The sequence below is a fragment of the Providencia sp. PROV004 genome, from assembly GCF_011045615.1.
Classification (GTDB): Bacteria; Pseudomonadota; Gammaproteobacteria; order Enterobacterales; family Enterobacteriaceae; genus Providencia; species Providencia rettgeri.
In genome coordinates, this window is sequence record NZ_CP042859.1 from 1,958,939 (window position 1) to 2,014,632 (window position 55,694).

Consider the following 55,694-nt stretch of genomic DNA (forward strand, 5'->3'; position numbering starts at 1 on the left):
CTTATCATTGAAATGAAACTCACTCTGAAGGCGAGTTATCAATACTTACAGAAGAAAGGTAATTTAGCAGCGCAATATCATTTTCAACGCCTAATTTCAGCATGGCTGATTTTTTCTGGCTACTGATCGTTTTTATGCTACGGTTAAGTTTTTTCGCAATTTCAGTGACTAAAAAGCCTTCAGCAAATAAACGTAGTACTTCACTTTCTTTTGGTGATAAGCGTTTATCGCCGTAGCCACTTGCATTGACTTTTTCCAGTAGCTTACTCACACTTTCTGGCGTGAATTTTTTGCCTTTCTGTAAAGCGGCTAAAGCTTTAGGTAAATCAGCTGGTGCGCCTTGTTTTAACACAATCCCTTCAATATCCAGCTCTAATATTGCGCTAAGAATGGCTGGGTTATTGTTCATTGTGAGAACAATGATTGATAGATCAGGATAATGCCGTTTGATGTATTTGATTAAAGTAATACCATCGCCATATTTATCACCTGGCATTGATAAATCAGTAACTAGCACGTCTGCATTTAAGCGTGCTAAGTTATTAATCAAAGAGGTTGAGTCCTCAAATTCCCCTACGATATTCACCCATTCAATTTGTTCAAGTGATTTTCTGATGCCGAAAAGAACTATAGGGTGATCATCGGCAACAATGACATTTAGGTTATTCATATTATTGGTTACCTTCTGGCATTAGTTTTTTGACTGAATTATCCAGCATGCTAATGCAATTTTTTATTTCCAATCCGTTTTCATCTGCTATGTAACGCTCCAAATCTTCACAAAGCTTATGAAGAAAAGTAAATTCGAGCATAGCAAAAACTCCTTTTAAACGATGTGCAGTGTTTTTCAATTCGGTCAAATCCTCAACACTTTCACTATTATACAGTTTATTAATATCTATCGGTACTGTTGTGATAAACAAATCTCGATATCCACTATTTGCTAGTATTAATTGATAACTTGCAATTGCATCTTCTATTGATTCATTCGAGGTTCGTGAAACCGTTTGGTCATCAACATTGTGAAAAATCAGATTATTAGAATGCTCATGTTCATGATCCGTGTTTTCGATCAGTAATGAGATGGCATCAATTAATTCATCAGCAAAATTATAGTTAGCTTCGATGTAATGAGGTTGTAATTGGTTTATTCCTGAAAGAGTACCATTTACTTTAACAATATTTTCAAAATATTCCTCATTATTATCAGTTATCAAGAGATCCCAGTTGGTATGAGGGGAACTCTCACTTAAGTCCAAATATTCTGCTCCATAATTAGTTAATATATTCCTAACAATCCGTGAAATATCTGCATTATGTATGTTTAAGCGTATACAAACATCTTCCAATAAAGCCGGGTAGTCTTTAACTAGTAACTCTTTAGCTGCAGGTAGCGTAATTTCATAATGAGTGCCGATTGCATCACTAGAACGAATAGAAAAAGCACCATTCATTTTTTTTACCAGTAGTTTGCATAAATAAAATGTTATACCTGAACGTGTAAAGTTAGAGGAATTTAAAATCTGTCCAGTAAAAGGACTTTGCAAATTACTCAGTTCTTGATTACTTACGCCAGTCCCACTGTCTCTAATATTCAGTAAGATGATATTTTTACTAGCATTATAAGATAACGTGAATGAAATTTTTCCAAAAGAGGTTGTTGCAATAGAATAATCCCAAATTAGCTGTATTAATTGCTTTAAATAATCCAGATTAGCCACGATAAGCGAATCTGGATTGAGATTATTATGAAAATAAAGCGCTAACCCTTTGTTATTACACTGCGATAAGTTTTGTTTTAAAAATTGACTCACAAGGTTACTGATAGAAACGTTCTCTGTTTTTACGGGGTCAGTTTGAGACTCAAGTTGATTTAATAAGTTAATATTTTTAAACCAGCGATTAATATGAAAAAGCTGATTTTCAATTTCTAAAATAAATGCACGATTATTTATATTGGCAATTTCGGATAGTTTGGTTAATTGATTATCAACTTTAATTAGTGAAGGCAATATTTCACTACACATATTCTCAAATACAGCTTTACGCATATGAATATTTTTTTTGTATTCGCGATTCGCTAATTCTTGGCGTTTTTGGGTTAATGCTTCTTTATCTTTATCCGTAATAATGAAGAGAACTGTATTGGATTTTGATATGTTATCGACAAGAACAACTTCATAGACAATATTTTCGATAGAAACTTGAATAACATCATGATTTTCCATGGCCATTTCTTTAATGTGAACCAGATCCATGGAAGGTAATAGTTGATTAGCAATATCATTGCTCAGAATTTTTTTGTTAGTGTTAAAGTCGTAAACTAAAATGCCGTATGAAATATGACTGATAATATCGCTAGTCAGTGCTTCATTAAAATTCAGTTCTTGCAGCATATTTGTATTGGGAGAAATCAGGCGTTTACGGATAAAGAGCATAATCAGCAAAGCAAAAAAGATCATGATAAGCATGCCAGTCATTAGCCATAAGTTATAGCTAATGACATTAAAAATAATGCTTTTTAATGAAATATGGTAATAAAGTTGATAACTGGTACCGTCAATAGGGTGGGAGAAGATGAGGTTAGTTCCAACCCAAGTTGTATGAGACTCATTGCTTCCTGTGCTTGCAGGGCGTGTATTTATCGTAAAAAAATCCCCATTTAAATTTGGGGGGATCAGTGAATTGATCGAAATATCAAAAGATATGACACTCGTTAACTGCCCTGGAGAATTAAACATCAGCCGATAAGTATAGTAATAAAGGTCATCAGGGGAGTATTTTTGAATATTTGAAATTATTTCCCGTCGATCTAACAATGTTGATTGTGTCAACATATCAGCGCGCTTTTCTTCTGCCGTTAAGGTGAGATAACTTTCTTTAAATCGTAGCTCAGGTTTAAGAATTGAATGGGTGGTTACTAAGACTAGTGTATTGTCTAAACCATTAAGATAATACATCGAGTTATATTCATTACGGGCACCCCAGACAATCTCCATATAATTTGCAAGCTTAGAGGCTAAAACATTACTACTTTGCTTATTATTACCAAATACAATGGCATCGATTGATTGGTTGGCGCTACTTAACCAAAAAATATCATGGCGCATTCCTGTCACAGTGAGATTATCGGCGGGAGATACTGATGTCTTTTCATTGGCAATTTTGTAGATATGGCTCGCTTGATAACGATAATCTTCGATTTGATAGGCTAACCGACTCGCCATACTGTTCAAACTAGTCTGACGGCTTTGAACCAATGCTTGATAGTAGTTAAATAGTGATAAAAAAAGCATTACTATTAGCAACAGAATAAATGCTGCGAAAATACGAAAAAGAGTGTTTGGCTTTAATAATGATTGTTTGTACATACTGTAGCAAGTCGTCCCGTCGGCTAAAATATTATTAGATTAAAAATCATACGCCTAGAGAAAGGATAGACACCGATTTTGCACAGATACTACCATTTTTCTTGGGAAAGAGAGAGTGATTGAGTGAAGATTAGCCAAACGAAGTAAAAAAATCAATTTTTTTACTTTCAGGGGTAGACAAGTTGCAGGGATTCCTCCATAATCGCGCCCCATGGAGAGATGGCCGAGCGGTCGAAGGCAGCGGTCTTGAAAACCGCCGATGGGAAACCATCCTAGAGTTCGAATCTCTATCTCTCCGCCATATTCGCCGGCTTAGCTCAGTTGGTAGAGCAACTGACTTGTAATCAGTAGGTCACCAGTTCGACTCCGGTAGCCGGCACCAAATAAGAACCCGTTATCTCTCAACCAGATAACGGGTTTTTTCTTGTTTGTAATTCATGTCATTTTACCCCTTCTAGTTGCTGATAAGTACATCAAGAACATCACCACTCAAATGATTTTAAAACAATGAGAGAGTAGATATGGCTGAGATGAAATTAAAATCTCAGATGGATATTCGGGTTAACGACAGAACTGGTGATGAGAATAGTGAAGGGTGGTTAGGGTATTCCTATAATAGGAGGAGCTATCCACTCTATAAGTGGCTACAATCTTAGGCGAATTTACTGATCTTATTTTTTCTCATAGTAGTCTATGGTTGATGGCATCAAGTTGCTAAAAATAGCGACTAAATTGACAAATATAAGCAAAATAATCCGTAAAATGACAAAAATGCATATTAATAATGAGATTAATTAACCCATATATGTGATAATTTTGTCAGTTCACTACTGTTTAAGTGATTACGTTTTTAGTTTAATCGGCGTATCGTTCTGAAGAGGAAAAAGGAATCCGGCAGAGCTGCTGATTAATTGGCATACTAAAAATCAAATATTGCTTAATAGTTTTGAAAAGGTTATCCGACCGTTATCTACTTAAGTAGAAGATGAATTTTAAGGATATTCAGCTAGTTGTGGGTGAAAACCCATTTTGTTGTAGTAATCATGTTGAATTTAAAAGACTAAATATTGTCTAAAATAGCGTGCATTCTGCAAAGGCGAAGTATTGGGAGATATAATGTACGCCAAAAACCCATTTTCACTGAAATTGGTCCATCCGAAGTACTTAGTAACATGGATGGGGGTTTTTATCTTATTTTTATTGGTTCAATTACCTTATAAATGGCAGATATCGTTAGGTGCTTTTTTAGGTATCAATTCGCGGTATTTTATTAAAAGAAGAGTATCAATAATTAAACGAAACTTAGAGTTGTGTTTTCCGGACAAAAATAAAAATGAAATAGATATTCTGGTAAATGATAACCTAAAATCTTTGGGGATCGCATTATTTGAAACTGGAATTGCCTGGTTTTGGAGCGATAAAAGAGTTAAAAAACTCTTTCAAGTAAAAGGAATGTCTAATTATTTAGATGCGATTGCGAAAAACAAAGGTGTAATAATTGTTGGGGTTCATTTTATGTCACTTGAGTTAGGTGGTCGGATTATGGGCCTTTGTTTCCCTGTTAATGCAATGTATCGGCCGCATAATAATAAAGCGATGGAATATATTCAAACAAAGGGACGGTGCCGTTCAGGTAAAGGAATGATTGACCGTAAAAATTTGAAATTTATGGTTCAAGAGTTAAAAAATGGTAAGTCCATATGGTTTGCACCCGACCAAGATTTTGGACGAAAAGGGACGATATTTGCGCCATTTTTTTCTGTTAAAAATAGTTCCACCTCAAAGGGAACATCAATACTTGCTCAATTATCTAAATCACCAACACTCACAGTAACATTATTGAGAAATAAGAGTGGTGCTAATTATGATTTGATACTGGGAAAAGAAATACCTAAGTACCCAAGTTGTAATGCATTACAGGATGCAACAGCAATTAACTCGGTTTTAGAGATGGAAATTATGAAAGCGCCAGAACAATATCTTTGGGCTCATCGACGGTTTAAAACTAGGCCGGAAGGGGAAGTGTCACTTTATAGTTAGCTTTATATTTATCTATAGCAGTAAAGGCAATCGTGATTAAAAGGAATTAGTTGGCTTTTTACTGATAACCCTTTTTGTATTATAGTTTTTTTAGACTCATAATATAAAACGAGATAAATAAACCTTTTATCTCGTTTTAATCATAAGTTATAGTCTTGTTTAGTACGGATTTTTTTGTTAGAACCAGCTGTGTAGCATAAAGTATGATAATGAAAATATAAAAATTACCATTAGGTGTTGGAGTACCTTTAAAAACAAAAGAAATCTTCTTATTTGATTCATTGTTTCCTGCTTTGGCTAACAAAAAGAGTAGTTAATTAAAAAGTTTTATTCTGTGTAGTAACGCTAATTATAAAATACCAGTTTGTATATAAAATATTACAAAAATGTGAAATATATTGCGCTTAATAAGTAAAAATATCTAATTTAAAAATATTTAACAAATAACTGATCATTTATTGCGTAAAAATAGAACTACCTTCAATAACGATATTAATCGAAGGCAATTCTATTATAGAGTTACTTTAGAATAAACTAAAAACTATTTTCATATTCTCGAGCTTTTTTATCGTCATAATTATGTTCCCATTTGGCAATAACCAGAGCGGCTAGGGCATTACCTACCACATTAAGTGCCGTACGTGCCATATCTAGAATTCTGTCAACACCTGCGATGAATGCTAACCCTTCTAATGGAATCCCTACACTTCCTAGCGTGGCAAGAAGAACAACAAATGAAACACCTGGGACACCAGCAATACCTTTAGAAGTGATCATAAGAGTAAATACTAAGATAAGTTCTTGCCCAATGGAGAGTTCTATACCATAAAGTTGGGCTATAAAAATAGCGGCAATACTTTGGTATAGTGTCGAGCCATCTAAGTTAAATGAATAACCAATTGGAATAACAAAGCTTGTTACAGACTTAGGCGCTCCGTATTTTTCCATTTTATCCATAATACGAGGAAGTACGGTTTCAGAGCTGGCCGTCGAATAAGCGAGTAACAATTCATCTTTTAATATTTTCATCAAAGTGAAAATATTAATTCGACAATAACGGGCAACTAATCCTAATACAACAACCGCAAAAAATATAATTGCACAGTGGACGAGTATAACCAGTTTCAATAAAGGAACTAATGATGAGAAACCAAAGTTAGCAACGGTAACGGATATTAATGCGAAAACCCCGATTGGAGCATACATCATAATCATATTTGTTACGCGGAACATTGTTTCAGAGAAAGTCTGTAATACATTGAGTAATGGTTGTTTTTTCTCTAATGGTAAAGAAGAAAGCCCTAAGCCAAATAATACAGCAAAAAAGATGACGGGGAGCATATCACCACTCGCCATCGCTGCAAAAATATTACTTGGAACTAAAGTGAGGATCGTATTAATGATCCCGGAAGGGTGGCTTTCAACTTCTTGGGTAGTTTTTTCATATTGTGAAATATCGACTTGAGTTAATTGCGACATGTCAATACCAACACCTGGTTGGAATATATTGGCAAAAGAGATACCGACGATAATGGCAATTGTAGTAATAATTTCAAAATAAAGAATAGTTTTAAAACCGAGAGAGCCTAGTTGCTTGGTATTACCAACGCCTGCTATTCCAACAATTAGGGTTGATATTACAATAGGAACAACAATCATCTTGATTAACTGAATAAATATTTTACCAGCCGGAGATAGAATATTTAAAATCAACCAATCTTTGTACTCTGTATTATCATGTAAAAGCGCACCAGCAATAACGCCCAAAATAAGAGCAACCAATATTTGCCATCCTAGGCCAAATTTAAACGGTTTTTTTTTAGTCACTTGGTTTAATGTCATAATGAAATCTCATTTTATATTAATAATTCTTATGTATGTCTTTTTATTATCATAAATTTTATATCGAATATTCGAGAAAACTACAACTATTAACTCGATAAATTTGAGTAATTCCAATGTGTAATTTATATCAATTTGTTTGTTTTGTTAAATTATTATATGATAATAACGTTTTATGTTAAATATTATATATGAATGTGAATTTTAGGTGAGTTTTGAAGGTAAATTAATATTTAAAGTAAATGGAGTAAATGTTTTAAATTTGTTAATGAAATGGTTTGTTGTAGTGCTTGTTTTTCGCCGATAAAACTAAATAGAGTGAAAAATAGCCACTAAAAGTATTATTTTCATTGGAAAGGTTTCTGAATGTGATTTTATGTTTAAATCATTCTATTTAATTAGTTAACAAAAAATAGAATTTAATCTAATAAAATTATGGCTAGATAATGAAGCATTATTAAAATATAAAAGTTATTGCGATAAATGATTTATCACTAAAATTTATGTAATGAAATTAGTGAAGAATAAAGAAATTTAATAATAGACAAATTAAACTTTAAATAATTCAAAGAGCAGATTGTTTCCGTTTAAGTGCAGCGAGTAATGTGCGTTCAGAAAGGTCTAAGTAATTACGTAACATATTAGCCGCATCTAAATTTTGGCCAGAATCTAATAAGTTAAGAATAGAGTGGTTTTTATCAATATAGGGAGCATACAAAATTTTAGGGTCATTGAGGTGACCAAAGGCCAGTCGTAATTCAGCTGACACATTACGGTATAATTTAATTAAACGTTCGCTGTCGGATAACTCGACAATGGCAGTATGAAATTTCATATTTGCAGTACCTACACCGACCCAGTTCTCGGTCTTTTCATGTTCACGAGCTTCTTGAACAGCCTCTTTCATTTTATGAACTGATGGATGCAAGGCATATGCATGAGTTAACGCATCACACTCAATAAGCCGGCGAACTTGGTAGATATCGATAATGGCGGCCATATCAGGGACTGAGACAAATACACCCTTATTTGGAGCATAAGTTAACAAACCTTCCTGCGTAAGTACGCGAAATACTTCTCGCAATGTGTTGCGAGAGATATCGAGTTCTTCACTTAATGTTGCTTCAGATAAGCGCTGACCCGGCGTGATCTCCCCAACTGTTATCTTATAACGTATAATTTCTGCAATAGTGACAGATAAAGTTTGTGCAACAGATTGTTTTTTCATAATAAAGGCTAATTTTAGTCTCAGGGGTAATAATTCGTTATATTCACATATTCAAGTTATAGCAGCAAGTTTCCTTTCTTTTTTACTCATCATCCCATTTCATGTATTTGCACAAAAATAGTGAAATTATAAATTTATCGCACCAACTTGGTGCGAACTAGTCGATAAGCAATATGCATGTGCAGTGAAAATTGTTAAAAAAGTGATCTCGTCTTGATTTTTAAACGAGCAATTACGATTTTTATTGATTGTTTATTCATCATTTAATACTAATTGTTCAACAATCCATTAAAAATGAATTAACAATACAGGTAACAAGTAGAACAATGGCACGATAATTGCCTTAGTGATTGTGACATCAACAACTACATCAATAATTAAAACAATAACTATTAGAGGAGTATGCACATGGCCGCTCAAGAAAGTGCACCAACTACGGCTGAATATGTGAAAAGCCGCCGTTCATCACTGATAAGCGCAATTTTTTTAATGGCAACGTCTGCCATTGGGCCTGGGTTTATCACACAAACGGCTACTTTTACAGTGACATTAGGAGCCGCTTTTGCCTTCGGGATATTAGCGTCTATTGTGATTGACTTCATTGTTCAGCAGAACATATGGCGAGTTGTTACCCTGACTAAAATGCACTCATCCGAAATTGCGAATGCCACAATTCCTGGGAGTGGTTATTTACTTGCTATATTAGTTATTTTTGGCGGGCTAATTTTTAATATTGGCAATATTGCAGGTGCAGGGTTAGGGCTTAATGCCTTAGTTGGCTTAGACCCGAAATGGGGTGGTTTGATTAGCGCACTATTAGCCATTTATATTTTTTCCTCCCGTAAGGCCAGCACATTTATTGATAGGTTAATTATTGGATTAGGTGTAGTGATGATTGGCTTAACGTTATTTGTCGCTATTGCATCAAATCCGCCTGTTGGTGAGGCATTACGCCAAAGCGTACTACCGGACACGGTTGATTTTGCCATGATAACCACCATTGTTGGGGGCACTGTTGGGGGGTATATCTGTTATGCAGGCGCTCATCGCTTATTGGATAAAGGCGCAGTAGGTATTGAAAACATTAAAGTTGTTTCTAGCGCTGCGACAAAAGGTATCTTAGTTGTTGGGTTGATGCGTTACATTTTATTTTTGGCTATCTTAGGTGTAGTTGCAAGTGGTGTGACTATTGATATTTCTGGACATGCGGCTAACCCAGCATCGCAAGCATTTCAGGCAGCTGCGGGTAATTTTGGTTTACGTATCTTCGGTTTAATTCTATGGGCTGCAGCACTTACCAGTGTGATTGGTGCAGCGTATACCTCAATGAGCTTCTTAACGGCATTTAAGTCTTCTATCACAGAAAGGCAACGTAATGTCGCAACTATCATATTTATTGCAGTTTCTCTGATTGTCTATTTATTTATGGGAACAGCCCCTGCGGCATTATTGGTTTTTGCCGGTGGTTTCAATGGGCTAATTTTACCTATTGGTTTAACTTTATTTGTTTATATCGGCTGGAAACGCTCAGATTTAATGTCAGGTTACCATTATCCACGTTGGCTATTATGGTCTGGTGTTGTGACGTGTGCACTCACTTGGTATATGGGCGCAATGTCTGTCGGTGCAATCTTTAATTATCTGAAATAACTCAAGGAGAAGCCATGAGAAAGCAAATTGATTTAAATAGCGACCTTGGGGAGAGTTTTGGGCAATGGGAAATGGGGAACGATACCGCCATTCTTCCTGTTGTTAGTAGTGCCAATATTGCCTGCGGTTTTCATGCGGGTTCGCCAGAAGGGATATTAAAAACCCTTAAAGCAGCGAAGGAAAATGGTGTTGCTGTTGGTGCTCATGTTGGTTATCCCGACTTAGTGGGATTTGGTCGACGTAATATGGATATTGCATCAAATGAATTAACTGCGGACGTGATTTATCAAATTGGTGCATTACAAGGGTTAGCAACCGCAGCAGGAACACAAGTTTTATATGTTAAACCCCATGGAGCATTGTATAACACGATTGCTCATGATAAACGTCAAGCTATGGCGGTGATTGATGCGATATTAGCCATTGATAAGCAGCTGATATTAGTCGCATTAGCAGGATCGCCATTAATTGAGTGGGCGAGAGAATGTGGCTTAAATGTCGTCGCAGAAGCTTTTGCTGATAGAGCTTATAACAGCGATGGTACATTAGTATCTCGAAAATTAGCCGGCTCTGTATTACATGACCCACAGATAGTCGCAGACCGCATGTTGCAATTGGTCATGGAGGACGGTGTGATGTCAATTGATGGAAAATTTACACCGGTTGACGCGGGGTCAATTTGTGTTCATGGCGATAGTCCTGGCGCTCTTGAAATGGCAAAACAGGTACGCGCTATTCTAGAGAAACAAGGTATTGAAATTTATGGTTTTGCTCATAAAGGAGACCGCGAATGACACCGCTAATGAAGGCATCACAGCAGGCCATTGAAGCCGCTCGTCTTGCACGCCTTGCTATCCGCGAAGGATATGACAAACCAACAGCTGGCCTTGCTCCGGGCATGACTCAAGCCAATATGATTGCATTGCCACGCGATTGGGCATTTGATTTTTTATTATATGCTCAGCGTAATCCAAAGAGCTGCCCTGTTTTGGACGTATGCGAAGCAGGGAGTTGGCAAACTGTTTTAGCTGAAGGTGCTGATTTACGTACTGATATTCCACGTTACCGTGTGTGGGAAAATGGTCAGTTAACCGCTGAAATTACGGATGCGACATCGATTTACCAACAATATCCTGATTTAGTGACTTTTTTAATTGGTTGCAGTTTTACTTTCGAAACACCAATGATTGAAGCCGGTATTGATGTACGGCATATCACCGATAAATCCAATGTTCCGATGTATAAAACTAATCACCTTTGTCGCCCAGCTGGGCGTTTACAAGGGGAGCTAGTGGTTTCAATGCGACCAATACCTGCAAATCGAGTAGCGGATGCTGTGAGTATTACTGGCAGGTTTCCTGCAGTGCATGGCACGCCTGTTCATATTGGTGCACCAGAACAATTAGGTATTGTTGACATTATGCAACCTGACTTCGGTGATGCGGTTCGTATCGAAGAGGGGGAAATCCCCGTTTTTTGGGCTTGCGGCGTAACGCCTCAAGCGGCAGTGATGAAATCAGGGGTTCCTTTCGCATTAAGCCATGCACCTGGTTACATGTTTATTACGGATGTACCCGATGCCGCATATCATATATAGAGGTGCCAATTGAGATTTTTACCCGTCAATTTAAGTGCCTTTATGGTGGAGTTAGAAAGTCTTGAACAAACAATGGCATTGACTGATTCATTAACAGAAATGCCAATTTATGGGATTGACGAAATTACGCCAGCAGCAAGGACGATTTTAATTCGCTATAACCCGATCAAGATTGATGTAAATGATTTGGTTGAAAAGATTTCGCTTAGGGATGTGTCAAGTGTCGTCGGCAAGGCCAGCAAATTGGTCACTATCCCTGTTCATTATAATGGGGAGGATTTATCCGATGTTGCATTGCATTTAGGTATATCCACCGCTGAAGTTATACGTCGTCATACAGAAAATGAATTTCAGGTTGCATTTAGCGGTTTTGCCCCAGGTTTTGGTTACATGGTTTCGAAAGGCGCTAATTTGAATGTTCCAAGGCGTCAATCACCAAGGGTGCGCATTCCTGCGGGTTCTGTTGCATTAGCGGGAGAGTTTAGCAGTGTCTATCCACAAGCTAGCCCTGGCGGATGGCAGTTGATTGGTGTGACTGAGCTATTAATGTGGGATATCAATCGACCTGAACCTGCGTTAGTTCAGGCAGGAACGCGGGTCAACTTTGTTGATGCAACGAAAAGTCAGATTAGCTATAGCTTGCCAACTAAAGTAGAAAGTGAAACTAAACCTGAGAGTACCACTGCTGATTTAACCGTTTTAACGACGGGGTTACAGGTTTTATTTCAAGATTTAGGGCGTATAGGCCAATCGGCATTAGGTATTTCAGAATCAGGCAGTATGGATAAATCGGCATTGCGTAGTGCAAACCGTATTGTGGGGAATGAATCAGACTCACCCGCTTTAGAGATAACACAAGGTGGGTTTAAGGCTCAGGTACACAAAGACCTTATTGTTGCAGTGACTGGAGCGCCTTGTGTTATTGACGTTATCACGGCAGAACACGAACAATATCAAGTTAATACTTATCAACCAATTCATTTAGCAAAAGGCGACACCATTAAACTAAGCCGGCCGAACAAAGGTGTACGTAGCTATTTTGCTGTGCGGGGTGGTTTTAACATAGAACCTATTTTATCGAGTTGTTCGTTTGATACGTTAGCGCAAGTTGGTCCAGCCCCAATTACAGCAGGCCAAACATTAACGGTTAACACCAATTCGTCTTCATTAGCCGTTTCATTGTATGAAACACCTATTTTTGATTATCCCGCTGAAAGCGACATAGTGGTTTTGGATGTGGTATTGGGACCTCGAACGGATTGGTTTACAAAACAAGCCGTTGAGCAACTAACGAATCAATTATGGCAAGTCACTGCGTCATCAAACCGTATAGGTCTGCGCTTATTGAGTGAAAAACCGTTAGAACGCGAACAATTACAGGAGCTACCGAGTGAAGGGACTTGCATTGGGGCTATTCAAGTGCCAGCAAATGGCCAGCCCGTTTTGTTTCTCAACGACCACCCTTTAACTGGCGGTTATCCCGTTATTGGCGCGGTATGTGAATACCATTTGGATTTAGCAGGACAAATCCCGGTGAATGCCAAAATACGTTTTAATCCACTCGGTGAATTTAAAGCATTGTAAGGGAGCCATTGTGCTTATGAACATGAATAATAACAAAAACCATAAAGTATTGATTGCTAATCGAGGCGAAATCGCAGTTCGTATTATCCGTGCATGTCGTGATTATGGTTTTCAGTCTGTTGCCGTTTATGCGGATAGCGATATTGATGCACTCCACGTCAAAATGGCGGATGAAGCCTACGGGCTTGGAGGAAATTCCCCCACAGAGAGTTATTTGAATATTGAAAAGCTGATTAGTCTCGCTCAGCAATCAGGTGCGACGATGGTGCATCCAGGATATGGTTTTTTATCTGAACGGGCTGAGTTTGCGCGTGCAGTTGAAGCCGCAGGGTTAATCTGGATTGGGCCTAGCGCAAACAGTATTGATATATTAGGCGATAAGGTTCAGGCTCGTCATATTGCAATGCAGGTCGGCGCACCGCTAGTGGTTGGCACAAAAGACCCGGTGAATAGCGCACAAGAAGTCCTCGAATTTGCCCATCAACATGGTTTGCCTATTGCCATTAAGGCTGCGTTTGGTGGTGGAGGTAGAGGGCTCAAAGTCGCTTGGCAACTCCATGAAGTTGAAGAGCTTTATCATTCGGCTGTACGTGAAGCGACCGCGGCATTTGGTCGTGGTGAATGCTTTATTGAACAGTTTTTGCATAACCCTCGGCACATTGAAGCACAAGTTATTGCGGATACGCATGGCAACGTGCTGGTGGTGGGAACCCGTGACTGTTCACTGCAGCGTCGTAATCAGAAACTGGTTGAAGAGTCGCCAGCACCTTTTTTATCCGAAAGTCAACAACAACAAATTATTCAAGCCTCTACCGATATTTGCCGTAAAGCAGGTTATGTTGGAGCAGGAACCGTTGAATTTTTGTTAAGCCAAGATGGAACGCTGTCATTTCTAGAAGTGAATACGCGCTTACAAGTTGAGCACCCAGTCACAGAGGAAACCGCAGGTATTGACTTGGTGATTGAGCAGTTACGAATTGCAGAAGGCTTACCTTTAAGTATTAAGGAGATGCCGATCCCACGAGGGCATGCTTTTGAATTTCGTATTAATGCTGAAGATGCTGGAAACGGGTTTTTACCGACCCCTGGCACCATTACCGTTTTTGATGCACCATCGGGGCCTGGAGTGCGTGTTGACAGTGGCGTAATGGCTGGAACAACAATACCGGGCACCTTTGATTCGTTAATGGCGAAATTAATTGTAGTGGGTCGTACTCGAGAGCAAGCTATTTCGCGTGCACGCCGTGCATTGGCTGAATTTACTATTGAAGGTGTTGCATCAGTTTTACCATTCCACCGTGCAGTAATGGAACAAACTGATTTTTGTGATAATTTTAGTGTACATACGCGTTGGATAGAGACCGAATTTAATGTGGAAATTCCACCGGCAAAACGGCAAATTCCATTATCGGACCCTGAGATAACACGTACTTTCATTGAAATCGATGGAAAGCGTTGCGAGTTAGGTTTACCCACTCAATTGTTTTCTCGTTTTTCAGGTAATAACTCCGTAGCAGCGCATTCTGCGCCTCAGAAGGTCCACAATCCTGATGCGGTCAATGCCCCCATCTCTGGGATATTGTTTAATTGGCTGACCCCTCAGGGAAATAATGTTTCAAAAGGGGATGTAATCGGTGTAATGGAAGCAATGAAAATGGAAGTGCAAATTGTTGCACACCGAGCCGGAACATTGAAACACGGGGCTATTAAAGGGGATTTTGTTGAAGCAGAGAGCCCAATAGCTGAAATTATTTAATTTGGTGCCTGTTTAGTTTGAGCTAAAGGAGTTAGCTCAAACTAACGGGAAAGCCGTTCTGGCAATGTTCTGAGAGGGAGATGCGGTGCGGGTATGGTATGTTTCTCTTCAGCGGTCATTTCATTGCTATCACGATAGACCTCACCACAGAGAAAATAGAGGTTCGGTCGCTTAGATTCTAGGTAATTTTTTCGGCTAATACATTGTTCTTGTGTAAAAATAGTTTCAGTCACCGGTAACGCATCACATGAATCTGTGCCACAAGGGCTAACCCATAACGCCCAACCAATGAGTACCATATGTCCTGCCATTTACATTGCCTTCCTTAATAAGAACCAATATGAACCGCTGAAAGTAATGACTGTAAGTAACTATCTAATTCACATACGCATTATAGGTTAAATTCTAACATTGAGTTAACCAAATGTATGTATTTAGGCATGATGAATTCTCTCATGCACACTAAAAAGCAAATCTTTATAAATTAAAAAGTTGCGAATTATTATAAATAGAAAATAAATGATTTAATAATAAATAACGCGGAATATTGTTAAAATTACCTTGTTGATAATGAGTGTTTTTTTGTGTTAGATCGCAAAAAACAAAATAATTATCTGCAATTAACCGATATTAGAGCTCAAGCCTGTCAATTAAGGCTCTTTTTAACTAGGATTATGACAACCACTAATAAGAAAATAGATAGGAATAAATCATGAATGCCATGGAAGAAGTGCTTTCATTTTGGTTTGAGGAATCGACACCAAAACAATGGTTTGAAAAAAGCGCTAAATTTGATTTGACGATAGCACAACGGTTTGCGCATATTTGCGAACGTGCAGCTAAGGGAGAATTAGCTTATTGGCGGGCATCTATTCGTGGGCGCTTAGCGGAAATTATTGTTCTAGACCAGTTTTCTCGTAATTTATGGCGTGATACGCCAAGGTCTTTTGCTCAAGACGCAATGGCTTTAGCATTAGCGCAAGAGGCGATTAAGCAACATGATTATAATCTCCTGACATTATCACAGCGCAAGTTTGTTCTAATGCCATTTATGCACTCTGAATCGAGTTTTATTCATTTACAGGCAGTTGAGCTATTTCGCATGCTGGGTGACGACGGCACATTAGATTTTGAAATGCGACATAAAGCGATTATTGATAAATTTGGCCGTTATCCGCACCGTAATGAAATTTTAGGCCGTGCATCAACACAAGAAGAAATTTCATTTTTACAAGAGCCAAACTCTTCTTTTTAGGTTGCAACCAAATGAGCCCATGTTTTGTTTAATAAGCTCATTTGGTTTAGTATTTTATTTAGCGGAATAATTCAGTATTGACTGGAGATAACGCTAATTCCAATTGTAGTGATTTAAGATAAATTTCAGTGAGTTGTGCAAGGGTAGGGTAAAAAGCAGTCTCTGTTTTGCTTTGCTGCACTAACTTTAAATAGCGATATGCCCAAGGCAATAAATATTGCTCAAATAAAGTAATAATGGCGCTGTCGTCCTCTTGTTCCGCTAAAGCAGAAACGGCCATCATCATTAAGCCAAATTGGTCTTCTGGTTCTCGTAGCCCTGTATCAGTGACTAGACCTTTCGTTTGCAAGAAGTCGCGATAAGCCGTTGTTGACTCTCCCATAACCGTATTATCATGTTCTAAATACACTGAGCCCCAAGGCGGAGCGGGCATACTACCTTGTCCTTCGAATAAAATTGAATAATCATACGCAATATCATCAGGTTGTATTTGTGACAACAAAGTACAAATAGCCTGAATTTGCTCCGGGTTTTCCCAAGAATGTAATTGTGGTATTTCACCCAAGACAGGGTAGACATTGCGTAAAGTGTCCGATTGCGAAGGGTAGTAGAAAAACGCACCAAGGATGCGGATCATTGTCGTGTCAATCATATTATTTTATCCGTCTTATTTCGTGCTAAAGGCTGACATCATTATCTGATTTCCTGCAGTTATATTGATGCAGGATGGTGTTGGATTTCTAAACAAAGAACCCCAAGTGGGGTTCTTTTATGAAACACTATAACATAGTAATAACAACGTCTTACATGGTTATTTGCCACAAGTTATAGAATGCGATGCGGCCAGCAAGTTCAGCTAATAATACTGCAGCAGCACAAGTCGCTAATGTCGCTTTTGGTGCGCGGTGCTTTAACGCCATACCAACGAATGCGGCTAAAGCAATGGCTAAGACAACGACTTGGAAACCCCAGAAGCCAGTTTGTTCGTTGCTAAGAGCTGGACCAGTTTCGGTTAAGAAAGCTTGGTAACCAGCACGGCTAGCAAAAATAGCGAAAGTACCTATTAAGAATGAAGCAATACCTAGGCCACGAGCACCGATTGCAATGGCGAGTGCACCGCCTCCGACTAACATCGTCATCCACATTTGTAGTGTGGTGTAACCGGTATTCCAGTTAGCAATAGTGGCGATGTTGTATACCTGAGGTATTGACCAAACAAATGCAAGTCCTGACACTACCGCGGCAATATTAGCCAGTTCACGTAATAACGTATGTTTGAAAAACAAAGTAAAAAACAACGTTGCAGCAGCGCATCCAACAAATACGCCACTCAAGAACGCTTCATTACTCATTGGTGAACGGCCTACACCCAGCAGCATATTAAAGAAGCGTAGTGGTTGGCCAACGTGTAATCCACCGATACCTAAGCCTATTATCATAATAATAAAGGCCACGATATTGGCAGTTTTTAACTGTTTATCGTCAATAGAACCCATTCTACGGCTGATATAAGCGAGTAAGAAAAGCCCAGCAGCTGACTGTCCTAAGACGGTGAAAAAAACGAGTGGTAATTCATGCATCTTATACCTCCGCAGGGTTTTTTAATTCGCCACTTTTATCGCCAAATGGCTTCGCATCTTTATGTGGTTTGATAACAATATTCGGGTTCGTCAGGCTTGGGTCTGGCATTGGCGCAATACCACACTCCGTGCCGTGTAATTCACGAAGAACATTAATATCATCAAAATCTAAAGCACGCTGCGGGCAAGATTCAACGCAAACAGGTTTCATCCCTTTTGCGACACGCTCATAACAGCCGTCGCATTTACTCATCAGTTTTTTCTTCTCATCAAATTGTGGTGCGCCATACGGGCAGCGCAACTCACAATAACGACAACCAACACAAATGGATTGGTCAACCACGACTAACCCATCTTCTTCACGTTTATGCATTGCACCAGTTGGGCAACCCGCGACACAAGTCGGGTTTGAGCAATGGTTACATGAAATAGAAAGATAGTAATTAAAGACGTTTTGTTGCCAGATACCATCTTGCTTTTGCCAACTACCGCCGCCAAATTCGTAGACGCGACGGAATTTTGGACCTAAATCTAAATCTTTTTCATCCTTACAACTGACTTGACACGTTTTACAGCCAGTGCATTTTGTGGAGTCAAAGTAAAAGCCATATTGTTTCATCATTCAACTCCTTAAGCGCGTTTAACTTCAACAAGGTTAGTATGTTGTGGGGTACCTTTAGCCAATGGCGAAGGGACATGTGAGGTTAGTGTATTGATACAACCACCGACATCTAGCCCATCATCATTGAGAGTACGCCATGCACCTTGTGGAACGGCGATAACACCAGGTAATACACGCTCTGTTACTTTCACTTTAATTTGAATACGCCCACGGTCATTAAATATTTCCGCCATATCACCATTGTTCAAGCCGCGTTGCTGAGCATCGATTGGGTTGAGCCAAAACTGATGTGGAATGGCTTCACGGAGCATCGCAACATTGTAATATGATGAATGCACATGGCCTTTATCATGAAAGCCCGTCATTAATAGCGGATGCTTTTGCTGGCTTGCTTGGGCTTCAACGCCTTCTTTATTGACGCAATACTCAGGAATTGCAGGAATACGCTGGCCTTCGGGTAACTCCCAATTTTTGACACGCTCAGCCAGTTGTTCTGAATAGATTTCCACTTTACCTGACGGCGTCTTTAATGGGTTATTGATTGGGTCATCACGGAATTTCTTCAATGCAATATTTTCTGAGCTCTTCAGGAACTTACGATCGATAATACCCGCTCCGTCGGTTTCGCTGAACTCAGGTAAATGAGGCATTTTTTCACGTGTTTTGTTATAACAGAACTCAATCCATTCAGCGTAGGTACGGCCTTCGGTAAATTGCTCTTTTACACCCATTTTTTCAGCAATTTCGGCTAAAACATCATAGTTAGGGCGGTTTTCCCACAGTGGCTCAATCGCATTTTGTAGGCGAACTAAATAGTGATACGCACCACTTGCATAGGAGTTATTGATTAAATCGTTGGTTTCAACCGTTGTGACATCCGGTAATAATAAATCTGCATATTTTGCGGATGGGGTATCATGGTTATCCCATACTAAAATAAATTCACATTTTGATTCATCCGCCAGTATTTCATGCGTTTTATTTAAATCGCCATGTTGGTTACCAATGACATTACTGGAGTAACACCACATAAACTTGATGTCGTTGTTTAGTTTATCAACACCTTTAATGCCACCATTTTCTGCAGTTAATTCTTTCCCGCGAACAATCGCTTCTGACCACATATAAGTCGGAATCAAGGCTTTTACTGGGTTAGGTAAAGCAAAACCTGCAACAGGGTAAGCATAGCTATTCCCCCACAGCCCAGTATTTGTTCCAGCACGACCAATGTTGCCGGACATCAGAGGTAACATCATAATGGAGCGACAAGCTTGCTCGCCATTTTCTGTGCGTTGTAAGCCCCAGCCTTGTGAGATCCATGCTCTATTTGCATTGCCGATTTCACGTGCAAGTTGCTTAATACGTGCGACTGAGATACCCGTTAATTTGCTTGCCCACTCCGGTGTTTTAGCGATACCATCAGGGCCATTACCTAAAATATAATCTTTATATGATGCATTGCGCGGTGCAGAAGCAGGTAAGGTCGATTCATCCCAGCCGACACAATAATTTTTCAGAAATTCTTCATCTGTCAGCTGTTCTTCGATCATAACATAGCCGAGAGCCGCAACTAATGCCGCATCAGTACCTGGATATATCGGGATCCATTCTGCGCCAAGGGTTGTGACGCTATCGGTGCGGCGCGGGTCAATGATAATAACTTTTGCTTTGCTTTTATCTAACGCATTGAGAGTTTCGTAAAATTGACCGCCACCAGACATACGTGTTTCAGCAAGGTTATGGCCAAACATGACGACTAAGTCAGAATTTTGGATTTCAGATAAATAGGATTCTTCTACGCTACCATATACGTAAGGCGTGATTTCCATTAATTGAGCATATGAATATGTGCCATAATCACCCAAGAAACCACCGGTTAAGCTTAATAAACGTTTACAAGCGGCACGGCCGTGTAAGTTTGCGCCTGTTGAACCCGAGCCATATTGGTAATAAATGGCATCACTTCCATATTTATCAATAGTATATTTCAGTTTTTCGGCGATAATGGTTGTCGCCTCATCCCATGAAATCTTTTTAAATTTACCTTCACCACGTTTACCAACGCGAACCATTGGGTATTTTAAACGATCTGGGTTGTAGGTTTTCCACCGCACTGAACGACCACGTAAACATGGACGGATTTGGTGTTCACCTAATGTTGAGTCGTCATACATCGTTTCATTGGAAATACGGCTGATAACACCATCTTTCACATGAACTTTTAACGGACAACGGCTACCACAGTTTACTAAGCATGCGCTATAGCTAATTTTTTCACTGACTTCGTCAGGCATGATTGCTGGTGTTTTTGCTTGAACAGCAAAAGGAAGAGTGATTGAGCCAGCAACAGCAGCGACACCCGCAACGGTTGCAGAGGTTTGTATAAACTCCCTCCTGCTCAGTTCTCCAAATTGAGTATTTATTTTATTTTTATGCATTGACATTGCCTATATGTAAATAACAACATTACTTTCTTGTTTTATATGTTAAAAAAAGTTTCTGTTGAGTTACATGACTTACATCAATGTTATCCCTGATAAGGTGAATGTATTTATTTAATTTATAAGGGTTTTTTATTCATCAGAACATAAATTAGTTTTATTTTTATTAACTATCGAAATATTGATTTTTATATAGCGATGGGCAAGAACTAAGGAAAAAGAGGGATATATCCCTCTTTTAAATACCACTTTAGATGTAGATGAATAAGAAAATTTAACTAATCACTTAGTATTAATTATTTTTCTGGGGAATTGCCTATCATTCTAACATCATTTCCGGTAGGTGATTGATGTACCATCAGATTAAATTGCGGAAGGATAGAAAAAATATGGTCAAAAATGTCTGACTGTATTCTTTCATATTCCACCCATACAGTTGTATTGGTAAATGCATATATTTCGATTGGGATACCATTTGTGTCAGATTCTAGCTGCCTGACCATGATCGTCATATTTTTGTGAATATTAGGGTGTGATTTTAAATAAGCTTCAATATAAGCTCGGAAAGTCCCTATATTCGTCAAACGGCGTTGATTTAAAGGAACCGCTTTATCATCAGGTAGACTAGAATTAAAGACTTGAATCTCCGATATTTTTTGTTCGATATAGGGTTCAAGTAAATTTGCTTTAATGTATTGCTCTATTTCTTCAGGTGTTAAAAAATGTACACTGCTGGCATCTAAGCGGACACTACGCTTAATTCTGCGGCCACCTGATTCAGTCATTCCTTTCCAATTTTTGAAGGAATCAGAAATAAGGGCATAAGTAGGAATGGTTGTAACTGTGTTATCCCAGTTACGCACTTTTACTGTGGTTAAACCAATATCTACAACAGCGCCATCAGCGCCGTATTTAGGCATTTCTAACCAATCACCAATATTAACCATGTTATTGGCTGAAAGTTGAATTCCTGCAACTAAGCCCATAATGGGGTCTTTAAAAACTAACATCATGACGGCGGTCATTGCGCCAAGACCGCTGAGAATAATTAGTGGGGATTTACCAATTAATAGCGCAATTATCATGATGCCAATTAAAATTGTGGCAATCAGCTTAAGGCTTTGGAATATTCCTCTAAGCGGTAAATGCGCAGTTTTGGCGGCACGCTGGAGCACACCGAGTATAATATCAAGAACAGAATAGAGGGTGAGTAAGCCAAATAATAGGCACCATGCTTGTGAACCGACCTTTAGAACGGCTTGTGCTGTCGAACCTGAATGCAACCATAGCGTTGCTTGGATATTGACAACAACACCTTGAATAACAAAAGCAAAGCGATTAAAAAGATTATGTTGAGTGATTAAATGAACCCAAGTTCCTGCACTTTTTTGCCCGCGCTTTTCGAGTTGTGGAAGTAATATTTTATGTAGAATTAAATGTAATACGCAGGCGACGATCAGAATTAAACCGAGCACTATCAGTAAAGAGGCAAGGTTAGCGTAATCTTGGTTGAACTGACGTACCCAGTCTAGCAGTTGCTGCTGCATGGTTTCTCCTTCTTTAGGGGTTAGGAACGATTACTTATAAAAATATTAGATAGTCAAACGACCTTATCATATTAGTAATGAAAATTCATGGCGAACAATATTAAACTCCGTCCTAATTCTTATTGTTAGTTCTAAGTATTGCTTAGTATATGAAAGCAATACTAATGATAATAAAGGTTATTATAAAGGAGGACATTCGTTAATTTGATGGGTTAAGTAACATTTACATAACATTACGTGTGATAAGTATTTTCTGATTGTGAGTCTCTATAACTAAGCATAATGTTCTTAAAAATACTCCTAATATTATATTAACTTTACAGGAATTTATTATGAACATATTTAAAAAACCGATTTGTTCAGTTCTTTTGCAGTATATCTTATTGCCTGTTATTGCTTGTACGCCATTATTTGCAAATTCATCTTCTAATGGCAATCAAGGTCAAGAAAATGGTAAGGGGAATCAAAAAATTCATGGAAATAAAGGAAATCAGAACAAAGATAAACCAAATAAAGAGAATGGCAATCAACAGCTAAAACATGCCAAATCGAACAAGTATTACGATAAACAACGGGGTTCGAATGTGAGTTTTAATGTGAGTTTTGGTCATGTAAGGCCTTTGGCTATTGAATATGGTTTGACGGGATATCGAGGCTTGCCGCCAGGTATTGCAAAGCAAGTGAGTAGGGGAAAACCGCTTCCTCCAGGTATTGCAAAAAAAACGTTACCTTCACCATTTTTGGCACAATTACCTGTTTATGTCGGCTATGAATGGAAAGTAAGTGGTCAGGATCTTATTTTAGTTGCGATAGGGACAATGGTTGTAGCTGAAATTATTGAAAATGTTTTTGAATAAAAAAAACGACCTTGATTGCAAGGTCGTTGTGCAAAATAAATGCAATTAACGCTAATGATTAGGTAACTAAAAGGTTTGATTGACTGAAAAATGATTAACTTGCTTACATAAAACGTTTAGAGAGTAATTCAATAACTTCTTGCACACTGCTGATAAATTCTTTGATGCTGTTCATCGGTAACCCCAAATTAAAATGTGATCCAGATCACGTGAGAGCATTTTAGCAATTAGCATGTTAATGTCAAGTTAATATTAAAAATAATTTTAAATATTAAACTATATTTTAATCTCTTTGCTGGAATTCTTTTTGGTTGAAAGATACTCCGATAAGACGGATGAAAATCTATAAATGACTACAAAAATGTGAAGAATTGAAAGGTAATTTTTATAATATGGTGTATGGTTAATTAGAGGTTAGGTAATGATTTGATTGATAAAGGAATACAGCGCATGATTGCTTATGTGAATGGCCAGTTTTTACCTGCAGAAGAAGCATCAGTATCTGTTTTTGACCGTGGTTTTTTATTTGCTGATGCAGTATATGAAGTGACAGCAGTAATTAACGGTAAGCTAGTTGACTTTGAACATCATATGGCTCGTTTGCAGCGTTCTTGTGCTGAATTACAGCTATCATTACCTTACGATTTAGCAGAATTAAAGCAAATTCATCTTCAATTAGTTCTACAAAATAATATAGAGGAAGGGCTTGTATATTTACAATTGACTCGTGGTAATGCAAAACAACGCAATTTTTTATATCCTGATAATAAAACGAAGCCAACATTGGTCTTATTTACACAAAAGACGAAGATTGTTGAAAATGAAAAGTCTAAATATGGAATAAAAGTCATCACTGTCGATGATATTCGTTGGCAACGTTGTGATATTAAAACAGTCGCCTTATTAGCGGCTTCTATGGCGAAAGAATACGCTAAGCAACAAGGTGCAGATGACGCTATTTTTGTTAAAAATGGCTATGTTACGGAAGGAAGTTCCAGTAATTGTTTTATTATTAACCCTCAGAACCAAATACAAACACGAGGACTAAGTAATAAGATATTGCCAGGTATTACTCGCCAAGCAATTTTACAGCTTGCTCGGGAGCAAGAAATAGACATTGTTGAAAAGTCATTTAGCATTGATGAAATGTTAGAAGCAAAAGAAGTTTTTATTACTTCTGCAACGACATTAGTTTGGTCAGTTATTATGGTGAATAACCAATTAATTGGGGAAGGTAAGCCGGGGAAACTTGCTACCCGGCTACGGGAGATATACTTGCAAAAATTAAAATAATCTCATCAGATACCTAAGTGTTATTTTAATTGCATAAATTCTTTAACGGAAGAAACCGTTACCATTCCATCCAATGCCTGAATACTTTGCTGGTGGAGTTCTGGCGTTGGAGCGGCACATAAATCTTCAAGTACAGTGACATAATACCCTAAGTCATGAGCCTGCCGAGCCGTACTTTCAATGGCTTTTACGGTACTAACTCCGCCAATAAACAATTCTGTAATGCCATTTTCGGTAAGCCATTTATGGAAATGGTTTCCTGCAAATGCAGAAACCCCTTTTTTAATCATAACAGGGTCACGAAATGCCACTTCAAGGTCATGAGCCCAATTACACCCATTACCACTTAATTTTAAGGCACCAAGGCTTTTGGCTTGCTGAAACATTGGGGAGCCAGCAGGAACATCGTGGTAATTGTCTGAAAACCCAACTTTAACCCAAATAACTGGGATATGATGACTTCTTGCATATTGTGCTGCTTGATTGGCTTTTTCAACGATTTTGCGAGAGCAAGTCTGTTGATAGCTTGAATTAGATAAGCCATTTTTACCAATTATCTCTTCAATGAGATCAATAATAACTAATGCCTTGGACATTATTGCCTCTTTTAAGTGTACGTATATTAACTTATAAAAGGTGTATTCTAGCTAGAAAAAATAGTGAATGCTGTTAACTCAATAACATAATTAGATTTAGGGTAAGTCAATAATAAAACCAATGCCTCGATTGTCTAATCCATCAGTAACTCTAATTACAGCACCGATTTTATGGGCTAAATTATGAGCGATAGATAAACCTAAACCGCTTCCGGTTTCCATTGTTCCAGGAACTCGATAAAAACGAGAAAATATAAGTTGACGGCTTTCTTCTGGAATTCCTCGGCCATTATCTTGAACAGAAATAGTTCCACCAAATGGAGTCAGGTCTTTTAAAATAACTTTTATTTTCCCTTTTTCTGGGCAGTATTTAATCGCGTTTTCTATCAAATTGGTAAAAATATTACTCAGTGCAAGTTTATCAGTGAGGATATAAAAAGATTTTGGGCTTTGTAGTTCGACATCAATGTCTTTGTTAATGGCGTAAGGTATATGTGAGGATATTAAGTGACTGATTAATACAGGAAGGTCAATTTGCTCTTTATTTAATAAAAAATCTTCAGTTTCTAAGCGTGCTAAGTCAATTAATTGATGTGATAGAGAAGCTGCTCGATTTAAAGTCTCTTGCATATCATTAATAATTTCTTCTTTTTCTTTGGGATTATCAATTTGCATTAATAAATGTAATTGAGCTATGACAGCTGCAATCGGTGTTCGTAATTCATGTGCGGCATCTGCCATGAAACGCTTTTCGCGTTGATTTGCATCATCAACACGAGACATAAGGTTATTGATTGCCGCAATGATAGGCCTAATTTCTTTATATTGTTCTTTCGTTTCTATTGGCGTTAAATTACCCGGCTGGCGGCTAGAAATTAGTTTTGCAGATTGCCTTAAAGGCCGTAGGCTAAAGTAAGCAGTAATTAAAATCGCTAACAGCATAATAGCCAAAATAAAAGCGAGGGGGATGGCGGTGCCTTCGGCTGGGCTACCTAATAAAGATTTACGGTCACTATAAGATTCGGCAATCACAACTTCAAAGGTATTTTTGTCATTCCATGCAGACGTAAAGTGCCAGTCTTTATGTAATACAGCGAGCTCAGAAACGGATTTCAGCGATGGAACGTGTAGCTTGTCACTGTTTCGATAATAGACATTTCCTTCTTTATCTCTAACAATCATAAACGGTCGATAACTAATATCGTCGCCACTTTCCATCGCCGTAGAATAAAGTTCTTGTAGATTATCAGCAATTTTATTGAAATATTCTGGCTTATCAGCAACCACATCAAGTGTTTTAGCAAACCCTTGAGTGATGACGTTCTGTTGTTCATTTAATTCATCATGAATTGAAGGCCAATAAAAAAATTGTAGCCAACCAACTAATAACAGCCAAAGAAAAATAACTGAACTAATTTGTAGTCCGAATGTATAAATAAAAAATGATTTAACTTTCACTTAGTGGTGCTTCTTTTTTTAATAAATAACCAATACCACGGATAGTAATTATACGCTCTTTACCTATTTTTCGGCGTAAATTATGAATATGAACCTCTAAAGAGTTACTTTCCACATCGTCTAACCCGAATAGACGCTGCTCTAAATCTGTTTTTCTGACAACATTATCCGCATTTCTTATTAATTCATAGAGTAATAAATATTCTTTCCCGGAGAGCAATAGCAATTGTTCATTAAGGGTCACTTGGTGATTAAGAGGATTTAATTGCAGGTTACCTAGTTGCCATATTTCAGATGAAAAACCAGCCATACGGCGGCTAACTGCTTTTACTCGAGAAATAAGCTCAGGCATAGCGAATGGCTTTGTTAAAAAGTCATCTGCACCTGAGTCTAAACTAGAGACTAGGTTATCCATTTGGTTTCTTGCTGTAAGAATAATTATTGGGATAGTTTCCCCCATATTACGCCAAGTAATGAGTTCTTCATGGCCATCGCCATCAGGCAAGCCTAAATCTAAGAGCATTAAGTCAAAATTACGGGATGCAAGTTGTAATTTTGCGTCTGCAAGTAGCCTTACCCAACAAGGACTAAAGCCTGCCAATTCCAGCCCTCGACATAGTGCCTTTCCCAACTGAAGATCATCTTCGACTAATAGGATATTCATATTATCACCTCTACGAACAAGTATAAGCAGGCAGTGAGTGTCAGACAATATGCATAGTTCAAGTTTGAATCAGATTTAAGCATATCTTAAGGTTGGTTTAACTCATTTTTAAGGTACAAAGAAATAGATTGTTTATTATCATTTCATCACTCAAACAATAAGAGCATTGATAATGAAACAAGTATTTTATGAGGTGCCATTATTTATAGTAGCAATCGTATTTGCTTTAATCTTTATGGGGAAAGATTTCAATAATTCACCCTCAGTAAGCTTATCAACTCTAACGCTAAATGAAGTTTCTACTTGCGTGAATGTTGATAGCTGTATTTCACAAGTTAGAATAACTCGTGAAGGAAATAAAAAATTAAATCCAGTGAAAGAAATTAAAGCATTTCTTAGGCATAAAATCTATTAATTAACAACGAGTAAAATTTAGATATGAGAAATTATTAAATAAGTAGTTTCTTTAATAATCAACGTATTGTCTTGCTTTTATTCTCCTGCAAGTAGAAGTGTCTTTGTTGATGAGGCTGGGTTTAATTACGACTTTTAGTAAAAGAAAAAGGAATGTTACACAATGGGTAAACATTCCTTTAAGTATTAGGTTAATCCACCGTTGTTTCTTCTGGGATCCAACCATCATCCATCCATATTTCTTCCAGTATCTCTTCAATACGAATTTTATCTTCCGTTATTTTAGTTCCAGAGATGTTAACGCGTTGTTGTGAGCTAAACCCAACCCGCGTTATCATATCTGGATATTGGTTTTGAAGTTTGCGTAAAATCTCAGTTTCAAGTGCTTGCAAAACAATTGAACTCGGTTTTTGTGGAGCGTTCTTATCTAATAATACTTCGATACGTAACATGATAGCCTCTAGTAAAGACTGTATTAATATACAGTATTTTTAGAACTATTAGGTAAAAAAGTCAATATAGTGCTACAAATATTTTTATCAGCGAATGGAGTGAAAAAATAATAGCAAGATAAAACAACAGGTTAATGTTATGAGTGCACGATAAATAATTGTCAGAAAATTTAAAATAGGTATGCTAGAAAATATTTTTTATAAGGTGAGTTTTGATTAAATGTTACATGCTTTAAGAGTTTCAAGTGAAGATAGCGAAGCGATAGCAATGATTAACCAGTTGTATGACACAGCTTTTCCATTATATGAACAAAGAAGCTACCAAGGAAGAGAGGCAATATTAAATCATAGCGATTATTATTTGCTCAATTTCAAAGAGAATGACACTTTTATTGGTTTCATTGGTTGTTGGAAAATCGAAGATTATTATTACATAGAGCATCTTGCTATTTCCCCCATATTAAGAGGGCAAGGTTATGGGCAAAAGGTATTAAAACTGTTTTGTCATGATGTTGGTAAAGTAATTCTAGAAATAGACCCCATTATTGATGAAGTTAGCCAAAAACGTTGGTCTTTTTATCAACATTGCGGTTTTCAACAAACTGAATACGCTCACGCACATCCAAGTTATTACCCAGAAAATAAGCCGCATGAGCTTAGGGTATTAAGCTATCCAGAAGTGATAGCTCAAGAGGTGTATCAGCAATTTAATCACACCTTGCAAACGGTTGTGATGAATAAAGCGCTATTATAGTTCACCATTTAGATGGTTTTAATCAGATATATAGCAATAGATAAGTTCGGGATCATTATCATCTAAATTTTCAATGTATCCACTAGGAATAAAGCCAGTTTTTATTAAGAGTTGTTGAGTGGCTGTATTCGATTGGTTTGTAGATGTAAAAATTTTTGGGGTTTTACTCTGCATTTTTAGTTTATTAATTAAGGTGAGTCCAAGGCCTTGCCGACGATGGTTTTTATTTACCATTAATAACTCTATAAAAGCATGGGAATAGAAATAATAATGTAGAACACCATACGCCAATATTTCGTTGTTGGCTTCCAGTACATAACATATTTCTTGTTCGAGCCATTGGGTAATGTCTTCATAGCGTTCTGTCGTCGCAATGGTATCTATGGAAAATATAGCATTTATATCAATTAGTGTTGCGGCTCTAAAGTTAGTTTTCATTATCAATCAGTTGTTTATCAATGCTAAATGTCTTAATTTGAAAATATTACAGCATAGGATTGGTTTAGGTAAAAGATTAATATGAATAAGTAGCGCTTAAATAGGCATGTATACCTATCTATCAATTGAATTGAGAGTATTTTGGACTGTATAAGCAGTTGGTTAAAGCTAGTATAACCATGTCGGGGTTTTACACCAGTTTTACCGCCATTTTACCTTTTTAAAATCACACACACAAAAAAACCAACCGTAATAGGTTGGTTTTCTTAGGGAATTTTGGTCGGCATGATAGGATTTGAACCTACGACCCCCGACACCCCATGACCCCGATAGCAAACTATAAACACCATTGATTTGAAAGGAAAATAAACCCATCGACTGTTCATGCAAACAGTGCTTAATATGCAAAACTTGCATTATATACATCAATTAGTTAAGTCGACTTTTACCCGGCCATTTAAGCTATTTCACAGTGCGGCACTTCAATCCAATCAACATGATTTTCGGTATAAATTTTTGTTGATTCAGCATCACTGTGGGCCATACGTGCCTGAGGATCAAACCCGCGTTGCTTAAACATAAATGCAGCCAATGCCCTAATTTCATGAAACGTCGGTCTTTCATCTTGTGGTAAATTAGCAGCAACACCAACACGATCCCTTAGGGCTGAAAAAGCGCGACTGAGATAGTCGGGGGCGACTTGAGTAGGATGATTAACTTCTTTGCTAATCTTGTTCGGCAAGCGAACAGGTAATCTATGTACAATATATGGGCTTGCTACGTTGTCACGACTGTTATCAATGATTTCCTTTAGTTTTTTACCAATAGGGATCGCGACATGAGATGCTTCTTTATGTTGCACTTTCTGTCTGTGAATATAGATCATGCCGTATATACCATCCTTTTCTTCATCAAACCAAACACAACCACAGGTATTATTTTTTGGGGCTTTGATGTTGTATTTGATACGAGAAACCTCAAGCCGGGCTTGTGTTGTTTGTAGTGCTAAATCCATAGCTGTTCGTAACCAAGGTTCAGCTGATGCACGGATTTTAAGAAAGTCATCATAAGATAAGCGGCGGCGTTTTTTCCCATCGACACGTTTCATTTTCTTACGTTCTGCAGGATTATCTAGCATTAATGATTCATCCATTGCATAACTGAATATTTTCTTTAGAAAGCCAACTTTTCTATTTTGAACGTTCGCGGAAGCTTCAGCATGAAATTCATTAATGAACCCGTTCACATGCTCAAGTGTTACCTCAATTGGTGTGATATCATTGAAATAAGCCTTAACCCTTTCTAGATCTTTAGTCCAATCGCTAAGGGTGCTTTCCGATGGCTGTTCATCATTCACCATTCGAGCAAACAATTTATTCAGATGCTCGGAAAATGGCAGAGATTCGCCGTTTGTGCCGCCAGAATCAACAATTAATGATTTGACTGAAACAGCACTCTCAGGACGCATTATATTGTTATATTCTCTGGCTATCGCAATTGCCCTAGCTTTATCAGCGCCTATTCTTCTTCTGACGCCATTAACTAGTGTAAAGCGATATTGTTTCTCAGCTTTATCATAGTAAAGAAAGTCAGGCAAATGCCTGAACTCTCTTTTACGCGGTCTGCCTTTCATTTTATGAAGCCCTTATTAAATCACTTACGCATGATGCAATATCAGACTCAACACCCCACTTTTCTGAAGAATAAACCCAAGCCGCGCCATCAACGATCTTTCCTCGCACTTCACCAATCGTTACCCAGCGTTTTATGGTTCTATTATCGGGTATTGAACCATCCTCGAATTCTCTTTTGGCCCATGCGCTAGCTTTCATAAGTTTTCCACTAGACATAATTATCTCCACATCTGCCGCATACAGATTTAAATATTAAATATCGTCGTTAACTGGTTTAATTAAATGCTGGTGGATAATGCTCACCATTAAGTGTTTATATTTCATTGCTAGTCCTTATCTATGGGGTGTATATTAAAATTACAGTTATTTAATTTAGTAACTTGTGCCAAGGAGGCTAAAATGAGACGTAATAGAAAAAATACAACCTGGGTTGATGTGGCATCTTGTCTATTTAGAGGCATTAGCTGTCTCATTGGTGCTTTGGCTATAATCATGCTTTCAGTTCTGATACTTTTAGCATTGTTTTACGGATTGAAATAAAAAATCCGCCCGAACATATAAGGTGTCAGTTGGGAACTCCCTGCTCGAACTCCAAGTTACATCGCCGCTATATAAATTAACTGGATATACAGGTTTATTTATATCCTCTGGTTCAGGGGCAACCTGTAGCCATATTAATTCTGGTGCGGTAGGGCAATTAATGCTTTCTGGTAAGCTATTAATTAAACTCTCTCGTGATGCTTGCCAACTAATCCACATTAAATCTACATATTGGTCAGCGTAATTTGATCCGTTATTTGCACGTTTAAGTTTTAATTCAAATTCTGACGGGTCGCTAAGTGACTTTATTTCCGCTTCAAATTGCTGTCTTGATTTATCCATCACTCCACCTTTAATCTTCTGGCCGTACTCATAAATCGACTACATCACCCGTAAATTCAGCTATAATTTCCAACCTCTCATCTTCAGATAATTTCGCCCATTCTGATTCTGTATAACCAACCTCAGTGCTGCATGTAGAACCTTGGTTGTTCGTTCTTGCATATAGAAGCATCTGCTTACTCATATTAATTCCTCTTATTGCATATATTTAATCGCTAGGATTAAAACGTTTCATGGCAAATATTTAATTATCACCTACACTTAAGCCCGAAAGATTAATAACAAGCTGTGCAACTTTCGCCGATTCTCCCTGTGTCGGCTTTTTTTTATCTACTTCCTTGCTAAATTCCATGGCTTAACTATGCTTAAATTGCTTACACAGAGAAACTATAAACATATCTAGACAATCCCTTGCCGTCCGCTCCGTGGCGGCATTTTTTTTGTGAATTATCCAAATAAAAGTATCTATTTGTTTGTATTAGTGTAATTTGGTTATCGAAGCCACGTGTAAGCTTCATTTAATGATTAATTCCCTTGTAGTAATTATACCGTCTAAGTCGGCGGTTTTTTTCATTGCATCCCTGCGAGCTAGTGGCGATTCTTTAATCCATAGTAATAACCACGCTTTAACCAGCGGTATATTTTCTTAACTGTGCCGGGCTTGGCTCTAATTTCCTAACCATGCATCTGAGTTACATTTAGGGCATGGAATAGTTTCCATTGGTTCGTATAAATTTCCACTACCATCACAAGCATCCAAATCCCACAGATAACCATCAATACATTGACTATCAATATAGTGAGCGCCGAAGTCATAACCTTGATAATCACAAGCAACTTGTATTTTTTTCTTCATGTCAGCCACCTATGCGTGTAGCAGTTCTAATGCGCTCATAAACCTCACTAGCTTGGATCCGTTCATCACCAACATCACAGGCGCAGAAATATTCAAATGCAGCTTTTTCAGCTTCTTTATGTGCTCTGAGAAATTTTGCTTTTAGTTTTGCCACATCAGGCCTTAGCCATGAACAAACAGGGCCATCTTCTGATTCAAAAATACCACCGATAAACCAACCATCACCTTGCGGTTTGCTCGGTACCCACCCTGAGATATCGCAATCACCATCTATAAAATAGCGTTTGAATGTTGGGTGGCTTTCATCAATATCGCCATCCATATAGACATTACAAATTTCAAGGCAGTTGTTATCAAACCATTGTTTTAAATATTCAACATCTTCACTTACAGGAATTTGAGAGTGAGCCCAATAGCCATTTTCATCGCGTTCTACTAATTCAGGTTTAATAGACATATGCACCCCCTACACAATAATTCTGTAAACTGAATTAACTGTTTGTATATAACCATCTGCCAGATAAGTATCGATATTAACTACTGGTGATGTATGTATTTGAGCGCCATTAAAGAAGCGTTTTTTTGTATCATTGTAAACATGGCCATCAGCACCATGGGCGTTAACTGATTCGAGCAATATATCTGCATCAAATTTAATTTCATTGGACATAATCAGCCTCTCATTAATCCCAGCCATTGCTATAACAAATACCTTCTGGTGACTCATCCCACACCAAGAGACTCCCACCGTAATAAAGCGCTAAGACTAATTTGTCGAAACGGGAATATGCTTTAACTATTTTCTTACCTAAAATCCTGTCATTTACCTTACCCCCAATTAACTCATAAACATTATTACCATCCTGCAGTAGAGGTTCGCTGCGGTAACCCCCTGTGCGTTGAATACTTAAATGGAAGCTATAATCACAGCTATATGCGCTAACTGAATTAGATGAGTATCTTGATGTTGACCTTTCTTCTGGATGTATGCCGACTTGAATAAACCCATCATGCTCATCATTAATAAAGACTTGCGGTGACTCCCATTGGTTTTCCATTGCTGACTCGCTTTTATCCTCTATAAATGCCTCCCACAAATCAGATGCTTTTATGTATTTAGGGCACTCATCGTCACTTGTGAAATCTTTTACTAAAGCGATAACTTTTTCTTGTAAATCAGCCTCAATACCTGAATCCTCCCAAGAGTTACGCATTTTTTCAGCAACCAGCGTGTTGTATTTTTTCAAATCAACTACATCCTCTATATTCGCTGGTAAGGCACTTTCCATTGCCTTATTAAAAGCCTTACCGAAATCACCATAGGAACGAAAGGCATCATCAACAACACTGGTAAATAATTTAGTGATACCTTTATCAATAATTTCTACGGCCTGTTCGCTATTTGCAAACTCAACGCAACGTTGAGTTAATAATTCACTTAATGTTAGTTCTTTCGACATAATTAATACTCCACACAAAATTTAGATAATAAGAGTCCGTCTCTTAATAAAGAGAATTAAATTCCTTGGTGTTGGTTAAATCATTTAAAGCTTGGCTTCACCGCCAAGTGAATCAATTAATGCTTTTATTAAAATATTTAATTCCGAAATAATTAAGAAGAAATCAGCATCAAAGCGTTGGTTATAATCTTCTCGTTCGATATCATCATTAGTTTCTAAAAATGCGGAATCAAATTTAAGCTTAGATAGAACAAAACTATCATCAATACAGAATGTAACCCTATCTTCATAACCTAATGATAATTTAGTGACTAATTTGCCTGCTTCAATATTCGTTTGAATTTCATCAGAAATTAAGTCTTGTTTTGTATATTTAGCAATTCCACCTTCTTCAAGGATGGCTTTCATTTCTGATTGTTCACCAAACACAAAGCCTTTTGGTAATTGCCCGCTTCTAACCCATTCTGTTAGCGTTAATTCAATAGGGTCTTTCATTGTTACGGGTACTACTGGCAGAGAGCCAATAGCTTTGCGTATCATTGCAAAACAATCTTCAGCACGTCGATGTGACGATACTAGCGCAGCAATAAAGCCATCAGTAAGATTAACCCACACATCGAAACGGTTATACTTAGAGAATGCACGAGGTAGCAGTTCCTGAATAACTTCATCTTTAATGGCTTGGCGTTCAGCTTTCTTTAATTTTCTACCCTGATCTGCTTCTAGCTTCTCAATTTTTTTATTTAACTCATTATTGATAACAGGAGTTGGTAGCATTTTATCTTCTTTAAAAAGAGATATAAGCATCTGGTCATTAACTTTATGAGTCAAACAATCAGAATTACCAATGCCAAGCGGTGGAATAAAACCAAAACGTTGCATATCAAGTGAACCGCAAGGCTCATATTTTAAATTTGATAACTGCTCTTCGATACTATTAAAATCAATATCGCGAGTTATCCGATAAATAATTAGGTTTTTAACATTAAAAGCACTCATGTGATAATCCTTAAATATAATTAACCCCACGCATAATAAATAAGACCACTGACAAATAATGAATATATTTACCTAGTATGAACACTGAATATCAGTGGCCTTATGTATTATGAAAAAGGGCGGCACAACACCGCCAAAAACTACAAGGGTCAATCTCTAGCAGTGGCAATACTATTTTCAGCTAAGATACGCTGATAAATTTCTTCACGATGTACAGCAACATCTTTTGGGGCTTCAATACCAATCCGCACTTGGTTTCCATTAAACCCCAAAACAGTAACTTTAATATCATCACCAATCATTAAAGTTTCACCGACTCGACGAGTTAAAATAAGCATTCCCATACTAAACACTCCACACAATTTATAAGGTTGCCTGAACTAACTTATCCACATCAGGCGGCTGTGGTATTCTTGGAAGCCCTACACAACCAAGAGAATTTTTTATGAGTAACTTAAAAGGCGTTATAGTTCATATTGAACACCGTATCGGTTGGGTTGCTATCCGTGATGAAATCGGCGAAATAACCATTGCTGAACTTATTGGTGGTTATGACGTCGAAAAAGGAAACATCATCACAGGCAATCTACATTCCGAAGGTGGCGAAACCTTTTATAATCTCTCTACAGATGAAGAGCTTGATGTTTACGTTGAATACATTCACCTCACGGAAGCTCAGGCCATTCTAGCTATTCAAAAGTGCGGTCGATAAACCGACGAAACATTGCACAATTTTTCAGAGTCCAGTTACATTGCTCGGCGGAGATTGTTTTCTCCGCTGGAATGTCTGGATTTAGCTCGCGCAATGTACGACCTCTTTTCGCTGCCCCTTCAAGCTGCTCAACCTTATTAAGTAATGCCTGTTTAACGTCTAGGCACTTGCATTTACCATTATCAGAATTGCACATGCCTAATACCCCACACATTTAAAATTCAGTCAAGCACTAACAGTAACTGCACACATATCCATGCACTCTGCAATTTCTTCGTCGAGCTTTTCGAGTTTAGATTGCAGCTCATCACGTTCATTGCGTAGTTTTTGTAGGTTATTAATTTGTTTGGCTTTTTCTAGTATCCACTCGCGCACATCATCCTGCGACATTGGCACACTAAAAGTAACGATTGGTTCATTTAAATTGGTTTGCATAAGCTTCTCTCCATTGCTTCGATGTATTTAATGTAGGATATCCGACATTAATGTGTCAAGCTAAAATGTAGGGAAACTTACATTTATTTTGGTGGGGGGTTAGTAACGAGGGATAATATAAGTAGCTACCAATGGGGTATTGGTAGCAATGTTAGTTAAAAATCAATTAAAACTTGCTTGACGACGCCTACAATTCTGCAGTTCTCATCGAAGTCTATTGTCTTATAGAAGGGATTTAAAGGGATAAGATATCTGTTCGGCCAGTCTTCTACGAATTTTTTTAATGTTGCCTCTGTTCCGCCATGAATATAAGCAACAACAATTTTCCCATTTATAGAAGAAAACCGTGTCAAATCAGGCTCAACGATAACTATCGAGCCATCTGGAATAGAGGCATCCTTAACAATTGTAGTCATTGAGGAGCCATTTACACGCAAAGCGAAAGCACCACTAGAGAGGCTGAGTGTGGTTGTTATATATTCGTTAACATCATCAAGGCAAACCCCTGAATCAGTTTCAGTCCAAGTTCCAGCCTGTACCCAAGACAACACAGGCAACTCACGAACAGACACCGACAAGCCTCTTGTATATGGAGTATCGCAGCTTCCAGTTCCTTCAACTAACCAGATAGGGTTGCACTTTAGGGCTTCCGCTAGCGCTTGAAGGTTGGCCCCGTTAGGTTGGTAATCATCTTTCTCCCATCCAGTAACGGTGACACGATTCACACCAGCGATTTTAGCCAGTGCTTCTTGAGTTAATTTTAGCTCTTTTCGCCTTTCGCGAATTCTATCTCCCATGCTCATGTAGGATAGCCTACCATTTATCATTGTAAGTTTCTTGACATTGTGATGTTGGATATCCTACATTATGGGTTGAACAGTACATTATGAGGCCTCAAAATGAAAAAAAGTGATGTTATCTCTTACTTCGGCGGTTCATGCAACACCGCTAAAGCTTTAGGAATTAAGCATCCATCTGTAAGTGGGTGGGGGGAAATAATTCCTCAAGGGCGAGCTTATCAAATTGAAAAAATCACAAAAGGAAAATTGAAATTTAATCCTCAGCTTTACCAAAACGATACCAAAACCAACTAACTGAGTTAACTACAAACAAAACAACGGAATTGTAGATATGTGCAAACAAACATTAAAAGAAGTCGTGAAAGAGATGTGCAAGGCATTCCCTGGTGGTCGTTCAGCGATGGCGGGTGCTTTGGGTATTTCTGAAACTACTTTCAATAACAAGTTGTATGAGAAAAACGGCTGTCGTTTCTTTGAAAATGATGAACTTGAAGCGATTGAGGAATTATCAGGTACCAAAGCGCTGGTGGCTTATCACATGGAACGTCACGGAATTACACCGGCAGTAAAAATTGAAGCTGAGAGCTTAGATACGGTTGAGTTATTTGATATTCAAATGCGCCTTGGTGCAATGCAAGGGGCTTTAAGCGTTTTAATCAAAGACAGTATTTCTGATGGCGTTCTAACACCAGATGAAACAAAGGCTATCTACAGAAAGATGAAAAAAGTCTTTGCTTATGCGCTTGGGTTTGTTGGTTCTTTGGAAAGTGTTTATGGGATTAAACCATGATGAGCATAGCTAGAAAGGTTGACGCCCCAGATATGCGGTCCGAGGCGTCTAGTGCTAATAACAACTTGTGTGGAGTAACTAGCATGAGCAGTTTAAACCAATTTCAACATAAAAAGCAATTTCGCTGCTTACCAATATCAAAATGTGGTCCGTTTCAATATGTAGAGATCATAACGTCAGCTGACAAGTCGGGCAACTACCAGACCGAACAACAATTGGTAGATAGCAAAGTCCTAAGAGATAGCTGGGCTAAATACTATTTCCGCAGTGGGAGAGAGGTTAGTGAGCAATGAAAAGTATAAAAACCTTAATCGTTACTTCCGAGATAAGCGAGGCCGTATTGTCCATGTTGTTGAGTGGGACAAACCAAGGCAACGGGTTGTTTTCATGCTCGATGACTATGAGCACCCCTGTTTTGAGCCCCTCGAACAATTCAAAAAATATTACACAGAAGTTAAGTAAGGTGGCTGTATGAGTAGTTTATTGCTCCTTAAAACACGCCCACAAATTGTTATACCTGAGCTGGCGGTTCGCTTGGGCTTGAATGAAGCTTTACTGCTTCAGCAAGTCCAATACTGGCTATCTGAAACCTCGTCAGGTGTTGATCATGACGGTAGGCGCTGGGTTTATAACACTATTGAAGAATGGCGTGAACAATTCCCGTATTTTTCCGAATCCACAATTAAGCGTGCATTTAACAATTTAAAAAAATTGGGTGTATTAAATATTGAGCAAATCAATAAACGCACCCATGACCGCACAAATTATTACTCTATAAATTATGAACATGCGTTGTTATCCGATGAGGTCAAATTGAACCCATCGAACAGTTCAGCCGAAGCCTCTCGAACAGGTCAAAATGAACCCATCGATAAGCGCAAAATGAAACGTTCGAACAGTACCAAAATGACCTCATCGAACGGGTCAAATTGCCCTGATCTTACAGAGAGTACTACAGAGAATACACAAGAGATTACAACAGAGAGTAACTCTTTTTGTCAGGCTCATGCTGAGCCCGACCATGCGCAAGCTGTTTTAGATCATTTCAACAAGGTCACTAACTCAAGTTACCGGGATGGAAAAACAACAATGGGCCACATCAGAGCCCGTCTAGCTGAAAACTATACCTCAGATGATTTAATTCTGGTGACTGACTACATCACAGCCAAGTGGCTAAACGACTCAAGAATGAGTGATTACCTACGCCCGAAAACATTATTTAGCCCTGAAAACTGCATGGAGTACTTTGAAAAAGCTCAGAAATGGCATGAGGCTGGTCGCCCCGTCTGTGTTAACGGTAAATGGCTCAAGCCTGGTGAAGTTGCTGTAAGTATCGATCCGGTAGAACGTGACAATGCTTACACACGGATCATTGGTTCTAGGTTAACCCCTAAAAATCGGACGGAAGAAATCGCAGCTGAATTAGCGGGTAAACAGGGTGTTCGTAACATGTCGGATTTTGTAGGTCGCAAGGCATGGTTAGGTATTTGGCAACAGGCAGCAGAGCTAGCAGCGAAAGAGGTGACAGCATGATGCGTAGTGAAACTAAAGCAATCTATGGTGTTGACGTTCTAGGCATGATTGCCATGTTCAAGCAGCTACGTAAATGGCGCACTATTCGCAAGCTCCGCAACAGATGGAATCAATCCCGTCGTGATTTAGTTACCTGCAGGAAGTTTCGCCATTTAAACCATCATGCTGACCATTTTCAAGTTCAGCAGCGTTATAAGCATATGCGCGAGTATGTTAAATCCCACCAGCAGCGAGGCGTTATCTAATGGCTGTTTATTCAAGTAATACCGCACCAGAAGATAAGGATTGCTGGCAAACGCCTCAATGGTTATTTGAAGCTTTAACGCTTGAGTTTGGTTTTTGGTTAGATGCTGCCGCAAATGAGCAAAATGCCTTGTGTCCATATTTCTTAACCATAGAACAGAATGCATTACAAAGTGATTGGGTAAGTCGTGGCGCCATATGGTGTAACCCGCCTTACAGTAAGATAAAACCGTGGATCGCTAAAGCTGCGGAACAATGCACAAAGCAAAACCAACCAATAGTGATGTTATTGCCAGCGGATAAATCAACATCTTGGTACTCATTGGCGCTAAAAAGCGTTGATGAAGTTCGAACTATTATCGATGGCCGTATTAATTTTGTTGATCCCAATACTGGAAAAGAGAAAAAGGGCAATAGTAAAGGCTCAATTCTTCTTATCTGGCGTCCATTTGTAGAGCCAAAAGCAATTGGTACGCATGTCTCAAAAAATCGCTTAATGGAGTTAGGCAAAGCAATCTTAGGGGAGGCGGTATGACTCCTTTGTATTTAAGAATCGCGAGCGAATTCAAAGCGGGTAATGAAATAACAACCAAGAAAATCAGAAGCATATATGCATCATCTAACAGTCATACAAAAATCACGGTAGATTTTTTGCTCAGAGCTAAAGCGATAAAGAAAACAGGAAGAAAAGAAGGGGCTTTTAGTATTTATGTGCTTCAGCAAGATGCTTATGAGAAAACAGTCGAACTAGACAATAAAAGCAAGAGATATAGAGCAAAAACAAATCGGCATGTTAAGTGTGATGTTAAAGAGTTAATGAAAACGCATAACCCATTGATATTAAAATTCAATGCATTACTGGCGGGGGTAAGGACATGAGTGAAAATGACAATGTTATTCAATTTAAAGCGCCTAGTGATGCAATTCCCACCATCGACACGGAAGTAAAGGGAAGAAAAAACAGGCAGCAAATGTACTGTAAGCATCATTCACTAATTATCGATGAAGAGCATAGAACAGTTGAATGCAACGATTGTGGCTGTGTTGTCGAGGCTTTCGATGTTCTGTTAGCTAGGGCGAATAATGCCGAGTCGGTAATCCGAGGAATGAGTGAATTACTAGATAAGCGTGACGAACTGCGTAAATCAGTTGATGCTTTACTGAAAGAAGAAAAGAACACCAAAGCTAGATTACGTAGCGCTAGAACAGATTTAGCGTTTATTGAAAATAAAAAGCTTCAGCATGAGGGGAAGGTTGGATGAAAAATACCATGCTAGAAATGCAGCCTTGCCGTTATTGCAATAGCTCCGACACGACAGTCGAAAGTCATAGCTATAGGACATGGTTCTATGTTCGCTGCCATCGCTGCGGTGCTAAAGGTCCCGATGTTAATGATAAACCAATGGCTGTTACTGTATGGAATAAGGGGGTAATTAGTGAGTAATTCAATATCTCTAATTTTACCTTTTCCACCAAGTGTTAATGCTTGCTGGCGGAATATCAACGGTAAAACGTTAATCAGCGCAAAAGGGCGGGCGTTCCGGGCTAGTGCAATAGCTGCTATTTATACCCAATTAAGACCAAGGCCTAGGGTAATTACTGAAAACGTATCCGTCATTGTGAAGATGTACCCACCCACTTATCACAGAAGAGATATTGATAACTATCTAAAAGCACCATTTGACGCCATCACCCATGCCAATATTTGGAAAGATGATGAGCAAGTTAAGCATGTTGATATCACTTGGTGTGAAGTCATAAAAGGTGGTCGATTTGAAATTGAGATAAAGCCCCTCAATGCAGAAGTGGAGAAAATATCATGAATCACCAATGGATATTAACCCCAATTATTATTCCTGAAATTAAGGCTGTGATGTTTAGACCAGGAACAAGCCTAAATTTGTTTAATGGCAGAATGCTGATCACGACATTACCTGATGAATTAAAGTATCAACCATCGGGTCTTATCTCTCTTGCTGACCAATACCTCAGCGACGTAGTGACTGATGAACGGGTATCAAAATCTGTATTAAATTTAACCATCAACCCCGAGCCACCAGCCAGCTTGATGTTAAAGCCAAAGTTTAAACGCTGGACAAGCGACGAATACCTTAAGTGGGTTAAATCACAACCATGTTGTGTTTGTGGCGCCACAGCAGATGATGCTCACCATTTAATCGGTTACGGGCAGGGGGGAACAGGCACTAAAGCCCATGACTTGTTCACTATTCCATTGTGCAGGGTTCACCACAGCGAGTTACATAAAGATCCAAATGGGTGGGAGCGGGAGCACGGAAGCCAAATCATTTTGTTATTTAAATTTCTAGATCGGTCTATCGGTCTGGGTGTTTTTGGTTGATAGAGGCGGATATCATGAAATTAGAAAATGTACTTAAAAACTTTCATCCTAAGTCACCGACATTCGGCAATGTAGCTGGCTGCACATCCCCAGACCGTTTAACAGGTACCGATATTATGGCGGCTGTAGGCATGACTGAATCACAAGCTGAATTCGGTATGGCGGCTTTTTTGGCGAAAAATGATATCAGCGAAGAGGATAAGTTCTCTACGGTAGAAGCCTTGACCCAATATGCTAAAAAAACCACTCCTAGGCTGGTGGCTAAAGCTGCAGGTAAAAAGTTGGGTTATTGTCTAATTATTCTGGCCAGAATGGCATTTGAAGATTATGCCCGTTCAGCCGGTTCAGTTTTTCCATGCTCAGCATGTAGCGGTAAAGGTCTTATTTATAAGCGCAAGGACGTAGTCAAACATCCTGGTATAACCAGACTAGACGGAACTGTAATTATTGAGCCGTGGACGAAAAATGAAGAAGTGGGTGAATTGTGCCAAGAGTGTAACGGTAAGGGGCAACTAGCACACCGTTGCCGCTGTAAAGGGAGGGGCAAGGTATTAGATGACATTCAGACTAAGCAGCAGGGCGTTCCCGTATTTAAAGATTGTCCTCGTTGTGCTGGTAAGGGGTTCAACCGTGTACCGTCGTCTGTGGCATATAATGCAATAAGGCATTTAGTACCTGATTTAACACAATCATCATGGTCACGTAATTGGAAGCCATTTTATGAAAAATTAGCTAGTAAATGTTTTATTGAAGAAAGTGCGGCTGAACAAGCATTTAGAAAAGTAACCAAATAAACATAATAAGAGGTGATGCTCTTAGTCCATTAACATTTAATGTAACTATTAGTTATATTTTTGTGTGAAAATTGAACTAAATTAGCAATCTGTCAAGCATATTTTTAAGATGTAGACATATGATTTATATAAGTTTATATTCGAATTTGATTTTTTGAAAAATGGGTATTTTATGAATAATGTTTATGAAGAAGATCTAAAGAGATTATGGAGTGGTTATGGCCCAATAGATCTGTTTAATGATTTCGAGTCATTGGCTACAGACATTCAAAAAAGAGCGGAATTAATAGAACCTTGTAGAAAATTAATAGCTAGTAGGAATAAGCTAAAAAGTTACAATAATAAAAACTCATACGATTTAAAGTCAGAATTTGAACTAATACTTAATATAGGTTGGCTTCCTCATTCTATTTTTATTTTTTCTGCATTTTTAGAGGGAATAAAAATTAAGGCGATAGGTAAAATTAATGGGGCATGGGTATTCGAAACTAATATTGGGAAATGATACATACAAAGCTAGTTTGATTTTTGCATAAAATTGACTTATTATCTTCTAATAATGGACATTCTATACCTAGTCGCATTAAACCAATTCAAGGCCTCGCAATTGCGGGGCTTTCTTCTTTTAAGGATTAGCTCTTATTATGAGCAAAATATTTAATGTCATTATCGCGTTGTTTTTATTGGGAGCTGGCTTTGTGCTAGGACTCACTCTTTCCTATAAAGATGATGTAAATGTTATTGAGAGAACCAAACGCACAGTGCTTGGATACTTGAACAGCCCTAAATTGGAGTCATTTAAAGATGTGGGATACCATTTCGATAAAATATCTCATAATGGTGGAGAGGTTGGTTATGTTTGTGGTTATGTATCTAGGCACTACGACTTTGTTAGTGAAGTTGAATTTAAACGCTTTGTGGTTAAAACCTACATAAAGCCTGATGGGGAAATTAATATATCAATACCAGCGATAGATGGCGTTGAGGAAGTTTTTGATAAACCGCAAATTGACAAACTGTGGAATAGTTATTGTATATCACCCACCCTCAGCAATTAAAAAAAACCACCTACAGCAAGAGGTGGCGGTATACATACCATTGGGAAAAACCAGAAAAAAGCTCTCTAAATGTTTGCAGATCAATTTATATCACTAACTTTACTTAAGGTAAATATCCAAAAATAATTCCGTTCACATAATGAAAACTCTATTTACTAGCTTCTATCTTGCACATAGCGGCATTAAAGCGAGTAGGGTTTTCATTGTGGAGAATGCCAAGGCTGATTGGCTAACTCGCATGGGTTATCTGTACTTATCAGGATAGAAGCACACACGCCATGGGGAACCTGAATGCATACACTCTCAGCGTATGCCTCCACAACACCATCTTTTTATTGCTTGTATTACACGGCCTATTTCTTGTTTTGTAAGATTAATTTAACTTATGATCACTGTCACATGCATCAATTTAAGTAGGTGCATTGCATTCTTTTTGTAATTACCATCTTGGTTCAATTAGAATGCAAAGGTGCAAAGATGACCGCTGAAATCGCTGTATATAACAAAACCGCAGTAGCTTTAGCTGCTGATTCTGCTGTGACAATTTCAGGTGGAAATACATATAAAATTAATAACGGAGCTGAAAAATTATTTGCATTAAGTAAGCATCATCCCGTTGGTGTAATGGTATACGGTAACGGAAGTTTATGCGGTGTTCCTTGGGAAATGATAATAAAAGCGTTTAGAAAACAGTTGAAAGATGAGTCTTTTCCCACTTTAGAGGGATACGCGGACAGGTTTTGGGAATTTTTATCCAAAGCAACCAATATAATTCCGCCAGATGTTAGAGATTTTCATTTAGATGTTTTCTATTCAGAGCATATTTTTAACTCTGTAGTTAGTTATGTGGATGAAGTCAACATAGATCCATTACTAAAAAACAATATAACTGTCTCTGAAGAAGATGCATATAATTTTATGGAAGAGGCTTGTAATCTTTTTTCTAACTATATTGAACAAGAAAAGGATTTAGAGGGGGTAGATGAGGGAAGTTATAATGAAGTAAGAGTGTTTGCTCAAGAGGTTGCCGCCAAAATAATGAGTGAGCGATTCTCAGCGCTGAAAGCAACCCCTCCAGACTCCCTAATTAATGCGTTTGCCAATCTTTTTGCAAAGTCCACATGTAAAAAGTCAATATTTGGAAATAACACAGGTGTTGTAATAGCCGGCTATGGAGAAGATGAATTTTTCCCTTCTGTATTAGCGTTTGATGTTTTAGGTTTTTTTGGTGAGAGACTTTTACGTTACTCTAATCTGGCTAAAAGTAGCTTTGCAGGTGAAAGTGGTGTTACAGCCTTTGCTCAAGAAGAGGAGGTTCACGCTTTTATGCAGGGAGTGTCAGGGGACTTGAAATATTATATATATGATACTATAAATGAAGCAGGGAATATTCTTGTTGAAAGAATTGAATCCCTAATTGATGGGAAGGGAATTCAAGATGCTTCCTCAATAAAAGATGAAGCAAGTGATATTATTAAGAGTATTACTGACCACAGCCTCCAAAATATCGAAAATCATATGAAGGCTAAGTATGTATTAAAAGTCGTTGAAATGATTGAGTTTTTGACTAAATCAGATTTGGGTTACATGGCTGAATCATTGGTTAACTTAACTGCTTTTAAGCGTAAAGTTTCTAATGATAGTGAAACAGTTGGCGGTCCAATAGATGTGGCTATCATATCAAAGGGCGATGGATTTGTGTGGGTGCAACGAAAGCATTATTTTAATAGAGAGTTAAACAATGACTATTTCAATAGGCAATAACAAGGAGAGGATCATGAATAGTAATGTTATGGATAGTGCTATTAACTTAAGAGCATGGCATATGACTGCTAAAACTAACAACAAAAATAACAGTTCAGGTGTGTTAGCTCAGATAGTGGCTACAAGTAAGTCTACTACGACACCCGACAATAAAAAAAATTATTCTTTTTTAATGAAAAAGTAGCTTTAATATTAAATTTTAAATAGTTACTAATTTTATTAACTATTTTCTTTATCTAAAGGTCACTTCGGTGGCCTTTTTTGTTGCCTAAATATCAACTGAATTCATTAACCCACACTAGCTTCTGTAGCTGGTGGATTTTCTATTACCTACGCACTAAGGAACGTAACTATGTACGCACTTAAATTAATGACAGAACGTGAAGGCCGTAAAGTTGAAGAGTCACATTATTTGGGAAAAATGTACCGACTGGAGTTTTATCCAGTAGTCGATAATCCCGATATAGTTGCTCGACTGGAATACACAACAAAAGACGGTGTTCCTGCATTTGATATCAAGCGAACAGATCATGCCTACATTACTACGGTAACTGGCGATACGGTTCGAGTTATCTGCAGAGGTAAAACACCTTCTCATTAACTGTTAAGAGAACAAATAATTTATGAGCACATCAATAGGGATAACCCTCGGTGCTGCTGGCGGTGGCGCGATGGGCGGTTTCCTTATTGGTGCCGACTATGGTGTTGTGCTAGGCGCAGTTATAGGCGCATCAGTTTCCGTCATTGCATCTAAAGATAATAACAGACGAAAGATATTCCATTTTATTTTGGCGCTCGGTGCGGGGATCCTCATAGCTAAAGAGGCTTCTGAGCTTATCGCTCAAGTCTGGTCATGGGAAATTAGCCCTAAGATAACAGCCATTATTATTTCGGCTTTGTTAATCCCCGTTCTGGTACTGGCTGCAAACAAAGACAACCTTAGAAAGTTGTTTAGTCGTATTGCCGCATCAATAGACCGAAACTTCAGCAGTATCGTACAGGCCATTAAAGATTGGCGAAATAAAGGGGGTAACTGATGGAAGCCTTCCTTAGCAAAATAAATCAGTTGGTTAATTGGATTGAGTTACATCCATGGGATGCGGCTGACATTTCATTCATGCTTGCTTCAGCGATAACGGTATTTCTCTGCCCCTATAAGAAAACGAGAGATTCTGTCATTGGTAATATTTTAATTATTTGCTGGATTTGCCAAATAGGGGAAACGATATACGGAGAGCGGATATCAGCGGCCTCAGATGTTTTATTTGATGGTGTGTTTTTTGTCGTCATATTCGCCGTTGGCGGAAATATCATGTCGGTTGTCGTTTTCAGTAAATTAATCGCTCGACTCAAATCAATCTGGCGGCTAGTTAAGCTGCCTTTTACTTTTATGGTGAAGAAATGAAATTAAGTGAACATTTCGATAGCAATGAATTTGCATGTAAAGACGGGTGCGGAGCAAATCAAGTTGAACCTAAGTTGGTTGAAATACTTGAAAGTGTTCGCGCTCACTTTGGTAAGCCGATAATTGTTGTTAGCGGTCGTCGCTGTGCTAAACACAACAGTAAAGTAGGTGGTGCTCCTAAATCTCAGCACTTATTAGGTACGGCAGCAGATATCAAGGTAAATGGTGTGGCGCCGAAAGTTGTCGCTGATTATCTTGAATCTCAGTTTCCTGATAGCTACGGCATTGGTCGCTATAAGACATTCACACATATCGATGTGAGAGGATATAAAGCACGATGGGGCAGCAATTAAGCGTACTAACCAAAACGTTAATGGCCGCTTGTGCCATTTTGCTATTTTGGCTTATTTGGGTTGTGAATGATTACGACAAATTGAGTGATAAGTTTGATAAAAAATCAAATGAGCTTGCTGCCAATCAATTCATATTATCCACTGTTTTAGAGCTATCGGTAACATTCAATGAAATTTCACGAAATAACCTTAGGGAGCGTGACGCAGCGGCAGTGGCTTCTGAAACGGTTAAAACCATTATCAAAACCGTTATTGTGGATGATAAGTGTGCTGCCATCAATGCTCCTCGTGATGCTACTGTCGAGTTGCACAACCACGCGAATAGAATACGTTCAAATGCCATCAGTGCCCATCCCAGCCCATTTACTCAATGATTGTTTGCCTGAGTACATCCCTGAGACATTTCCTTGGGGTGATTCTTTATTGATAAATGAGTCGCTACTAACAGTTATTGAGCAATGTAATTTAGATAAAAAAGCCATTCGGGAAATTGAAGCGGAAAGGGTAAAAAAGTAGCCCGGGGATGTACTGGCTATAAATCGTATATAGAAAGGAAATCATGAAAATGAATTATTTACTTGTTAATGCGATGTATAAATTAAACCTAATTTCTCTAATTGTAAATAATTATTACTTTTGGTTTCCAATTGTTTCACCTATTGATTTGATAGCTAAAATTGAACAGCGAGCCTCGCAGTAGCGGGGCTTTTTAATGGAGAAATATCATGGCAACACAAGGCTTCGATAAACCAGCTCAATTCCGTGAAGAGTTGGATAAAAGCATTCCGAAAGAATAAAAAAAGCCCCTCGTTGGCGTGGGGCAATGCTAGGAATGGGTATTAATAATTATATGAATAGCCCAAATGTCAAATGGGCGCGCGAATATTACCAGTATAAGTTAAATAATCTATTAAATAATTGTTACTGAATACGGAAAAGAATATTGAGAATTGAGTATATAAAAAAGCCCTCAATGAAGAGGGCGCATCTAATGGAAATGCATTTTTATAGTTATTGTTATGAGTTACTAACCACCCATAGCTAGTACCGGAATAATACCACTACTTATTACTTAAGCCAAATCGGAGTATTAATCAAATGGGGAAAATCGTATTAACACCAAAGCAAATCAAGTCTCTTCATGAGTTTGCACAGGAAGAAGGGCAACCGTCTTACACTATTGAAGAAGGAACCATTTGCGATGGTGATGAGGTTGTTTATGAAGGTCTGATTGCTTATTCAGGCTCGGAAGAACATGGTGTTCTGCAACTAGAAGATTAAACACAAAAAAATAGCCCATACCACCGCCTAGTGGAATATGGGCTAACTATATGCACGGCCTGTAGGCTTATTGTTATTTATATATATATATGTCTGCTTTTAAGATTAATACATTGACTGATGAATAAGTGTAAAAAATCTTAACTAAATATGTCAGTCTCGCAATCGCGGGGCTTTTTAATACCTATAGGAGCACTAAATGCCTAATCCAATTATGAAATATTTTGAGTACCAACATCTACCAACTCACTTGCAAGAGGTTAGTAAGCCAATTGGTGATCTAGCTAAGCAGATGGATGAACAGTTACCAGATGGCGCTGAGAAATCAGCGGGGCTTCGCAAGTTGCTTGAGGCTAAGGATTGCCTTGTGCGGGCTAAATTAGGTTAGTTGTCATAAAAAAATCCCCTTCTGCGAAAAGGGGAAAGGATTTATTTAGTTTATTGAACTAATTTTTGATTATGAATACCCAAATGTCGTAAGGGCGTGAGCATGATACCAATATAAGTTAAATAATCTAGGTATAAATTGTTACGAAATACGGAAAAGAATATTGAAAAACGCGTATGCAAATAAAAAAAGCCTACACAGCGGTAGGCTAAAGTATTGCTTTACGATGAATATCAGCGTTAAGCCTAGCAGGTTATTTCAAACGTGCAATTATATTGGTGATTATCAAATAGATTAGAGATAAAAAAAAGCCCCGAGCCAGCATGCTTGGGGCTTAATGTAATCATATTGTTCATTTTATTCTAATCAGGCGTAAATATACACGGCTCCGTTTTTTAGTCAATTTATCTTTAGCTATCAGCTAATCACTGGTGGCCTTTTCATATATGGAGGTAGTCATGTCAGATAAAAAAGAAATAGCCACTATGTCTATAAAGATATCAGTCGATAGCACTGACTTAGATAAGCTGGAAGCACAATTAAAACGTATTGAAGGTCTAATGGTGAGCACTGGATTAAAACAGCCAGCTCAGCAAGGCTTGACAATGGATTTTGGTATATTCAACCCTAAAGGGTGTTTAGAACCTGTATTTACAGTTTCTTCTAGTAGAGTGTTCATTAATGATGTGTTTATTGAGAATGGCACTATACAGAAAATGGTACTGCAGCCAGTAGAAGAACAAACTAAAAAGGGTGCAGAGCAAGCGCGGTTTGAAATAACCACAGGTATCAATGATAACCGTGAGCAAGTATCTGCTGAAATGGCTCTTAAAGCTTCCGTTGAAATTAGCCGGGCAAGTAAAGCTATCTCTCAAGAGCGGTCGGAGTTTGAAAAGATTCAACAACTTATTGAGGGTAGGTTTAATTGCTTACAGTCTTCAATTGCGGATATACAACATGCTCAAGCCAACTCAGAGATAGCGAGTGCAGGTGCAATTGAGCAAGTTCGTGCGAAGATTCATCGTAAAGAACAACTTAATTTATAAAATTCTACAAACGTCATTCATGGAGTGGCGTTAATAGAGATTTATATAGGAGATAAACACGATGGCTAAACCGGATTGGGGGACGCTACAGCAACAGTTCCTCACCGAACATGCTATATCAGGAATATCCCCTAAAGAATGGTGTGAAGACCAGGGACTCAATTACGCAACTGCAAGGCGATATATTAAAAAGCCGGCTGCGCAATCTGCGCAAAAAACTGCGCACAAAAAATTGCGCACTGCGCAGACTGAAGATAGCGCAAAGTCGTTATCAAAAGACAAAGAGCTTACACAACAGCAAAAGCGGTTTGTTGTTGAATATCTGATAGATGGTAATGCAACACAAGCGGCAATAAGGGCTGGTTATAGCGATGAAAGCTATGGTCGGCAACTCCTCACGATTCCTCACGTTGCAAATGAAATTGCGCACCAACAACAACAGTCTTTATCGCGCACATTAATTAAAGCTGATGAGGTACTTGCTAAGGCATGGAGCCTTGCAACATTTGACGCGAATGAATTATCTCAATATCGGCGTGGTTGCTGTCGTCATTGCTGGGGATTCGGTTATCAGTATCAATGGCGTGACGCAGTAGAATTTGAAGAAAAACGACTTGAAGCAACTGAAAGAAAAAAGAGAGCTCCTGAAGATACGGGGGGATATGGTTACAACCACACAAAGGAGCCTAATCCCCTATGCCCACGCTGTAACGGTGAAGGTATTGGACAACCATTCTTTCCTGATACCCGAAAACTTAATGCTGATGCGGCTTTGGCGTATTCAGGCGTTAAATTGGGTAAAAATGGTGTTGAGATACTTTCAATTAATCGAGAGCGTATGTTTGATGCGGTAATGAAACGTCTAGGCCTTGCTGATAGTGAGACAGCTCAGCGTATTCTCGAAATAGAATTGGAGCGCAAGCGATTAGAGGTTGAGAAACTGCGCAAAGAGCTTGCCGATAATGCTGACGATGATAACCCAACTCCAGTAGCGATTAATATTAACGTTGTCGATGCGAGGGCGGATGATGATAGCACCGACACTTAATATCCCCCAAGCACGATTCTTGGCAATGCCTCATAAGTTTAAAGCATACGTGGCTGGGTTTGGCTCGGGTAAGACTTGGGTCGGTAGCGGTGGCATATGCAAAGGTATGTGGGAATTCCCTAAAATCAATCAGGGGTATTTTGCACCAACCTACCCACAAATACGGGATATCTTCTACCCGACGATCGAAGAAGTCGCCTTTGATTGGGGGCTTAAAGTTAATATTGTTGAAAGCAATAAAGAGGTTCATTTTTACGAGGGTAGGAAATTCAGAGGCACGGTGATTTGCCGTTCTATGGAAAAACCCGAAACTATCGTTGGTTTTAAAATAGGTAATGCTTTAATTGATGAGCTTGATGTCATGAAGTCTGACAAAGCTCAAAAGGCATGGCGAAAAATTATTGCTCGTATGCGTTATAACGTTACTGGCTTACGAAATGGTATTGATGTAACAACAACCCCTGAAGGGTTTAAGTTTGTTTATCAGCAATTCGTAAAAGAGGTGAGAGACAAACCTGAGCTAAGTACGTTGTATGGTCTTGTTCAAGCGTCTACGTTCGACAATGAAAAAAATCTACCGTCTGATTATATTCCCTCACTAATGAGTTCTTACCCGCCTGAGCTAATTAAGGCTTATTTGAGGGGGCAATTCACTAACTTAACAAGCGGTACCATTTATCACACCTTTGATAGGAAGCTGAATAACTCAGAGGAAGAAGAGCAGCCCGGAGAAACGCTTTATATCGGCATGGACTTTAACGTTGGCAAGATGGCGGGAATTGTTCATGTACTCCGTTTGGGCTTACCTCATGCTGTTACTGAAATCATTAATGCCTACGACACACCCGATATGATCCGCATCATTAAGGAACGTTTCTGGCTCTACGATGGTTCAAATTATAAAAAAGTCCGAGAGATTTATATTTATCCTGATGCCTCCGGCGATTCGCGTAAATCAAGTAATGCCAGTTCAACCGATATTGCACAACTAAGACAAGCCGGTTTTCACGTCATTGTTAACGATTCAAATCCACCAGTTAAAGATAGGATCAACTCTATGAATGCAATGTTCTGTAATGCTAATGGAGAACGCCGGTACAAGGTCAATGTTAAACGTTGTCCTATCTATACTGAATCGTTAGAGCAGCAGGTATGGGCAGATAATGGCGAGCCGGATAAAAAATCGAATAAGGATCATCCTAATGATGCAGGTGGTTATTACATCATTAAGCAATTCCCAATTGTGAAGCCAGCCTTCGATATAACCTTAGGAACAACCTTCTAATGAGTACAAACAACGTTGATTTTACTCGCCCTGAATACAAAGCGGCTGCGCCTCAATGGAAGTTAGTCCGTGATGTGTGTCGAGGTGGCGAGGATATAAACACTTATTTGCCAGAACTTGTCGAGCAGGATGATGCCCGTAAAAAGAAACGTAACAAAGACTATCAAGACAGGGCTGTGTTTTATCCCATAACGGGTAATACTCGTAACGGAATGATAGGCATGGCATTTAAAAAAGACCCCTTAGTCGCCGTTATCGAAAAGCTGTCGTGTTTAAAAGACGATGCTGACGGTGCGGGTTCAAGTATTTACCAACTGGCTCAGTCTTCACTTGAGTCAGTATTAGAAGTCGGTCGACATGGTCTGTATGTGGATTACAACAGCGATTCGAAACTCCCGTACATATTTCAATATCGTGCTGAAGACATCATTAACTGGCGTACAGCGCGTATTAATGGGCGCACGATGTTAACGCTGGTGGTATTACGTGAAACGGTGGAAGAAGAGGACGGGTTTGGTTTTAAGGATGCGGTTCAATACCGTGTATTAGCCATTGAAGACGGTCATTTCATTTGCCGTGTTTATCGCAAGGCGGTAGGGCAAAGCGTATTTCAAATCGATTCTGAGTATATGCCTGAGCGTGCAGGCAATGGTGTGTGGGAGGAAATCCCGTTTACGTTTATCGGTGCTCAGAATAATGACCACACGATAGACGAGGCACCCTTATTGGGGTTGGCAAAGATTAACCTAGGGCATTATCGAAATTCGGCTGATTATGAGGACTCTGTTTTCTTTTGTGGCCAAGTTCAGCCATACCTTGGTGGGTTAGATACCGCGTGGCGGGATCATTTAGAGAAAGCTGGGGTTATTGTGGGCTCTCGTTCACCTGTTATGCTGCCTAAAGACGGCTTTTTTGGTTACGCTCAAGCACAACCTAACATGTTGGCTAAAGAGGCGATGGACAGTAAACGTGATTACATGGTTGCGTTGGGTGCTCAATTGGTATCTGCGGATAGTAAGGTCAAAACGGTCATTCAGTCTGTCGGTGAACAGAATGCCCAAACTTCCATTCTGAGTATTTGCTGTTCAAACGTTTCCGATGCATTTAGTAAAGCGCTAATGTGGTGTGCTGAATACTTAGGTTTAGATACGACAGACATTTCGTTTGAGATTAACAAAGACCTTGTTAACCACATCGCGGACAGTGCGATGATCCGTGAAATAGTTTCCGCATGGCAATCGGGGGCAACACGTAAATCTGACTTAGTCCGTAGTTTGCAAAAATACGATGTTATCGACCCTGCTGATGATATTGAGGTGGTGGTGGATGAACTGAATACTCAGCAACCCACGATGGTAGGTGAAACGTGATATCCGTGAATAGGCAGTTAATGGATGAGTTAATTGCTCATTCACTCTTTTCAGGTCGATATTCCACCAGCGTCGCTAAACGTATGGTCAAGGTATTGAATGAGTTCGACGCTGAGCTCACAGCAACATTAATTACTGCGCTGGATGATGCTGACATTGATATCAATAGCTTTACGGTTAGGCGGTTGGAGTCATTACTGTCCAGCGTCGAGCGAATCAATCGGCAAGCGGTAGATCGTGCGTTTGCGTTCTTATCGGATGAAATGAAGGCGTATGCTTTTCATGAAGTCAGTTTTTATCCCTCCCTGTTCAATGCGCTGCTGCCTGATGCCATATTACGCCATTATCCCTTTATGGGGATCAGCGAGGAGATGTTATACGCCTCAGCGATGTCTCGACCTTTCCAAGGGAAGTTATTGTCTGAGTGGGCATCAGGGTTGGAAAAAGACCGTATGACCCGTATCAGCAACACCGTGCGTAATGGTTATCTCAATGGGGATAGCGCCGTTCAAATCGGGCGAAAAATTCGTGGTCATGCGAAGCAAAATTATAAAGACGGCGCATTACAGATGAGTCGTGCGAATGCCACCACCCTAGCCAAAACGGCTATTAACCATGTGCAAGCCACTGCACGTGAACATTTAGTGGACGCCAATAAAGACATTATTGATTGTAAACAGTGGCTTTCAACACTGGATAACAAAACCTCTCATGATTGTATTGTGCGTGACAGGCTGAAATATACTTTAAACGGTCATCCGATTGGTCATAAGGTTCCCTATAAGCGCGGCCCCGGCAAAATCCATTGGGGATGCCGCTCAACGGAAACACTCATTCTTAAATCGTGGCGTGATTTAGGTATTGATGCCGATGAAATGGACGATGGGACTCGTGCGTCAATGGATGGGCAAGTTCCCGCTAAAACGACGTATTTAGAGTGGATCCAAAGGCAGCCCGAATGGCGACAGCGACAAGTATTTGGTGAAGTACGGTTTAGGTTAATGAAAGAGGGCGGCATGACCCCTTCTGAGTTTTATACCGATAAAGGCGAATTTATTCTGTTATCTGAATTAAAAGCACTGGATGAACGCGCATTTAAAGAGGCGGGTTATAGCTAATCAATACACTATTTAACAAGGTCACTTCGGTGGCCTTTTTTAATATCTAAATTCAGCTGAGGGCTGAACTAACTCAACGCGCTAGGCGCATCAATCCCAAGGGGAATCACATGTTATTTATGAATATCGAACGCAAATACTATTCACAGGCGGGTGGTGAGGATAAAGGGGGCGGTGCGGGTGGCGCACTCGAAATCACACCTGAAATTCAAACCCTTATCGACCAGCAAGTGTCTGGACTAAAAGCCAAGAACACCGAGTTACTCGGCAAAATCAAAGAGCAGGGCGATAACCTGAAGCGTTTTGATGGTATTGACCCCGACACGGTGAAAGGGATGCTTAAACGTTTTGAAAATGACGAAGAAGCCAAACTCATTGCAGATGGCAAGATTGATGAAGTCATTAATAAGCGTACCGAGCGTATGCGGGGTGATGTTGATAAGCAATTAAAAGAGGCTAATACCCGAGTGGAAAAAGCGGAAGCCTTTGCCAATAAATTCCGCGCACGTGTGTTGGGCGATGAAATTCGTTCAGCGGCGGGTAAAGCTGGCGCATTAAGCAGTGCGCAAGAAGATTTAATTCTACGTGCCAAAGGCATTTTTCAAATCAACGACGAAGGTCAGGCCGTCGCTGTTGATGAAG

Annotated in this window: 70 protein-coding genes and 2 tRNA genes (1 of these 72 cut by a window edge); 44 read left to right on the forward strand and 28 right to left on the reverse strand. The window is 38.8% G+C overall.

Annotated features, from left to right (window positions below):
* Positions 1–19: 19 nt before the first annotated feature.
* The gene (rcsB, locus tag FVA69_RS08455; RefSeq protein WP_004259923.1) at positions 20–670 is read right to left on the reverse strand and encodes a response regulator transcription factor RcsB; all 651 of its coding nucleotides are present in this window, start codon (positions 668–670) and stop codon (positions 20–22) included.
* Position 671: 1 nt separating this feature from the next.
* The gene (gene rcsD / locus FVA69_RS08460; protein ID WP_109911566.1) at positions 672–3,371 is read right to left on the reverse strand and encodes a phosphotransferase RcsD; all 2,700 of its coding nucleotides are present in this window, start codon (positions 3,369–3,371) and stop codon (positions 672–674) included.
* 213 nt (positions 3,372–3,584) lie between these two features.
* On the opposite strand from rcsD, the gene FVA69_RS08465 reads away from it, so the two are divergent.
* The 3 genes from FVA69_RS08465 (at position 3,585) to lpxL (ending at position 5,411) form a co-directional block, all read left to right on the forward strand.
* Positions 3,585–3,672 (forward strand) — tRNA-Ser (locus FVA69_RS08465).
* A 5-nt stretch (positions 3,673–3,677) separates the two neighbouring features.
* Positions 3,678–3,753: transfer RNA gene (locus FVA69_RS08470), tRNA-Thr, on the forward strand.
* A gap of 734 nt (positions 3,754–4,487) precedes the next feature.
* Positions 4,488–5,411, forward strand: a complete 924-nt coding sequence (gene lpxL / locus FVA69_RS08475) for an LpxL/LpxP family Kdo(2)-lipid IV(A) lauroyl/palmitoleoyl acyltransferase (RefSeq protein WP_109911567.1) — start codon at positions 4,488–4,490, stop codon at positions 5,409–5,411.
* Positions 5,412–5,945: 534 nt separating this feature from the next.
* Here the strand turns inward: lpxL and gltP are convergent.
* Both gltP and FVA69_RS08485 read right to left on the reverse strand, forming a co-directional pair.
* Positions 5,946–7,253, reverse strand: a complete 1,308-nt coding sequence (gltP, locus tag FVA69_RS08480) for a glutamate/aspartate:proton symporter GltP (RefSeq protein WP_109911568.1) — start codon at positions 7,251–7,253, stop codon at positions 5,946–5,948.
* Positions 7,254–7,818: 565 nt separating this feature from the next.
* On the reverse strand, positions 7,819–8,481 hold the full coding sequence (locus FVA69_RS08485; protein WP_164528675.1) for a GntR family transcriptional regulator: 663 nt from the start codon (positions 8,479–8,481) through the stop codon (positions 7,819–7,821).
* Between the two features lie 408 nt (positions 8,482–8,889).
* Here FVA69_RS08485 and FVA69_RS08490 point away from each other — a divergent pair, with 408 nt between their 5' ends.
* From FVA69_RS08490 to FVA69_RS08510, 5 genes are read left to right on the forward strand one after another with little or no spacing between them, the layout of a single operon-like run.
* Positions 8,890–10,131: an NRAMP family divalent metal transporter gene (locus FVA69_RS08490; protein WP_004912166.1), complete on the forward strand. Its 1,242-nt coding sequence runs from the start codon at positions 8,890–8,892 to the stop codon at positions 10,129–10,131.
* A gap of 14 nt (positions 10,132–10,145) precedes the next feature.
* Positions 10,146–10,925 carry a LamB/YcsF family protein gene (locus tag FVA69_RS08495; RefSeq protein WP_109911569.1) on the forward strand — a complete coding sequence of 260 codons (780 nt, stop codon included), beginning with the start codon at positions 10,146–10,148 and terminating at the stop codon, positions 10,923–10,925.
* Positions 10,922–11,728, forward strand: coding sequence for a putative hydro-lyase (locus FVA69_RS08500; RefSeq protein WP_004912159.1), 807 nt, complete (start codon positions 10,922–10,924; stop codon positions 11,726–11,728). The genes FVA69_RS08495 and FVA69_RS08500 overlap by 4 nt, the downstream gene beginning before the upstream one ends.
* Positions 11,729–11,737: 9 nt before the next feature.
* The gene (locus FVA69_RS08505) at positions 11,738–13,312 is read left to right on the forward strand and encodes a 5-oxoprolinase/urea amidolyase family protein (RefSeq protein WP_164528676.1); all 1,575 of its coding nucleotides are present in this window, start codon (positions 11,738–11,740) and stop codon (positions 13,310–13,312) included.
* 16 nt (positions 13,313–13,328) lie between these two features.
* Positions 13,329–15,068 carry an acetyl/propionyl/methylcrotonyl-CoA carboxylase subunit alpha gene (locus FVA69_RS08510; RefSeq protein WP_202983397.1) on the forward strand — a complete coding sequence of 580 codons (1,740 nt, stop codon included), beginning with the start codon at positions 13,329–13,331 and terminating at the stop codon, positions 15,066–15,068.
* 41 nt (positions 15,069–15,109) lie between these two features.
* Here FVA69_RS08510 and FVA69_RS08515 read toward each other — a convergent pair whose 3' ends face one another.
* Positions 15,110–15,379: a hypothetical protein gene (locus FVA69_RS08515; RefSeq protein WP_004912150.1), complete on the reverse strand. Its 270-nt coding sequence runs from the start codon at positions 15,377–15,379 to the stop codon at positions 15,110–15,112.
* Positions 15,380–15,780: 401 nt separating this feature from the next.
* Between FVA69_RS08515 and FVA69_RS08520 the strand changes: the two genes are divergently transcribed.
* On the forward strand, positions 15,781–16,323 hold the full coding sequence (locus FVA69_RS08520; protein WP_164528677.1) for a DUF924 family protein: 543 nt from the start codon (positions 15,781–15,783) through the stop codon (positions 16,321–16,323).
* Positions 16,324–16,381: 58 nt separating this feature from the next.
* Here FVA69_RS08520 and FVA69_RS08525 read toward each other — a convergent pair whose 3' ends face one another.
* The 5 genes from FVA69_RS08525 to FVA69_RS08545 form a co-directional block, all read right to left on the reverse strand.
* Positions 16,382–16,975 (reverse strand): TorD/DmsD family molecular chaperone, encoded by a 594-nt coding sequence (locus FVA69_RS08525; RefSeq protein WP_164528678.1) that lies wholly within the window; start codon positions 16,973–16,975, stop codon positions 16,382–16,384.
* 151 nt (positions 16,976–17,126) lie between these two features.
* Positions 17,127–17,903, reverse strand: a complete 777-nt coding sequence (locus FVA69_RS08530; RefSeq protein WP_004912143.1) for a dimethyl sulfoxide reductase anchor subunit family protein — start codon at positions 17,901–17,903, stop codon at positions 17,127–17,129.
* 1 nt (position 17,904) lies between these two features.
* Positions 17,905–18,522 (reverse strand): DMSO/selenate family reductase complex B subunit, encoded by a 618-nt coding sequence (locus FVA69_RS08535; protein ID WP_110731999.1) that lies wholly within the window; start codon positions 18,520–18,522, stop codon positions 17,905–17,907.
* An 11-nt stretch (positions 18,523–18,533) separates the two neighbouring features.
* Complete coding sequence (locus FVA69_RS08540; RefSeq protein WP_164528679.1) at positions 18,534–20,963, reverse strand: DMSO/selenate family reductase complex A subunit; 2,430 nt, start codon at positions 20,961–20,963, stop codon at positions 18,534–18,536.
* A gap of 299 nt (positions 20,964–21,262) precedes the next feature.
* Entirely contained in the window at positions 21,263–22,513 is a 1,251-nt protein-coding gene (locus FVA69_RS08545; protein WP_164528680.1) for a mechanosensitive ion channel family protein, read from the reverse strand.
* 332 nt (positions 22,514–22,845) lie between these two features.
* Between FVA69_RS08545 and FVA69_RS08550 the strand changes: the two genes are divergently transcribed.
* Entirely contained in the window at positions 22,846–23,370 is a 525-nt protein-coding gene (locus FVA69_RS08550; RefSeq protein WP_117162375.1) for an anti-virulence regulator CigR family protein, read from the forward strand.
* Positions 23,371–23,820: 450 nt separating this feature from the next.
* Positions 23,821–24,663 (forward strand): D-amino-acid transaminase, encoded by an 843-nt coding sequence (locus FVA69_RS08555; RefSeq protein ID WP_110731998.1) that lies wholly within the window; start codon positions 23,821–23,823, stop codon positions 24,661–24,663.
* A 20-nt stretch (positions 24,664–24,683) separates the two neighbouring features.
* Here the strand turns inward: FVA69_RS08555 and FVA69_RS08560 are convergent, their stop codons facing one another.
* From FVA69_RS08560 to FVA69_RS08570, 3 genes are all read right to left on the reverse strand, one after another.
* The gene (locus FVA69_RS08560; RefSeq protein WP_004912122.1) at positions 24,684–25,259 is read right to left on the reverse strand and encodes a cysteine hydrolase family protein; all 576 of its coding nucleotides are present in this window, start codon (positions 25,257–25,259) and stop codon (positions 24,684–24,686) included.
* Positions 25,260–25,355: 96 nt separating this feature from the next.
* Complete coding sequence (locus FVA69_RS08565; RefSeq protein ID WP_164528681.1) at positions 25,356–26,717, reverse strand: sensor histidine kinase; 1,362 nt, start codon at positions 26,715–26,717, stop codon at positions 25,356–25,358.
* Positions 26,707–27,381 (reverse strand): response regulator, encoded by a 675-nt coding sequence (locus tag FVA69_RS08570; RefSeq protein ID WP_004912118.1) that lies wholly within the window; start codon positions 27,379–27,381, stop codon positions 26,707–26,709. The genes FVA69_RS08565 and FVA69_RS08570 overlap by 11 nt, the downstream gene beginning before the upstream one ends.
* Positions 27,382–27,553: 172 nt before the next feature.
* On the opposite strand from FVA69_RS08570, the gene FVA69_RS08575 reads away from it, so the two are divergent.
* Positions 27,554–27,796 (forward strand): hypothetical protein, encoded by a 243-nt coding sequence (locus FVA69_RS08575; RefSeq protein ID WP_004912116.1) that lies wholly within the window; start codon positions 27,554–27,556, stop codon positions 27,794–27,796.
* A gap of 190 nt (positions 27,797–27,986) precedes the next feature.
* Here FVA69_RS08575 and FVA69_RS08580 read toward each other — a convergent pair whose 3' ends face one another.
* Positions 27,987–28,247, reverse strand: a complete 261-nt coding sequence (locus FVA69_RS08580; RefSeq protein WP_164528682.1) for a DinI-like family protein — start codon at positions 28,245–28,247, stop codon at positions 27,987–27,989.
* A 220-nt stretch (positions 28,248–28,467) separates the two neighbouring features.
* Here FVA69_RS08580 and FVA69_RS08585 point away from each other — a divergent pair, with 220 nt between their 5' ends.
* Positions 28,468–29,001 (forward strand): GNAT family N-acetyltransferase, encoded by a 534-nt coding sequence (locus FVA69_RS08585; RefSeq protein WP_109911576.1) that lies wholly within the window; start codon positions 28,468–28,470, stop codon positions 28,999–29,001.
* An 18-nt stretch (positions 29,002–29,019) separates the two neighbouring features.
* Here the strand turns inward: FVA69_RS08585 and FVA69_RS08590 are convergent, their stop codons facing one another.
* The 11 genes from FVA69_RS08590 to csrA form a co-directional block, all read right to left on the reverse strand.
* Positions 29,020–29,439, reverse strand: coding sequence for a GNAT family N-acetyltransferase (locus FVA69_RS08590; protein ID WP_117162373.1), 420 nt, complete (start codon positions 29,437–29,439; stop codon positions 29,020–29,022).
* Between the two features lie 457 nt (positions 29,440–29,896).
* Complete coding sequence (locus FVA69_RS08595; RefSeq protein WP_164528683.1) at positions 29,897–31,072, reverse strand: tyrosine-type recombinase/integrase; 1,176 nt, start codon at positions 31,070–31,072, stop codon at positions 29,897–29,899.
* A gap of 1 nt (position 31,073) precedes the next feature.
* On the reverse strand, positions 31,074–31,289 hold the full coding sequence (locus FVA69_RS08600) for a hypothetical protein (RefSeq protein ID WP_123382603.1): 216 nt from the start codon (positions 31,287–31,289) through the stop codon (positions 31,074–31,076).
* 297 nt (positions 31,290–31,586) lie between these two features.
* Complete coding sequence (locus FVA69_RS08605; protein WP_164528684.1) at positions 31,587–31,955, reverse strand: hypothetical protein; 369 nt, start codon at positions 31,953–31,955, stop codon at positions 31,587–31,589.
* A 28-nt stretch (positions 31,956–31,983) separates the two neighbouring features.
* Positions 31,984–32,139 carry a DUF7167 family protein gene (locus FVA69_RS08610; protein WP_164528685.1) on the reverse strand — a complete coding sequence of 52 codons (156 nt, stop codon included), beginning with the start codon at positions 32,137–32,139 and terminating at the stop codon, positions 31,984–31,986.
* Positions 32,140–32,622: 483 nt separating this feature from the next.
* Positions 32,623–32,811, reverse strand: a complete 189-nt coding sequence (locus FVA69_RS21625; protein WP_238789295.1) for a hypothetical protein — start codon at positions 32,809–32,811, stop codon at positions 32,623–32,625.
* Between the two features lies 1 nt (position 32,812).
* Positions 32,813–33,268: a hypothetical protein gene (locus FVA69_RS08620; RefSeq protein ID WP_164528686.1), complete on the reverse strand. Its 456-nt coding sequence runs from the start codon at positions 33,266–33,268 to the stop codon at positions 32,813–32,815.
* 9 nt (positions 33,269–33,277) lie between these two features.
* Entirely contained in the window at positions 33,278–33,481 is a 204-nt protein-coding gene (locus FVA69_RS08625) for a hypothetical protein (RefSeq protein WP_141240686.1), read from the reverse strand.
* Positions 33,482–33,494: 13 nt separating this feature from the next.
* Positions 33,495–34,271 (reverse strand): hypothetical protein, encoded by a 777-nt coding sequence (locus tag FVA69_RS08630; RefSeq protein ID WP_164528687.1) that lies wholly within the window; start codon positions 34,269–34,271, stop codon positions 33,495–33,497.
* Positions 34,272–34,355: 84 nt separating this feature from the next.
* Complete coding sequence (gene rdgC / locus FVA69_RS08635; protein ID WP_164528688.1) at positions 34,356–35,270, reverse strand: recombination-associated protein RdgC; 915 nt, start codon at positions 35,268–35,270, stop codon at positions 34,356–34,358.
* 149 nt (positions 35,271–35,419) lie between these two features.
* A complete protein-coding gene (gene csrA / locus FVA69_RS08640; protein ID WP_164529334.1) occupies positions 35,420–35,608 on the reverse strand; it encodes a carbon storage regulator CsrA in 189 nt (62 codons plus the stop codon).
* A gap of 107 nt (positions 35,609–35,715) precedes the next feature.
* On the opposite strand from csrA, the gene FVA69_RS08645 reads away from it, so the two are divergent.
* Positions 35,716–35,982, forward strand: coding sequence for a hypothetical protein (locus FVA69_RS08645; protein ID WP_164528381.1), 267 nt, complete (start codon positions 35,716–35,718; stop codon positions 35,980–35,982).
* On the opposite strand, the gene FVA69_RS08650 is transcribed toward FVA69_RS08645, so the two are convergent.
* The 3 genes from FVA69_RS08650 to FVA69_RS08660 form a co-directional block, all read right to left on the reverse strand.
* Complete coding sequence (locus tag FVA69_RS08650; RefSeq protein ID WP_164528382.1) at positions 35,960–36,178, reverse strand: hypothetical protein; 219 nt, start codon at positions 36,176–36,178, stop codon at positions 35,960–35,962. The two genes, FVA69_RS08645 and FVA69_RS08650, sit on opposite strands and share 23 nt — an antisense overlap.
* A 29-nt stretch (positions 36,179–36,207) precedes the next feature.
* On the reverse strand, positions 36,208–36,417 hold the full coding sequence (locus FVA69_RS08655) for a hypothetical protein (RefSeq protein WP_164528689.1): 210 nt from the start codon (positions 36,415–36,417) through the stop codon (positions 36,208–36,210).
* Positions 36,418–36,572: 155 nt separating this feature from the next.
* On the reverse strand, positions 36,573–37,220 hold the full coding sequence (locus FVA69_RS08660) for a LexA family protein (protein WP_227024229.1): 648 nt from the start codon (positions 37,218–37,220) through the stop codon (positions 36,573–36,575).
* A 96-nt stretch (positions 37,221–37,316) separates the two neighbouring features.
* On the opposite strand from FVA69_RS08660, the gene FVA69_RS08665 reads away from it, so the two are divergent.
* The 30 genes from FVA69_RS08665 to FVA69_RS08805 all read left to right on the forward strand — a co-directional run.
* Entirely contained in the window at positions 37,317–37,511 is a 195-nt protein-coding gene (locus tag FVA69_RS08665) for a Cro/CI family transcriptional regulator (RefSeq protein WP_102140689.1), read from the forward strand.
* A 37-nt stretch (positions 37,512–37,548) separates the two neighbouring features.
* Positions 37,549–38,007, forward strand: a complete 459-nt coding sequence (locus FVA69_RS08670) for a YmfL family putative regulatory protein (protein WP_164528690.1) — start codon at positions 37,549–37,551, stop codon at positions 38,005–38,007.
* Between the two features lie 282 nt (positions 38,008–38,289).
* A complete protein-coding gene (locus FVA69_RS08675) occupies positions 38,290–38,469 on the forward strand; it encodes a DUF4222 domain-containing protein (RefSeq protein WP_164528691.1) in 180 nt (59 codons plus the stop codon).
* Between the two features lie 9 nt (positions 38,470–38,478).
* A complete protein-coding gene (locus FVA69_RS21630; protein WP_164528692.1) occupies positions 38,479–39,540 on the forward strand; it encodes a conserved phage C-terminal domain-containing protein in 1,062 nt (353 codons plus the stop codon).
* Positions 39,537–39,785, forward strand: a complete 249-nt coding sequence (locus tag FVA69_RS08685; RefSeq protein WP_238789296.1) for a hypothetical protein — start codon at positions 39,537–39,539, stop codon at positions 39,783–39,785. Before FVA69_RS21630 ends, FVA69_RS08685 begins: the two co-directional genes overlap by 4 nt.
* Positions 39,785–40,318, forward strand: coding sequence for a phage N-6-adenine-methyltransferase (locus FVA69_RS08690; RefSeq protein WP_164528693.1), 534 nt, complete (start codon positions 39,785–39,787; stop codon positions 40,316–40,318). Before FVA69_RS08685 ends, FVA69_RS08690 begins: the two co-directional genes overlap by 1 nt.
* Entirely contained in the window at positions 40,315–40,662 is a 348-nt protein-coding gene (locus FVA69_RS08695; RefSeq protein ID WP_164528694.1) for a hypothetical protein, read from the forward strand. The genes FVA69_RS08690 and FVA69_RS08695 overlap by 4 nt, the downstream gene beginning before the upstream one ends.
* On the forward strand, positions 40,659–41,045 hold the full coding sequence (locus tag FVA69_RS08700; RefSeq protein ID WP_164528695.1) for a hypothetical protein: 387 nt from the start codon (positions 40,659–40,661) through the stop codon (positions 41,043–41,045). Before FVA69_RS08695 ends, FVA69_RS08700 begins: the two co-directional genes overlap by 4 nt.
* 17 nt (positions 41,046–41,062) lie before the next feature.
* Positions 41,063–41,227: a Lar family restriction alleviation protein gene (locus FVA69_RS21500; protein ID WP_336431443.1), complete on the forward strand. Its 165-nt coding sequence runs from the start codon at positions 41,063–41,065 to the stop codon at positions 41,225–41,227.
* Positions 41,220–41,606, forward strand: a complete 387-nt coding sequence (locus tag FVA69_RS08710) for a RusA family crossover junction endodeoxyribonuclease (protein WP_164528697.1) — start codon at positions 41,220–41,222, stop codon at positions 41,604–41,606. The genes FVA69_RS21500 and FVA69_RS08710 overlap by 8 nt, the downstream gene beginning before the upstream one ends.
* Positions 41,603–42,142 carry a DUF968 domain-containing protein gene (locus FVA69_RS21635; RefSeq protein ID WP_164528698.1) on the forward strand — a complete coding sequence of 180 codons (540 nt, stop codon included), beginning with the start codon at positions 41,603–41,605 and terminating at the stop codon, positions 42,140–42,142. The genes FVA69_RS08710 and FVA69_RS21635 overlap by 4 nt, the downstream gene beginning before the upstream one ends.
* 14 nt (positions 42,143–42,156) lie before the next feature.
* Positions 42,157–42,936, forward strand: coding sequence for an antitermination protein (locus FVA69_RS08720; RefSeq protein WP_164528699.1), 780 nt, complete (start codon positions 42,157–42,159; stop codon positions 42,934–42,936).
* Positions 42,937–43,108: 172 nt separating this feature from the next.
* Positions 43,109–43,441: a hypothetical protein gene (locus FVA69_RS08725; protein WP_164528700.1), complete on the forward strand. Its 333-nt coding sequence runs from the start codon at positions 43,109–43,111 to the stop codon at positions 43,439–43,441.
* 139 nt (positions 43,442–43,580) lie between these two features.
* Positions 43,581–43,994 (forward strand): hypothetical protein, encoded by a 414-nt coding sequence (locus tag FVA69_RS08730; protein ID WP_123381826.1) that lies wholly within the window; start codon positions 43,581–43,583, stop codon positions 43,992–43,994.
* A 477-nt stretch (positions 43,995–44,471) separates the two neighbouring features.
* Positions 44,472–45,758, forward strand: coding sequence for a hypothetical protein (locus FVA69_RS08735; protein ID WP_164528701.1), 1,287 nt, complete (start codon positions 44,472–44,474; stop codon positions 45,756–45,758).
* Positions 45,759–45,771: 13 nt separating this feature from the next.
* The gene (locus FVA69_RS08740) at positions 45,772–45,942 is read left to right on the forward strand and encodes a hypothetical protein (protein ID WP_164528702.1); all 171 of its coding nucleotides are present in this window, start codon (positions 45,772–45,774) and stop codon (positions 45,940–45,942) included.
* 168 nt (positions 45,943–46,110) lie between these two features.
* Positions 46,111–46,359: a hypothetical protein gene (locus FVA69_RS08745; protein WP_096863818.1), complete on the forward strand. Its 249-nt coding sequence runs from the start codon at positions 46,111–46,113 to the stop codon at positions 46,357–46,359.
* Positions 46,360–46,381: 22 nt separating this feature from the next.
* Positions 46,382–46,795: a putative holin gene (locus FVA69_RS08750; RefSeq protein WP_164528703.1), complete on the forward strand. Its 414-nt coding sequence runs from the start codon at positions 46,382–46,384 to the stop codon at positions 46,793–46,795.
* Entirely contained in the window at positions 46,795–47,163 is a 369-nt protein-coding gene (locus FVA69_RS08755) for a hypothetical protein (RefSeq protein ID WP_164528704.1), read from the forward strand. Before FVA69_RS08750 ends, FVA69_RS08755 begins: the two co-directional genes overlap by 1 nt.
* On the forward strand, positions 47,160–47,516 hold the full coding sequence (locus FVA69_RS08760) for a D-Ala-D-Ala carboxypeptidase family metallohydrolase (protein ID WP_164528705.1): 357 nt from the start codon (positions 47,160–47,162) through the stop codon (positions 47,514–47,516). Before FVA69_RS08755 ends, FVA69_RS08760 begins: the two co-directional genes overlap by 4 nt.
* On the forward strand, positions 47,501–47,890 hold the full coding sequence (locus tag FVA69_RS08765; RefSeq protein ID WP_164528706.1) for a hypothetical protein: 390 nt from the start codon (positions 47,501–47,503) through the stop codon (positions 47,888–47,890). Before FVA69_RS08760 ends, FVA69_RS08765 begins: the two co-directional genes overlap by 16 nt.
* The gene (gene lysC, locus FVA69_RS21815; RefSeq protein WP_434738209.1) at positions 47,853–48,032 is read left to right on the forward strand and encodes an Rz1-like lysis system protein LysC; all 180 of its coding nucleotides are present in this window, start codon (positions 47,853–47,855) and stop codon (positions 48,030–48,032) included. Before FVA69_RS08765 ends, lysC begins: the two co-directional genes overlap by 38 nt.
* Positions 48,033–48,614: 582 nt before the next feature.
* Positions 48,615–48,797: a hypothetical protein gene (locus FVA69_RS08770; RefSeq protein ID WP_164528707.1), complete on the forward strand. Its 183-nt coding sequence runs from the start codon at positions 48,615–48,617 to the stop codon at positions 48,795–48,797.
* Positions 48,798–48,996: 199 nt separating this feature from the next.
* Complete coding sequence (locus FVA69_RS08775; protein WP_164528708.1) at positions 48,997–49,185, forward strand: hypothetical protein; 189 nt, start codon at positions 48,997–48,999, stop codon at positions 49,183–49,185.
* Positions 49,186–49,643: 458 nt separating this feature from the next.
* Positions 49,644–50,231, forward strand: a complete 588-nt coding sequence (locus FVA69_RS08780) for a hypothetical protein (protein WP_164528709.1) — start codon at positions 49,644–49,646, stop codon at positions 50,229–50,231.
* A 61-nt stretch (positions 50,232–50,292) separates the two neighbouring features.
* Entirely contained in the window at positions 50,293–51,279 is a 987-nt protein-coding gene (locus tag FVA69_RS08785) for a terminase small subunit (RefSeq protein WP_164528710.1), read from the forward strand.
* Entirely contained in the window at positions 51,257–52,564 is a 1,308-nt protein-coding gene (locus FVA69_RS08790; protein WP_164528711.1) for a terminase large subunit domain-containing protein, read from the forward strand. Before FVA69_RS08785 ends, FVA69_RS08790 begins: the two co-directional genes overlap by 23 nt.
* On the forward strand, positions 52,564–53,934 hold the full coding sequence (locus FVA69_RS08795) for a DUF4055 domain-containing protein (protein ID WP_164528712.1): 1,371 nt from the start codon (positions 52,564–52,566) through the stop codon (positions 53,932–53,934). Before FVA69_RS08790 ends, FVA69_RS08795 begins: the two co-directional genes overlap by 1 nt.
* A complete protein-coding gene (locus FVA69_RS08800; protein WP_164528713.1) occupies positions 53,931–55,052 on the forward strand; it encodes a hypothetical protein in 1,122 nt (373 codons plus the stop codon). The genes FVA69_RS08795 and FVA69_RS08800 overlap by 4 nt, the downstream gene beginning before the upstream one ends.
* A gap of 110 nt (positions 55,053–55,162) precedes the next feature.
* Positions 55,163–55,694, forward strand: the 5' portion of a protein-coding gene (locus tag FVA69_RS08805) for a hypothetical protein (RefSeq protein WP_164528714.1). 233 nt of this gene lie beyond the right edge of the window; only the first 532 of its 765 coding nucleotides appear in the window; its start codon is at positions 55,163–55,165; the stop codon falls past the right edge of the window.

Coding starts and splice junctions, on each gene's coding strand:
- FVA69_RS08760 (WP_164528705.1), top strand. CDS start 47,160: ATGAAATTAAGTGAACATTTCGATAGCAATGAATTTGCATGTAAAGAC.
- FVA69_RS08545 (WP_164528680.1), bottom strand. CDS start 22,513: ATGCAGCAGCAACTGCTAGACTGGGTACGTCAGTTCAACCAAGATTAC.
- FVA69_RS08575 (WP_004912116.1), top strand. CDS start 27,554: ATGAAACAAGTATTTTATGAGGTGCCATTATTTATAGTAGCAATCGTA.
- FVA69_RS08580 (WP_164528682.1), bottom strand. CDS start 28,247: ATGTTACGTATCGAAGTATTATTAGATAAGAACGCTCCACAAAAACCG.
- lpxL (WP_109911567.1), top strand. CDS start 4,488: ATGTACGCCAAAAACCCATTTTCACTGAAATTGGTCCATCCGAAGTAC.
- FVA69_RS08775 (WP_164528708.1), top strand. CDS start 48,997: ATGCCTAATCCAATTATGAAATATTTTGAGTACCAACATCTACCAACT.
- FVA69_RS08765 (WP_164528706.1), top strand. CDS start 47,501: ATGGGGCAGCAATTAAGCGTACTAACCAAAACGTTAATGGCCGCTTGT.
- rdgC (WP_164528688.1), bottom strand. CDS start 35,270: ATGAGTGCTTTTAATGTTAAAAACCTAATTATTTATCGGATAACTCGC.
- FVA69_RS08595 (WP_164528683.1), bottom strand. CDS start 31,072: ATGAAAGGCAGACCGCGTAAAAGAGAGTTCAGGCATTTGCCTGACTTT.
- FVA69_RS08665 (WP_102140689.1), top strand. CDS start 37,317: ATGAAAAAAAGTGATGTTATCTCTTACTTCGGCGGTTCATGCAACACC.
- FVA69_RS08515 (WP_004912150.1), bottom strand. CDS start 15,379: ATGGCAGGACATATGGTACTCATTGGTTGGGCGTTATGGGTTAGCCCT.
- FVA69_RS08490 (WP_004912166.1), top strand. CDS start 8,890: ATGGCCGCTCAAGAAAGTGCACCAACTACGGCTGAATATGTGAAAAGC.
- FVA69_RS08780 (WP_164528709.1), top strand. CDS start 49,644: ATGTCAGATAAAAAAGAAATAGCCACTATGTCTATAAAGATATCAGTC.
- FVA69_RS08785 (WP_164528710.1), top strand. CDS start 50,293: ATGGCTAAACCGGATTGGGGGACGCTACAGCAACAGTTCCTCACCGAA.
- FVA69_RS08485 (WP_164528675.1), bottom strand. CDS start 8,481: ATGAAAAAACAATCTGTTGCACAAACTTTATCTGTCACTATTGCAGAA.
- FVA69_RS08605 (WP_164528684.1), bottom strand. CDS start 31,955: ATGGATAAATCAAGACAGCAATTTGAAGCGGAAATAAAGTCACTTAGC.
- lysC (WP_434738209.1), top strand. CDS start 47,853: ATGCCATCAGTGCCCATCCCAGCCCATTTACTCAATGATTGTTTGCCT.
- FVA69_RS08610 (WP_164528685.1), bottom strand. CDS start 32,139: ATGAGTAAGCAGATGCTTCTATATGCAAGAACGAACAACCAAGGTTCT.
- FVA69_RS08625 (WP_141240686.1), bottom strand. CDS start 33,481: ATGTCCAATGAAATTAAATTTGATGCAGATATATTGCTCGAATCAGTT.
- FVA69_RS08540 (WP_164528679.1), bottom strand. CDS start 20,963: ATGCATAAAAATAAAATAAATACTCAATTTGGAGAACTGAGCAGGAGG.
- FVA69_RS08790 (WP_164528711.1), top strand. CDS start 51,257: ATGATGATAGCACCGACACTTAATATCCCCCAAGCACGATTCTTGGCA.
- FVA69_RS21625 (WP_238789295.1), bottom strand. CDS start 32,811: ATGAAGAAAAAAATACAAGTTGCTTGTGATTATCAAGGTTATGACTTC.
- FVA69_RS08650 (WP_164528382.1), bottom strand. CDS start 36,178: ATGTGCAATTCTGATAATGGTAAATGCAAGTGCCTAGACGTTAAACAG.
- FVA69_RS08530 (WP_004912143.1), bottom strand. CDS start 17,903: ATGCATGAATTACCACTCGTTTTTTTCACCGTCTTAGGACAGTCAGCT.
- FVA69_RS08620 (WP_164528686.1), bottom strand. CDS start 33,268: ATGTCTATTAAACCTGAATTAGTAGAACGCGATGAAAATGGCTATTGG.
- FVA69_RS08560 (WP_004912122.1), bottom strand. CDS start 25,259: ATGTCCAAGGCATTAGTTATTATTGATCTCATTGAAGAGATAATTGGT.
- FVA69_RS08550 (WP_117162375.1), top strand. CDS start 22,846: ATGAACATATTTAAAAAACCGATTTGTTCAGTTCTTTTGCAGTATATC.
- FVA69_RS08520 (WP_164528677.1), top strand. CDS start 15,781: ATGAATGCCATGGAAGAAGTGCTTTCATTTTGGTTTGAGGAATCGACA.
- FVA69_RS08670 (WP_164528690.1), top strand. CDS start 37,549: ATGTGCAAACAAACATTAAAAGAAGTCGTGAAAGAGATGTGCAAGGCA.
- FVA69_RS08695 (WP_164528694.1), top strand. CDS start 40,315: ATGACTCCTTTGTATTTAAGAATCGCGAGCGAATTCAAAGCGGGTAAT.
- FVA69_RS08685 (WP_238789296.1), top strand. CDS start 39,537: ATGATGCGTAGTGAAACTAAAGCAATCTATGGTGTTGACGTTCTAGGC.
- FVA69_RS08525 (WP_164528678.1), bottom strand. CDS start 16,975: ATGATTGACACGACAATGATCCGCATCCTTGGTGCGTTTTTCTACTAC.
- FVA69_RS08700 (WP_164528695.1), top strand. CDS start 40,659: ATGAGTGAAAATGACAATGTTATTCAATTTAAAGCGCCTAGTGATGCA.
- FVA69_RS08730 (WP_123381826.1), top strand. CDS start 43,581: ATGAGCAAAATATTTAATGTCATTATCGCGTTGTTTTTATTGGGAGCT.
- FVA69_RS08745 (WP_096863818.1), top strand. CDS start 46,111: ATGTACGCACTTAAATTAATGACAGAACGTGAAGGCCGTAAAGTTGAA.
- FVA69_RS08495 (WP_109911569.1), top strand. CDS start 10,146: ATGAGAAAGCAAATTGATTTAAATAGCGACCTTGGGGAGAGTTTTGGG.
- FVA69_RS08535 (WP_110731999.1), bottom strand. CDS start 18,522: ATGAAACAATATGGCTTTTACTTTGACTCCACAAAATGCACTGGCTGT.
- FVA69_RS08740 (WP_164528702.1), top strand. CDS start 45,772: ATGAATAGTAATGTTATGGATAGTGCTATTAACTTAAGAGCATGGCAT.
- FVA69_RS21635 (WP_164528698.1), top strand. CDS start 41,603: ATGAATCACCAATGGATATTAACCCCAATTATTATTCCTGAAATTAAG.
- FVA69_RS08735 (WP_164528701.1), top strand. CDS start 44,472: ATGACCGCTGAAATCGCTGTATATAACAAAACCGCAGTAGCTTTAGCT.
- FVA69_RS08795 (WP_164528712.1), top strand. CDS start 52,564: ATGAGTACAAACAACGTTGATTTTACTCGCCCTGAATACAAAGCGGCT.
- FVA69_RS21500 (WP_336431443.1), top strand. CDS start 41,063: ATGCAGCCTTGCCGTTATTGCAATAGCTCCGACACGACAGTCGAAAGT.
- rcsD (WP_109911566.1), bottom strand. CDS start 3,371: ATGTACAAACAATCATTATTAAAGCCAAACACTCTTTTTCGTATTTTC.
- FVA69_RS08500 (WP_004912159.1), top strand. CDS start 10,922: ATGACACCGCTAATGAAGGCATCACAGCAGGCCATTGAAGCCGCTCGT.
- FVA69_RS08555 (WP_110731998.1), top strand. CDS start 23,821: ATGATTGCTTATGTGAATGGCCAGTTTTTACCTGCAGAAGAAGCATCA.
- csrA (WP_164529334.1), bottom strand. CDS start 35,608: ATGCTTATTTTAACTCGTCGAGTCGGTGAAACTTTAATGATTGGTGAT.
- FVA69_RS08655 (WP_164528689.1), bottom strand. CDS start 36,417: ATGCAAACCAATTTAAATGAACCAATCGTTACTTTTAGTGTGCCAATG.
- FVA69_RS08720 (WP_164528699.1), top strand. CDS start 42,157: ATGAAATTAGAAAATGTACTTAAAAACTTTCATCCTAAGTCACCGACA.
- FVA69_RS08585 (WP_109911576.1), top strand. CDS start 28,468: ATGTTACATGCTTTAAGAGTTTCAAGTGAAGATAGCGAAGCGATAGCA.
- FVA69_RS08660 (WP_227024229.1), bottom strand. CDS start 37,220: ATGAGCATGGGAGATAGAATTCGCGAAAGGCGAAAAGAGCTAAAATTA.
- FVA69_RS08630 (WP_164528687.1), bottom strand. CDS start 34,271: ATGTCGAAAGAACTAACATTAAGTGAATTATTAACTCAACGTTGCGTT.
- FVA69_RS08770 (WP_164528707.1), top strand. CDS start 48,615: ATGGGGAAAATCGTATTAACACCAAAGCAAATCAAGTCTCTTCATGAG.
- FVA69_RS08570 (WP_004912118.1), bottom strand. CDS start 27,381: ATGAATATCCTATTAGTCGAAGATGATCTTCAGTTGGGAAAGGCACTA.
- FVA69_RS21630 (WP_164528692.1), top strand. CDS start 38,479: ATGAGTAGTTTATTGCTCCTTAAAACACGCCCACAAATTGTTATACCT.
- FVA69_RS08750 (WP_164528703.1), top strand. CDS start 46,382: ATGAGCACATCAATAGGGATAACCCTCGGTGCTGCTGGCGGTGGCGCG.
- FVA69_RS08755 (WP_164528704.1), top strand. CDS start 46,795: ATGGAAGCCTTCCTTAGCAAAATAAATCAGTTGGTTAATTGGATTGAG.
- gltP (WP_109911568.1), bottom strand. CDS start 7,253: ATGACATTAAACCAAGTGACTAAAAAAAAACCGTTTAAATTTGGCCTA.
- FVA69_RS08510 (WP_202983397.1), top strand. CDS start 13,329: ATGAACATGAATAATAACAAAAACCATAAAGTATTGATTGCTAATCGA.
- FVA69_RS08590 (WP_117162373.1), bottom strand. CDS start 29,439: ATGAAAACTAACTTTAGAGCCGCAACACTAATTGATATAAATGCTATA.
- FVA69_RS08725 (WP_164528700.1), top strand. CDS start 43,109: ATGAATAATGTTTATGAAGAAGATCTAAAGAGATTATGGAGTGGTTAT.
- FVA69_RS08690 (WP_164528693.1), top strand. CDS start 39,785: ATGGCTGTTTATTCAAGTAATACCGCACCAGAAGATAAGGATTGCTGG.
- FVA69_RS08645 (WP_164528381.1), top strand. CDS start 35,716: ATGAGTAACTTAAAAGGCGTTATAGTTCATATTGAACACCGTATCGGT.
- FVA69_RS08600 (WP_123382603.1), bottom strand. CDS start 31,289: ATGTCTAGTGGAAAACTTATGAAAGCTAGCGCATGGGCCAAAAGAGAA.
- rcsB (WP_004259923.1), bottom strand. CDS start 670: ATGAATAACCTAAATGTCATTGTTGCCGATGATCACCCTATAGTTCTT.